The organism is Plasticicumulans acidivorans (genome assembly GCF_003182095.1).
Classification (GTDB): Bacteria; Pseudomonadota; Gammaproteobacteria; order Competibacterales; family Competibacteraceae; genus Plasticicumulans; species Plasticicumulans acidivorans.
Map to the genome: position 1 here is coordinate 55,277 of NZ_QGTJ01000012.1, position 57,069 is coordinate 112,345.

Below are 57,069 nucleotides of genomic sequence, written 5' to 3' on the forward strand. Positions count from 1 at the left end.
CCTCGACGAGCTGCCGGCCCGCGACTAATCGCGGAAGTTGGTGAACTGCAGCGGCAGTTCGATCTGTTCGTTGGCGCGCAGCAGGGCGATTGCTTCCTGCAGATCGTCGCGCTTCTTGCCGGTGACGCGCACCTGTTCGCCCTGGATCTGCGCCTGCACCTTGAGCTTCGAGTCCTTGATCAGCTTGACGAGCTTTTTCGCCAGTTCCGACTCGATGCCCTGGCGCACGGTGATTTTCTGGCTGGCCTTGAGATTGGCTACCTGGATCTCCTCGGCCTTCAGACTGCGTACGTCGATGCCACGCTTGGCGAGCTTCTGGTAGAGGATCGTGCTCATCTGGTCGATCTGGAATTCAGTCTTCGCATGCAGCGTCAGCACCCACTCGGCTCGCTCGATGCGCGCGTCGGCGCCCTTGAAATCGTAGCGGGCGTCGATGTCGCGATTGGCCTGATCGACGGCGTTGCTCAGTTCGTGTTCGTTGACTTCGGAGACGATGTCGAAAGAGGGCATCGGCTGTTCCTCGAAAATGGTCACGGCCGCGAGCGACCCGGGGCGCGGAAGGATAGCGCCCGCATCGCGACGGACCAAGCCGTCGCGCTCAACGCTCGATCGAGTAGATCAGATCGCCGCCGGTCGCGCTGCCGGTGCTGCGGGTCTCGACCGACAGGGTTTTCGTCAGTTTGTAGCGCAGCAGGAAGGTCGCCGCCGGCTCGAACAGCCCGACGCCGTAGCTGACGTAGAGATCGGGTGTCAGGTATTTGCCGAGCATCACCGAAGTGCCGGAAACCCCCTCGCCACCACTGTTTTCCAGCGACAGGCGGTCGAGGCCCAGCGCTTTGCCGATGCTGTCACCGATGCCGCTGGTTTGACCTGCGCCGAGCAGCGCCGCCGCCCGCATCAGCGCACCGGACTCCTCGGACTGCGGCGCGCGGCCGAACACCAGATACGACAGGATGCTGGCATCCGGCATCGACGGTTCCGAGAACAGCTTGAGCTGCGGCCGCTGTGCCGAGCCGCTGATGCGGGCGCCGGCGGTGACCTCGTCGATGGTGCGTGCCACGCGCAGATCGAGCACCGGGTTGTTCACCGGCCCGCCGGAGAACAGCAGGCGGCCGCGCTCGATGGTCAGGTCCTGGCCGTAGACGCGGTATTCGCCTTCTTCGACGTTGATGCTGCCGGTGGCGCGTGGTGCGAGCGGAGGCGTCTGTTCGACCAGGAGACTGCCGTCGAGGCGAGCCTTGAAGCCGGGAGTGACGACGCGGACGTCGTTGCCGAGGATCACCCGCAGGCGGGCTTCGATGGCCAGCGGCGTTGCATTCGCTTCCTCGCGCCCGCTGATGTGCACGTCGGCCGAGGCGCTGACGCCGCCGCTGCTCTTCGGCGGTGAGACCAGCGCCTGCGGTACGCGGAGTTCGCCGCCGATCTGCAATTTGCCATCGGCCAGATGTGCTTCGAGGTCCGGGCTGATGCGGGCCTGCAGCTCGTTGGAGCCGGCTGCCTGGAAGTCGTTGCCGCGCAGCGCCAGGCGCAGGCGTTGCCCAGCCGGTTGCCAGCCGCCGCTCAGGTTCAGCTGCCCGCCGCCGGAGCGCGCGCCGCCATCGAACAGCAGGCCGCCTTTACCATCACCATTGGCGCTGAAATGCAGATCCTCGATCTTCAGACCGAGCCCGGGGACTTCGACGCCGGCATTCGTGAGAGCGGCACGGCCGCGCAGCGCCGGAGCGCGAACCGCGCCACCGAGCGTCAGGTCGGCATCGACGCGGCCCTGCGGCGCCGCGATCGCCGGCACCAGGGCCGACAGGATCGACAGCTGGGTGAAGCGCGCCTGTATGCGACCGCCGAGCTGGGCTGCGGCGTCGAGCGCCGACAGTCGCAGCTGCGCATCGAGGCCATCGCCGCTGCCGAAGCCGACGTGGGCTTTGAGGTTGGCCTGCTGGCCGTCGCTGCGGGCTTCGAGACGGGCATCAAGCGGCAGCTGCACCGGAGCGGCGCTCGCCTCGTAGCGCAGACGGCCGGGAGCCAGTCGTGCATCGACGCTGCCGCCGGCAAAGTTGCCGTTGGCAGCGAGGCGGGCCTCGGCATCCAGCGACGCGACCGATTCCACCAGCAGATCGGGCGGCAGGACGGGCTTGAGGCGGGCAAGGGCGAAGTCGTTGAGTTTGAGTTTGACGGTGCCACCCGCCGCAGCACTCCACTGGCCCTCGCTGCACAGGCGTGCCGGGGCGCTGAGTAGGCACAGGCGTGCCAGTTCCGCGCTGTCGCGTCCGGCGCGCAGGGCGACGGCACTGGCCAGGCGCCAGTCGCCGAAGTCGGCGTTGTGCAATTCCAGCCGCGTGATGCGTCCGCGCCAGTCCTGCGCCTCGATGCCACCGTTCAGCGCCAGAGCCAGCGTCAGCGGCTCGCCCTGCAGCGACAGCTCGGCGCGGTGGCTGGCCGCCGTGCCCTCACCATGCAGGCCCAAGGTGCTGAAGCGTTGTCCGCTCAGTTCCAGATCGGCGCCATCGAGCGCCAGCGTCGAGCGTTCGCGGCCGGCCGCGTCGACGTCGGCGTCGATGGTTAGCCGATCGAGATGGCCGCCGTTCCAGCCGAGCTGGGTGGCGCGGGTCTTCAGCGTCAACCGGGGCGTCGCGCGCGGGCCGTCGAGGCGGCCGCCGGCCTCGACATGGCCGCGCATGCCGGGCACGGTGCCGGCGAGCTCAGGGGCTTTCAGTGACCAGCCGAGATCCCAGCGCTGCGCGAGCTTGCCACCGGCCTGCAACTGGATCTGCCCCCACTGCAGGCGCAGCTCGTCGAGGTCGAGGTTTTCACCGTCGAGCTTGACGCGGGCACCACCGTCGAGCTTCTGGCCGTTGAGGGTGCCGGCCAGGCGCTGCAGCGCGAGCGACAGCTGCGGCGTGCCATCGATGACGCGGCCCTCGGTGTCGAGTGCGAAGCCGATGCGCCCCGGCCACTCGGCGCGGAAGCGGCCGGGATCGAGGCGCTCGCCGCTGAGTTTGGCCTGCCACTGCACCTGTGGTGCCCACTGCGCGTCGGCCTGGCCGTCGATACGGCCATCGAGCAGCTCGCCGGCGAGTGTTTCCAGGTGCACGCCGCTGTCCGTACCCTGGCCGGCGAGTTGCCAGCGGCCGGCAGGAATGTCGGGGCCGCGGGCTTCGAGTTCGGCACTGAAGTGGTAATCCTGCGGCGTGCCGGTCGCCGACAGTTTGCCGCGCGGGCTTTCTATGGTCGCCGGCGCCTGCAGCGGCCAGGCGAGGTTCTGCCAGTCGCCCTGTGCCGAGAAGGCCTGCGTTGCCACCGTGAATTCGCCGGCGAGTGCCAGACGGATGCGCTCGTCGGCGGAGCGGGCGCTCAGCGAATCAAGGCGGGCGTGCTCACTGTCGCCGCTGGCGCGCAGGGCCACCTGCAGCTTGCCGGCGCTGGCTTCGAGCAGCTCGGCGTCGAGTGTGGCGTGGTAATCCTGCAGGCTGCCGCTGAGGCTGAGCCGGCCCTGCGGGCTGGCGATCAGTGGCTCGGCATTCAGTGGCCAGGCCAGCGCGCGCCAGCGGGCGGACAGCTCGGTGCTTGGTTCGGTGAAATGCACATCGCCCTGAGCATCGAGCTGCAGCGGCGTGTCGCCGCGGCGCAGCTGCAGTTGCGCGATATGCGCCTTGCCGGTATCGCCTCGGGCATCGAGCGCGATGCTGAACGGCACATCACCCAGCTCTGGCAGCAGCGTCTGCAGGGCGGCACGGCTGCTCAGCTGTGCCTGCCAGCGGGCGCTGCCGAGGACATCGTCGAGCTGTGCGCTCAATGTGCTGTCGGCTGCGCCCCGGGTGCTTGCTTCGGCCTGCAGACGATCGAGATCGCCCTTGAGCTGCACGGTGGCATCGAGTGGCGCACCAAGCGGCGTGCTGCTGAGCCGGGCCTGCAGCGTCAGGTCGAGCGGCCAGCGGCCGGCGGGCTGCACGTGGCCCTTGAGGGCGGCGGTGAGTGCGTAGTCCGGCAGGTCGACGTCCAGCGTGGCGAGCTGCAGACCGTCGGCGCCGGCATTGGCGCTGAGGCGCGCCTGCTGTACGCGGATCGGGGCGGCGGCATGCGGTGTGATGCTGATGTCGTCGAGCGCCAGCTCACCGACTTCGAGCGCCAGCGGCAGGTGGATGTCGGGCAGACCGGGCGTGCCCGGTTCGCTGGTCGCGGGTTCCGACGCGGGAGCGGAGGGCGGCAGCGCGAGCTGCAGCCCTTGCAGCGCCAGGCGGTCGACGCGCAGCAGGCCGTGCAGCAACTGCCGCGGGCTCCAGTCGAGTTCGAAGCGCGCGAGCGCGGCGTGCAGCTCGCCGTCACGATAGTCGAGCTGATGAATGCGCAGGGCGCCGAGCAGGTGGCCGGAGACTTCGCCGACCTGCAGTGTGCCCGGCGCGTAGCGCTCGCCGAGGCGCACCAGCGTGCGCACGCCGGCTTCGCTGCCGAGCAGCCAGCCGGCGGTGGCCAGCAGCAGGAGCAGCGGGACCAGCACGGCGGCGAGCGCGATCAGCAGGCGGCGCTTCACAGGTCGGGACCGAGCGTGAAGTGAATGCGGAAGGCGTCGCCCGGATCATCGAAGCCGTGGGCGAGGTCGAGGCGGATCGGGCCGATCGGCGAGGCCCAGCGCAGGCCGATACCGGCGCCGATCTTCAGGCTCATCGAGTCGTTGAAGGCGTCGCCGGCATCGACGAAGCTCGCCACGCTCCAGTCGCCGACCACGCGATGTTCGTACTCGACGCTGCCGACGACGGTGTTCTTGCCGCCGATGACGTCGCCCTTGGCGTTGCGGGGACCGATCGATTCATAGGCGTAGCCACGCACGCTGTTGTCGCCGCCGGCGTAGAAGCGGATCGAGGTCGGCAGGCGTTCGAGGTCCGAGGTCCAGGTGGTGCCGGCATCGAGGCGGACCAGCAGCCGGGCGTCATCGCCGAGCGGCTGGACACGCTTGGCGCCGGCGCTGAACTGCGCGAACGACAGATCGGAGAGCAGCGGCTCGGCAGCGCCGCGCAGCTTGAAGGTCAGGCGGTCGCCGCGTTTGACGTTGAGTTTGTCGTCGGCGTGCAGGCGCGTGAAGCTGAGCGAGGGGATCAGCAGGGCGACGGTTTCGGTATCGCCGTTGTCCTGGCGGAAGCGCTCGACCTGCTCGTCGAGCGCGACGATGCGCTGCCAGGCGCTGGTCAGCTGCACCTGCTTGCTGATGCCGATCACCGCCGTCTGCGACCACTTGGTCGAGGAGTTTTCATAGTCGGCACCGGCGCGTATGGCCACCTGTTCGGTGCGCGGGTCGTTGCCGGGAATCACATATTCGGCCGACAGGGTTGACTTGATCGTCGAGACGCGCAGATCGCTGTTGATCTTGTGGCCGAGCGAGTTGACCCAGCGGTCCTGATAGCCGATGCGCCCGCGCGGGCCGGTGTCGGTGCCGTAACCGAGGCCGAAGTCGTAGCGCTTGCGCTTGCGCGGCTCCAGGCGCACGTCGATCGGCACCACGTCGCCATCGGCGCGATCGGGGCCGGCGTCGAGTTCGACGGTACTGAAGTAGTCGGCATCGTTGAGCGCTGACTGCAGGTCGATCAGCGCCGCGGCGTCATAGGGATCGCCCGGTTTGATGCGGTTGTAGCGGCGCAGCAGTGAATCCTTGAGGAAGTCCTGGCGAAAACTCAGTTCGCCGAAACGGTAGCGGCGGCCGCTGTCGAGATGGAAATGCACGTCGGCAGCGCCGGCGTCCGGGTCGACGATGACCTCGGCGCGCTCGATGCGCGCCTCGAAGTAGCCGCGCTCGGTGGCCAGGCCCTGCAGCGCACTTTTCAGGTCTTCCCAGGCGCTGTGCTCGAATACCGCGCCGGCGTGCAGCGCCTGACGGTCGAGCAGGGCGGCAAAGGGGGCGTCCTGCGCGGCCGCGCCGCTGATGACCACGTCGAAATCACGCACCCGCACCGGCTGGCCGGCATCGATGCGGTAGACGGCGCGCCAGCCGCCGTCGTCACTGCGCTGGAGTTCGGCGTCGATCTGCGGGCTGTAGTAGCCGAACGGCTCCAGCGCGGCGTGGATCTCGGCCGTCGCCTGTGCGTGCAGCCAGTGCACGCGGGCGTCGGTCGGCAGCGGTTTGCCGACTGCTGATTCAATGTCGAGGAAGGCCTCGACGTTGTGGCGCAGGCGCTCGTCGTCGAGGCCGTCGATTTCGACGACCACGCCCGGCGCGGCCTGCGCGGCGGCGCTGAACATCAGCGCCGCCAGCAGCCAGCCGGACAGAGGCAGACGGGCGCTTGCGCCGACCCTCACTCAGCGCCCTCGATGCGGGCACGCACGGCGGCGGTCAGGGCCTCGGCACTCAGTCCGCTGCCTTCCAGCGCCTGCTCACTGGCGGCCGGTGCGACGTAGTGCGCGAGCTGCTGTTCGAGCACGGCGAGGTCGGCTTCGGCAGCATCGTGACCACTGGCGTGACGGGCGGCGACGCGTTCGCGCAGCGTCTGCGGGTCGGCCGTGCAGGCGAGCAGCACGAAAGGCACGTTGCATTCCGCTGCCAGTTCCCGAAACGGCGTGCGCTGCCAGTCCTGCGGGAAGGTCGCGTCGACCAGCACCGGGTAGCCGAGGCCGAGCAGTCGCGCGGCGAGTTCGAGCATGCGCTCGTAGGTGAGGGTGCTGGCTTCGGCGGTATAGATGCCGCCGGCCACCGCCGAGTGGCTGTCATCGAGCGGGCCGAGGCCGAACAGACGCTTGCGCACGACGTCGGAGCGCAGGCGGATCGCCGCGAAGGCTTCGAGCAGCACGCCGGTCAGCGTCGACTTGCCGGAGCCGGAGACACCGTGGGTGATCAGCAGGAAGGGCGGGCGTGGCGCGGTGAAACGCTGCGCCAGTGCCAGGTACTCGCGGGCTTCGGCGAGCAGCGCCGCGGCGGCCTGCGGCGAGTGGCCGGGTTGTGCCAGGCGGATGCCGGCGACCTTGGCGCGCACCATCGCGCGGTAGACCAGGTAGAACGGCAGCACTTCGAGCGCGTCGTAGTCGCCGCTGAACTCCAGCCAGACATTGAGCAGGCGGTGCGCGTAGGCCGGGGCGCCGCGCTGTTCGAGATCCATCAGCACGAAAGCGAGGTCGGCGGTGACGTCGATCCAGCGGAAGGCATCGTTGAACTCGATGCAGTCGAAGATCGTGACCTCGTCGCCGGCGAGGATCATGTTGCCCAGGTGCAGGTCGCCGTGGCACTCGCGGATGCGGCCCTCGGCCTTGCGCCGGCGCAAGGCCGGCTGGATGCGTTCGAGTTCGGCGCGCGTCCAGGTTTCGAGGCGGTCGAGTGCCGCCTGATCCTGCGCAGCGGGCAGCAGTTCGCGGCTGTGGCGGAAGTTTTCGAGCGCCGGGTCGGCGGCGGACTGCGGTGTACCGAAGGCGGAGTCATCACCGGCAACGGCGATGCCGGCGTGGAACTGCGCCAGCCGGCGGCCGATGGCATCGATGTGGCGCGGCTGCAGGCGACCGTCGGCGAGGACACGGTCGAGCAGATCCTCCTGGCGGAAGCGGCGCATACGCACCGCCCATTCAATGGCATCCTGTGCATCGCCGCCGATCTGCGGGTTTTCCGCACTGCCGCAGATCGGGATACAATCCAGATAAATGTCCGGCGCCAGACGGCGGTTCAGTCGCACTTCCTCCTCGCAGAAGTACCGGCGGCGGGAGAGTTCGCTGAAGTCGAGAAAGCCCAGATTCAGCGGCTTCTTGATCTTGTAAGCGTACTCACCGGCGAGGAACACGTAGGAAATATGTGTTTCCAGCCGGTCCACGGTGGTGACCTGCGGATAGAGTCCGGGTGCCATCATGGCCGCAGCCAGTGTGTCGATGGGGGAGTTCGCTTGCGTTGTCACGCCTCTTTGTCCTTGGCCGAATGCAGGCGCACAGGATAGGCCAGCAGCCGTCCCCCAACCAACCGCCGCGTCCTGCGCGGTGGCGCTCGTTTCCTCTATCAGATGGCCCGAACCCCTAAACGTCGTCCCCCCAAACGCCCCAGCTTCGTGCGCGGCATTTTTCACCTGATCGGTCTCGTCCTGCTCGGCGGCGTCGTCATCGGTGCCGTGGCGCTGTACAGCTATGCGAGCCATCTCGATGGCGTCATCCGCACGCAGTTCGAGGGCAAGCGCTGGGCGCTGCCAGCGCGCGTCTACGCCAGTCCGCTCGAAGCCTTCGCCGGCATGAATCTCAAGCCCGGCCAGTTCGCAACCGAACTCAACGCCTTGCTCTACCGGGAAACCAGCGCCGATGAAGGCCCCGGTACCGTCGTGCGCCGCGGCGACAGCTTCGAGCTGACCACCCGCGGCTTCGCCTTCTGGGATGGCACCGAGTCGCCGCGGCACCTGCGCGTGAGTTTCGACGGCAGCAAGCTGAGCAGCATCGAAGCCCTCGACGGCCAGCCGGCCCCCGGCCTGCTGCGTCTGGAGCCGATCGAGATCGCCGGTATTTATCCGGCCCATCACGAAGACCGCATCCTGGTGCGGCGCAGCGACCTGCCGCAGGGCCTGGTCGATGCGCTGACGGCGATCGAGGACCGTTCGTTCTTCGAGCATTTCGGCATCGACTTCAAGGGCGTGATCCGTGCCACGGTGGTCAACATGCGTGCCGGGCGCACCGTGCAGGGCGCGAGCACGCTGACCCAGCAGCTGGTGAAGAACTTCTTCCTCAGCAGCGAGCGCACCTTCAGCCGCAAGCTCAACGAAATGCTGATGGCGGTGCTGATCGAGTGGCATTACTCGAAAGACGAGATCCTCGAAGCCTATTCCAACGAGATCTACCTCGGTCAGGACGGTGCGCGTGCCGTGCACGGCTTCGGGCTCGCTGCGCGTTTCTACTTCGACCGCCCGCTCGGCGAGCTCGAACTGCCGCAGATGGCGCTGCTCGCCGGTCTGGTCAAGGGGCCGTCCTACTATGATCCGCGCCGGCATCCCGAGCGCGCGCTGGAGCGGCGCAATCTGGTGCTCGATGCGATGGCCGAGCAGGGCAAGCTCACGCCCGGGCAGCTGGCGGCAGCGAAAGCCGCACCGCTCGGCGTCAGCGAGCGTGGGCAGAGTGGCGGCCTGACGCGCTATCCGATCTTCATCGATCTGGTGCAGCGGCAGCTGCGCGAGAGCTATCGCGAGGAAGACCTGACCAGCGAGGGGCTGCGCATCTTCACCACGCTCGACCCGCGCGTGCAGGCCGACGCCGAAGATTCGATCGTCTCGATGCTGCCGCAGCTCGAAAAGAGCCGGCGCATGAAGGCCGATACGCTGCAGGGTGCGGCGGTGGTGGTGCGTCCGGACAACGGTGAAGTGATGGCTCTGGTCGGCGGTCGCGACGTGCGCCTGGCCGGCTTCAACCGCATTCTCGACGCCCGCCGCCCGGCCGGGTCACTGCTCAAGCCGGCGGTCTATCTGGCCGCGCTGGAAGATCCGCAGCAGTTCACGCTGGCGACCTCGATTCCCGATCAGCCGTTCACCTGGCACCTGCCGGGCGGTGGCGGCGACTGGTCGCCGCGCAATTACGAGAAGAACTTCCGCGGCCGGGTGATCCTGCGCTACGCGCTGGCGCACTCCATGAACGTGCCGACGGCCTGGATCGCCAAGCAGATCGGCATGGATAGGGTCGTCGACATCCTGCATCGGCTCGGCGCACGGCAGGACCTCAAGCCCTATCCCGCACTGGTGCTCGGGGCGGCGGACCTGTCGCCGTTCGAGATCGCGCAGATGTACCAGACGCTGGCGAGCGGCGGTTATCGCGCACCGCTGCGGGCGATTCGCGAGGTCACCGCGCAGGATGGCAAGCCGCTGACGCGCTATCCGCTGGAGATCGAGCAGGTGGTGCAGCCGGGGCCGGCCTATCTGGTGGTCAACGCCATGCAGGCGGTGGTGCGCGAAGGCACGGCCACCGCCGTCTACCGCACGCTCGACCGCAAGCTCAACCTCGCGGGCAAGACCGGTACCACCGACGACCTGCGTGATTCCTGGTTCGGTGGCTTCAGCGGCAATCTGATGACGCTGGTCTGGGTCGGCCGCGACGACAACCGGCCGACCGGGCTGACCGGCGCCAACGGCGCGCTGCGCGTCTGGATCGACATGATGAATAAATTCAATCTTGAGCCGGTGGAGATGGCGCAGCCGCAGGACGTGCAGATGGCCAGCATCGATCCCGGCAGCGGCGGGTTGGCCGATGGCAACTGCGGGCGGGCGCTGTCGCTGCCGTTCATCAGCGGCAGTGCGCCGCGGGCACTGGCCCCCTGCCACGCCGGCTATGTCCCGCCTGAAGGGTATGATGCAGCGCCGGGCGATGCGGGCGACGGTACCGAAGCACCCGCAGCGCAAGAACCCCGTTCCCGTGAAAAACCGGCGGAACCGGCACCCGCGACCGACTCCATTGGTGACTTCTTCAAGAGACTGATGCAATGACGATGCCCGCCCTGCGTCGCACGCGGCTGCTGACGCCGCTGTTCCTGCTGCTGATGGTCGGCTGCGCCGCGCCTTCGCCTTTCGGTGCGCCGGTCGAGGACCGCACCCGGGCCCCGGCGGCGCGCACGCCGGTGCGCCAGAGCGCGCCGGTGGTCGAGGTGCAGCCGCTCGAACGGCCTGAGCCGTTCGCCAACGATGGCGGCGCGCCACTCAATGCCCAGCCGCTCAACAGCCAGCCGCTGCCGGCACAGCCGGCGCCGCCACCGAGCAATCAGGCTGCGGTGAATGCGCCGAGTGATACACCCGCGGCACCCGCTCCGAGTCCGGCGCCAGCACCGGCGCCAGCGCGTCCGGCCGCTCCGCCGGCGGAGATCAGCCGGCAGGGCAACACCGCGGTCGTTGCGCTGCTCGATTCAGCGGCCGGCTATGTGCAGAGCGGTGATCTCGACAAGGCCGCGGCTTCGCTCGAACGCGCGCAGCGTATCGAGCCGCGCAATCCGTCGATCCTCTACGACCTGGCGCAGGTGCGCGCGCATCAGGGGCAGTACGCGCAGTCCGAAGCGATGGCCAGCAAGGCGATCGGCATGGCCGGCGGCGACAAGGCCCTGCAGGCGAAAGCCTGGCGGCTGATCGCCGCGGTGCGCCGTGCCGGTGGCAACGCCGCCGGTGGCGACGCCGCCGAGGCGCAGGCCGCGACGCTCGGACAGTGAGTCCAGGTCACGGCGGCGTACAGCCTGCGCCGCCGTGACCGTGCGCCTGCACGCATGGAGATTTCCGAGTTTTTTGCCAGTGATGGCCCGCTTGCCCGTCACATCCCCGGCTACGCGCCGCGCGCGCAGCAGCAGTCGATGGCTGAGGCCGTCGAGCGGGCGATTGCCGACAGCGGCACGCTGATCGTCGAGGCCGGCACCGGCACCGGCAAGACCTTCGCCTACCTGCTGCCGGCGCTGAGCTCGGGGTGCCGGGTGATCGTGTCCACCGGCACCCGCGCGCTGCAGGACCAGCTGTTCCACAAGGATCTGCCGGTGGTGCGGGCCGCGCTTGGCATCGCCGTCAAGGTCGCGCTGCTCAAAGGCCGCGCCAACTACCTGTGCCTGTGGCGCATGGCGGCGGCGGAAGCCGGCGGGCGTTTTCGTTCGCGCGAACTGGCGGCGGCGTTCGTGCGCATCCGCCAGTGGGCGGCCTTCACCCGCAGCGGCGACATCGCCGAGGTGGAGGACGTCGCCGAGGACTCGCCGCTGTGGCCGCAGGTGACCTCGACCGCCGACAACTGCCTCGGTAGCGAATGCCCGCAGTTCCAGGACTGCTTCGTCGTCCGCGCACGCCGCGAGGCGCAGGAAGCCGAGCTGCTGGTCATCAACCATCATCTGTTCTTCGCCGACATGGCGATCAAGGAAGAGGGTTTTGCCGAGCTGCTGCCGGGCGCCGACGCCGTGGTGTTCGACGAGGCCCACCAGCTGCCCGAAGTCGCCAGCACGTTTTTCGGCCTCAGCCTGTCCAGCCGCCAGCTGAGCGAGCTGGCCCGCGACACCATGGTCGAGCAGGGCCGCGATGCCCGCGATTTTCCCGATCTGGCCGAACGCGCCGCGAGCTTTGAGGAGCGCGTGGTGCGCCTGCGCCAGGCCTTCGGCGAAGAAAGCCGGCGCGCGCCGTGGCACGAGGTCGCCGAGCTGCCGGAGCTCACCGAGGCGGTGGCGGCGGTCGCCGGTGCCTTCGCCACGCTGATCGCGGCGCTGCAGGAGGCCGCTCCGCGCGGCAAGGGGCTGGAAAACTGCCATGCCCGTGCCCTCGAACTGTGCCAGCGCTTCACCCAGCTGACGCAGCCGCCCGAGGCCGACACGGTGCACTGGTTCGAAACCCATGCGCGCAGCGTCACGTTGAGCCAGACGCCGCTCGACATTGCACCGACCTTCCGCGGCCGCATGAACCTCTACCGCAGCGCCTGGATCTTCACTTCGGCGACGCTGGCGGTCGGCGAGGGCTTCGGGCATTTCTCGCAGCGCCTCGGCCTGCCGGCCGACAGTGAAAAGCTCAAGCTCGATAGCCCGTTCGACTATCGCCGTCACGCCGTGCTCTACCACCCGCCGGATCTGCCCGATCCGGCCTCGGCGGGTTACACCGCGGCGCTGGTCGAGGCGATCCTGCCGGTGCTCGATGCCTCGCGCGGCCGTGCCTTCCTGCTGTTCACCAGCTACCGCGCGCTCAACGAGGCGGCGGCGCTGCTGCGCGATCGCTGCACGCATCCGCTGCTGCTGCAGGGCTCGCTGCCGAAGGCGGCGCTGCTCGCGCGCTTCCGCCAGCTCGGCAACGCCGTGCTGCTCGGCACGTCGAGTTTCTGGGAAGGCGTCGACGTGCGCGGCGAGGCGCTGTCCTGCGTGGTCATCGACAAGCTGCCGTTTTCCAGCCCCGGCGATCCGGTGCTGTCGGCGCGTATCGAGGCGATGAAGCGTGCCGGCGGCAATCCGTTCATCGAATACCAGATTCCGCACGCGGTGATCACCCTCAAGCAGGGCGTCGGCCGGCTGATCCGCGACGTCGACGATCGCGGCGTGCTGGTGCTCGCCGATCCGCGCCTGCTGAGCAAACCCTACGGCAAGCTGTTCCTCGACAGCCTGCCGCCGATGACGCGTACCCGCCAGAGCGAGCGGGTGCGCCGTTTCTTTGCCTGGGTCGACGCCGTACCTGTGCCCCCTGCCGGCTGAGGCCGCTTTCTGGAAGTCACCGTGAATCTGCTTGCCATCGACACCGCCACCGAAGCCTGCTCGGCCGCCCTCGACTGTGACGGCCGGCTGCTCGAACGCTACGAGCTGGCCCCGCGCCAGCACACGCGGCTGATCCTGCCGATGATCGAAGCGCTGCTCGCCGAAGCCGGCCTCGGTTTCACACAGCTCGACGCCATCGCCTTCGGCCGCGGTCCGGGTGCCTTCGTCGGTCTGCGCATCGCCGCCAGCATCGCCCAGGGGCTGGCTTTCGCCGGTGATCTGCCGGTGGCGCCGGTATCGACGCTGGCCGCGCTGGCGCGGCTGGCCTGGCGCGAACGCGGCGAGTCGCGCGTGCTGGCGGCGCTCGATGCGCGCATGGGCGAAATTTATGCGGGCGCCTACTGCATCGCGGACGACGGTGCGCCCGTAAGCCTCTGTGAGGAACGCGTCCTGCCGCCGGCGGCGCTGGCGGTTGCGGGCGCCTGGTTTGGTGTCGGCAGCGGCTGGGACACCTACGCCGAATCGCTCGCGGCCACGCTGGACTGTCGCGGCTGGCTCCCTGCCGCGATGCCGCGCGCCGCTGATATCGCCGTGCTCGGCCGGCAGGCGATCCTGCGCGGCGAGGGCGTGGCGGCGGAGCTGGCACAGCCGGTGTACCTGCGCGACGAGGTCGCCAAGAAGCTCGCCGAGCAGCGCCGTGGCTGAGTGGCTGGCATCGCCGCGGCGGGGCGCGTTAGCATGGTCGGGACATAACCATCCCGGGCTCGACCCGGTAGCCAAACGCCCCCGAAGCAGGGGCGTTGCAAGAGGAGGAAAGAGCATGCTCGCTGAAGCGATTATCCCCGAAGGCGTGCACAGCAAGGCGCTGCCCGACCTGGTCACCAAGCTGTATCTGGAGCGCGGCACGCTGTTGCGACGGCTGCACGCGATCGATCTGCGGCCGCGGCCGATCGCCGAGCGTCTGCATCAGCTCGAAGAGCTGTGCCAGTCGCTTGTCGACTACTTTGCGCTCGGCCATTTCGAGGTGTTCACCGCGCTGCGCACGCATCGCCACGGCACGCGGCTGCGCCGGCTGCTGAGCGAGCTCGACGATCCGCTCGCCGATACCGCGCGCATCGCCGTGGAATTCAACGACCGTTACGGCGGCGAACGTACCCGCCGCTTCGATCAGCTGCCGCGCGACATTGAACAGTTGCGCGCGGCGCTGGTCGCACGCCTGGAACTGGAAGATCGTCTGCTCGCGACGCTCAGAGCCTGAGCCGGCGCCCGGCGGTCAAGGCCGCCGCCTGTAGCGACGACGACGCCGGACGGTGCGACCCGTCCGGCGTTCCTTTTTATTTCCTGCCCCCGTCGACTGAGGAAAACCGATGGCCCGTGTCCACCTCGATCTGCCCGAACACTTTGCCTTCCGCACCGAAATGCGCGTACGCGTCGGCGATATCAACTATGGCAAGCATCTCGGCAATGACGCCCTGCTCGGTCTGCTGCACGAGTCGCGGGTGCGCTGGCTGGCCGAGCACGGCCAGGCGGAGTTCGACTGCTTCGGCGCGGGACTGATCATGGCCGACGCGGTGATCGTCTACCGCTCCGAGGCCTTCCTCGGTGAAACCCTGATCTTCGAGCTGGCCACCGCGGACTTCAGCAAATACGGCTGCGATATCTTCTACCGCGTCAGTGAGCGCGACAGCGGCCGCGAGGTGGCGCGGGCCAAGACCGGCATCGTGTTTTTCGACTACGACGCGCGCAAGGTGCGCGGCGTGCCGGAAGACTTTCAGCGCCTGTTCTCCCTGCCGGCCTGAACATGGCGATGCGAACCCCCTTGCCGCTGCGTCAGATGCTGGCGTTCGCGCTGGCGCTCGGTCTGGCGCTGCTGCTGGTCCTGGTGCTGCACCTGACCGATCTGTCGCTGTCGGTGTGGGAGCGTTTGAGCAATGCGCCGATCGGCTTCTGGCTGGTCTACGGCTCGCTGATCGCGGTGGTGGCCGGTGGCGGTGCCTGGCTGGTGTGGCGCTTGCTGGCGCCGCGGCGTGCCGGTGCAGCGCCGGCGGTACGTGCGCCGGTGCCGCTCGCCGATGAGGCGAGCGTGCAGGCACGCGTGCAGGCGGCGCAGGCGCAGGGTATCGACACCCACGCCGTGCAGGCCGAGCTCGCCGAGCTGACGCGCCGGCGGGCCGCCGGCAGCATCGTCGTCACCTTCTTTGGCGAAGTGTCGAGCGGCAAGTCGAGCCTGATCGCGGCGCTGGCGCCGCAGGCGCAGGTCGAGATTTCGCCGGTGGCCGGCTCGACGCGCAGCGTCTCGCACCACGTCTGGACCAGCGTCGCCGGCGACCGGCTGGTGCTGGCCGACGTGCCCGGCCTCAACGAGGCCGACGGCACGCTCGATCCGCTGGCGCTGGCCGAGGCGGGCAGGGCGCATCTGGTGGTGTTCGTCTGCGCCGGTGACCTGAGTCGCGCCGAGCATGCGGCGCTCGAACGGCTGCTCGAACTGGGCAAGCCACTGCTGCTGGTGCTGAACAAGTCCGACCGCTACGGCGATGCGGATCTGGCGCTGATCGAGGCGCGGCTGCGCGAGCGCCTGGCTGGCCGCGGTGAATGCGTGGTGGTCACTGCCGGCGGTGAGGAGGAAGTGCTGTGCATCGCCGCCGACGGCAGCGAAAGCCGGCTGCTGCGGCCCCGCCCGGCGCAGGTCGGCGCCCTGGCCGCCGCCATCGAGCAGACCGTCGACGCCGATCCGGCCATGCTCGAATCCCTGCGTGACGCCGCGGTGTTCACGCTGCTCGATCATCAGCTCGACAGCGCCGTCGCCGCGCATCGCCAGGCCCGCGCCGAAGCCATCGTCCAGGGCTATGCGCGCAAGGCGGTGTTCGGCGCGCTGGCAGCGGTCGGGCCGGGCACCGACGTGCTGATCCAGGGTTATCTCGGCGTCAACATGCTGCAGGAGCTGTGCGCGGTCTACGAAGTGCCGGCCAAGGATCTCGATCTGCAGCGCTTCCTTGAGCTTGCCAGCGCCCATGTCGGTCGCAAGCTCAATCTGCTGCTGGCGCTGGCCGGCAATGTGTTCAAGGCTTTTCCCGGTGTCGGCACCGTCGTCGGCGGCGCGCTGCATGCGGTGGCCTACGGCCTGATCTTCGAAAGTCTCGGCCATGCCGCCGCCCGTTCGCTGGCCAGTCGCGGCGCGCTGGTGCCGGGCGTTGCCATCACCCTGCTTGAGGACGCCCTCGGTGAACATCTGGAAACGCGTGCGCGACGCCTTGCCGGCCTGGTGGTCGGGACGCGGCACGCCGACGACAGCCCCCGCTGAAACGCCGTCCGCACCGGCTGCGGCCGACGGTGGCGAGGCGCATCTGCGCCTGGCCCGCGAGAGCCTGCGCGAGCTGCTCGACGACACGCAGGTGCCGCCCGAGGTGCGCGCGCGCCTGGCCGAGGATTACGCCACGCTGGAGCGCATGCTCGAACGGCTGGAAGGCGGACGCCTGCACATCGCCGTGTTCGGCCGCGTCAGCGTCGGCAAATCGGCGCTGCTCAACGCCCTGCTCGGTGAGCAGCGCTTTGCCACCAGCCCGCTGCACGGTGAGACGGTGACGGCGACGGCGGCCGACTGGCAGCCCGATCCGAGCCTGCCCGGCGTGCAGCGGCTGCAGGACGGCGGCGTGTCGCTGATCGACACGCCCGGCATCGACGAGGTCGGCGGCGAAGGCCGTGAGCGTCTGGCGCGCGAGGTCGCGGCTTCCGCCGATCTGGTGCTGTTCGTCTGCGAGGGCGATCTGACCGATACCGAGCTGTCGGCACTGCGCGGGCTGGCCGACGGCACGCGGCCGATCGTGCTCGCCTTCAACAAGACCGACCGCTACACCGCGTCCGAGCGCGCGCTGCTGCTCGATGCGCTGGAGCGGCGCACCGCCGGCCTGGTGCGCCCCGAGCACATCGTGCCCTGCGCGGCGGCGCCGGCCGAGCGCACGGTGATCCGCATCGACGCCGCCGGCCGCGAGAGCGAGAGCCGCCAGCGCCCGCCGGTCGACATCGAGGATCTGCGCGAGACGCTGTGGGACATCCTCGCCAGCGAGGGCAAGACGGTGTCGGCGCTCAATGCCGGGCTGTTCGCCGGGCGTTTCTGCGAACGCCTGGCGCGTGAGGTGCTCGAACTGCGCCGCTCGCTGGCCGAGACCGTGGTGCGTCGCTACAGCCTCGGCAAGGGCATCGCCGTCGCGCTCAACCCGCTGCCGCTGGCCGATCTGGCGGCGGTGTTCGCCGATGTGGCGATGATCGTGCAGCTCGGTCGCGTCTACGGCCTGCCGGTGTCGCGCGGCGAGGCCGGCGGGCTGATGAAGACCATCGCCGCGCAGCTTGCACTGTTGCTCGGCGCCGCCTACGCAGGAGACTTGTTGAGCTCGCTGCTGAAGGGGCTGACCTTCGGCCTGTCAACGATCGTCACTGCCAGTGCCCAGGGGGCGGTGGCATGGTATGGAACCTATGTCGTCGGCCGGGCGGCGGAGCGCTACTTCGCTCAGGGCCGTTCCTGGGGCGAAGGCGGTCCGAAGCGCGTGGTGCAGGAGATCCTCGCCAGCCTCGACCGCGATTCGCTGCTCGCCGAGGCGCGGGCCGACATCATGGCGCGGCTGCGGGGGGGGACGTGAGCGTATCGACGCTGTTTGGCCTGCTCGGCGTGGCGCTGCTGGTCTGGTTCGTCCACGACGCCCTGCGCGCCCGCGAGGCGGCCATCGCGGTGGCGCGCCGCGCCTGCAGCGCGCAGGGCCTGCAACTGCTCGACGACACCGTCGAACTGCGCGAGCTGCGCCCGCAGCGGGCTCTGCGCGGCGGTCTGCACTGGCGCCGGCGTTATGCCTTCGAATTCACCCGGGGCGACGATCGGCGCATCGATGGCGTGGTCATCATGTGCGGCCACCGGGTCGAGAGCTGCGTGCTCGGCGCCCTTGAGAGCAGCCCGTCATGACGCTGCCCGCGCTGGCCGATCTGCTCGCCCTGGCGTTCTTCGCGCTGGCCTGGGCACTGTATGCGCACCATGCCGCCGGCCGTCATGGCGACCGCCCGAGCCTGCTGCATGCCACGCATCATCATCGGCGCGAGTGGATGCTGCGCATGCTCGAACGTGACAACCGCATCGTCGACTCGGCGCTGATCGGCAACCTGATGCGCAGCGTGTCGTTCTTCGCCTCGACGACGATGATCGTCATCGGCGGCGTGCTGGCGATGCTCGGTGCCACCGACCGCCTGATCGAGCTGTCGGCCGATCTGCCATTCGTCGCCCCGGCCTCACGTGAGCTATGGGAGCTGAAGGTGCTGCTGCTCGGCGCGATCTTCGTCTACGCCTTCTTCAAGTTCACCTGGTCGCTGCGCCAGTTCAACTACAGCTCGATCCTGATGGGCGCCGCGCCCGCCGCCGGCGATCTGCATGACGCAGCGCAGAAGTTTCGCTACGCCGACCGGCTGGCCCACCTCAACTCGATGGCCGGTGACCAGTTCAATCGCGGCCTGCGTGCGTATTACTTCGGCCTCGCGGTGCTGACCTGGTTCATCCACCCGTGGCTGTTCATGCTGATGACGGCGGCGACCGTGGTCGTGCTCTACCGACGCGAATTCAGTTCTTCGACGCTGCACGCGCTGGCCGTCGACGGTCACGACGAGGCCTGACCTTGAACGCGCGGGCGGAGGGGGTCTGGCGTAGTGCGGGACTCAATCTGCTGCTGGGCCTGCTGCTGTGCTTCAGCGGCTGGCTGAGTCGCCGGGTGCCGATGCCGGGTGATCTGCCGTTGCCGCTGTGGCCGCCGGCCGGCATCGCCCTCACCATGCTGTTGTGGGGCGGGCGGACGCTGCTGCCGGGGCTCGGCCTCGGCGCGCTGCTGCTGCACGTCTGGCTGTTCGGTGGCGGGCTGCTGTCGGCGCCGGCGTGGCTGGCCAGCGCCGGTCTGCTGGCGCAGGCGGCGCTGGGCGCGTGGCTGATACGCCGCTACCTGGGGTTTCCGCATGCCCTGGCCCATGCCCGCGACATCGGGCGCTTCGTGCTGCTCGGCGGCCTGCTGCCGGCGCTGGTCGGTGCCGGTGCCTACCTCGCCGCCGGCTTCGGGGCGGGCAGTGCGCGGGCGGCATTGTCGGTGCTGCTGGCGCAGGCGTTTGGCGTGGCCATCGCCACGCCGGTGCTGCTGTCGCTGCTGATGCCGCGCGAAGGCGTCTGGGAGCTGCGCGCGCGCGGTGTGGCGCTGCCGCTGGTGCTGGCCACCGGCCTGCTGGTCACGCTGCTCGATCCGCTGCTCGGACCGTGGCTGGAAAGCGCCGTGCACGTCCTCCCCGGCGGGCCGGTCGCCGAGGCCTGGTGGCTGATGGTCGCCGGCATCGCGCTGTGCGCGCTCGGCGCCGTGCTGCTGCTGCAGCTCAGCGCGCGTGCCGCCGAGGTGCGCGGCCTGGTCGCCGAGCGCACGGCGCAGCTGGAGCAGCTCAACCGCACGCTGGCGGTGGAGGTCGAGCGCCGCCGCGAGACCGAACAGCAGCTGCGCGAGGCGGTTGCCGAGGCGGCGGCGGCCAACCGGCTGAAGAGCGAGTTGCTCGGCACGATCAGTCACGAGCTGCGCACGCCGCTGAACGCCGTCATCGGCATGACCGATCTGGTGCTCGACTCGCCGCTCAACGAGGAGCAGCGCGAGTTCCTGCAGACCGCGCGTGTCGCCGCCGACCAGCTGCTGACGCTGATCGGTCGCCTGCTGGATTTTTCCGAGGCTGCCGTCGGCAGCCTGCGCGTCGAGGCGGTGGCGTTTCGCCTGCGCGAGCTGCTGGCAGCCGTCTGCGAGATGCAGCAGACGGTTGCCGCGAGCAAGGGGCTGCGCTTGAGCTGGCGCATCGCCCCGGAGCTGCCGGACAGCCTGATCGGCGATCCGCTGCGTCTGCGCCAGATCTTGCAGCAGCTGCTCGACAACGCCATCAAGTTCACGCCCGAAGGCGGCATCGACGTCTGCGCCTACGAGCGCAGCGACGCCGCCGGTGACGTCTGGCTGACCATCGACGTGCGTGACAGCGGCATCGGCATCGCCGCAGACCAGCAGCAGGCGATCTTCGATGTGCTCTATCAGGTCGAGCGCTCCAACACCCGACGCTTCGGTGGCGTCGGCATGGGGCTGCCGCTGTGCCGGCAGCTGGCGCGCCTGCTCGGCGGTGACCTGCAGGTCAGCAGCCTGCCGGACAAGGGCAGCTGCTTCACGCTGCGTCTGCCGCTGCGCGAGTACATGCCGGATCTGGCGGAGCTGGCCGGAGCGCTGCTGGTGGCCGACAGCGTGGCCGAGCGGCGGGTGCTGACCGAGGTGCTGAGCCTGCAGGGGCTCGCCGTGGTGACCGCGCGCGATGCCGCCGAGGGGCTGTCGATGGTCGAACGCGCGCGCGCCGACGGCCAGCCCTACCGGCTGCTGCTGATCGATCTGGAAGACGGCATCGAGCAGGCGTTTCGCCTGGTGCGCACGCTGCGCCAGTGGCAGGGCGAGGCGGCGCCGGCGGTGATCGTGCTGACGGCGCAGGGCATGCGCGGCGATGCAGCGCGCTGCCGCGAGCTCGGTGTCGCCGCCTACCTGACCAAGCCGGTGACCGCGGCCGAGCTGCGTGAAGCCCTGCTCGGCCTGCTGCAGGGCGCGCGTCTGGATATGCTGATCACCCGCCACAGCCTGCGCGAGCGTCACTCGGCACTGCATCTGCTGCTCGGCCTCGACGCCGGCTGCGATGCGCGCCGGCTGGTGCGGGTGCTGGAGGAGCACGGCTGCCGTACCACGGTGGTCTGTTCACCGGCGCAGCTGCGCCGGCTGTGTGCCGAGCGTGATTTCGAGGCGTTCATCATCGACTGGGATGCCACGGACCTTGCCGCGGCGGATATGGTCGAAGTCGTGCGCGCCCGCTCGGGCGGCGATGCGGTGCGCATCATCGGCGTGCGCGCGGCCGGACCGCTGGAGTTTGCCGGTGTCGACGGCTGGCTCGGATCGCTGAACGATCCGCGCGCCGTGCTCGCGGCGCTCGGCCGGCACATCGAAGCGTCCGTTGAATTCATAGATGTTCGGTCCGGGCAAGGACCGAAGCCGGAGGATCGAAACTGATGAATCGCAGCTATCCGTTGGTCGCTACCGTGCTGCTCGCCGGGCTGGTGAGCGGCTGCGTCCAACCCAACTACACCTACAGCGGCCCGTACGGCGCCGCCGCCTACGGCAGCAGCAGCTACGCAGGCTACGAGACCCGTCAGCTGCAGACCGTGCAGTACGGCGTCGTCGACACCGTGCGCCAGGTCGCCATCGGCGCGCAGAACAGCGGCGTCGGCGCGCTGACCGGCGCCGCGCTGGGCGGTGTCGCCGGCAGCGCTGTCGGTCAGGGGCGCGGCGCGGTCGCCGCCGCCATCGGTGGCGCGCTGATCGGCGGCCTGGCCGGCAACGCCATCGAAAGCAGCAGTGGCCAGCGCTACGGCCTGGAAATCACCGTACGCCTCGACAGTGGTCGTGTCGTCGCTGTGACCCAGGGCGCCGACGAGCCTTTCTACCGGGGTGATCGCGTGCGCCTGCTGACCGCGCCGGACGGTTCGGCGCGTATTTCGCACTGAGCCGGCTGCACGCCGGGGTGGCGTGAGCGGCCGCGCCCGGCGTGACGGCATCTGCACTGGCGCCGGTGCGCGGCGAAGCCAGCCGATAACGGTCCGGTGGCTTCGGCTCAGGGCCGATGGCGCGCAGCGCGGCAGACGGTTGCGAAGTGAATGTCGACGATGTCGTCGATCAGGTCGGCGTAGCCGCCGGCCATCGTCACCGCCACCGGCAGGCCGTGGCGCGCGCAGCGTGCGAACACCAGCTCATCGCGCGCGGCCAGTCCCGCCTTGCTCAGCTGCAGGCGGCCGAGGCGGTCGCCGGCATAGGGGTCGGCGCCAGCGAGGAAGATCGCCAGTTCGGCGCCGGCGCGGGTCAGCGCCGAGTCCAGTGCCGGTTCCAGGGCGGCGAGATAGTCGGCATCGCTGCAGCCGTCGGCCAGCTCGACGTCGAGATCGCTGATTTCCTTGCGAAACGGGAAGTTCTTCGCGCCGTGGATGGAGAACGTGAACACGCTCGGATCGTCGCGCAGGATCGCCGCCGTGCCGTTGCCCTGATGCACGTCGCAATCGATGACGATGACGCGGCGCACGCGGCCCTCGGCCTGCATCGCGCGGGCGGCGACGGCGCTGTCGTTGAACACGCAAAAGCCCTGTGCACCAGCCGGCATCGCATGATGGGTGCCGCCGGCGAGGTTGACGGCGACGCCGTCGGCGAGCGCGGCGCGGCAGGCCGCGATGGTCGCGCCGGCCGAGCGGCGCGAGCGCTCGATCAGCTGCGCTGACCACGGGAAGCCGAGCACACGCTGCTCGCGGGCGTCGAGTTCACCGCGGCTGACGCGGGCGACGTAGTCTGCCGCGTGCGCCCGGCCGAGTTCGTCGTCGTCGGCTGCGGCCGGTTCGTGCAGCTCGAAGCGGCCGGTGCTGTCGGCGGCCACGCGCTCGCGCAGCCGCCGGTACTTGTCCATCGGGAAACGGTGGCCGGCGGGCAGCGGCAGCACGAAATGGTCGCAGTAGAAGGCTTTCATCGGCGGGCGCGGATGGGTCAGTACGCCGTGGCCGGCGGCAGCTCGCTGTCGACGGCGGTATCCAGGCAGCGGCCGTGCGCCGAATAGATCACGCCGCCCGGATGCAGCACACGGCGCACGATGTGCGCGCTGCGTTCGGTCAGGCGGGCGGCGATGGCTTCGAGGCCGCCCGGTGTCAGCGGGTAGTGATGTTCCAGCGCGAGCAGATGATCGTCGGCGTCGAGCGCGGCGACGGTGTAGGCGAGTGTGCCGATGTCGTCGTCGAACTGGTTGGTGATCAGCAGCTTGTGCTCGGCGCTGGGGTTTTCCACGCGCACCACGGTTTCCACCAGGTAGTCGCCTTCCAGCGCGCCGGCGGCACGCAGTTCGCGCAGCGTGGTGTTGTGGCAGTCGGTGGCGCCGTCGACGATCGCCATGTGCACCGGCATGCGGTAGGCGGTGAGCGCCATCAGGTACTGGCGCTGCTGACGCAGCCAGTCGACGTAGGCGCCGACCAGCGCATCGGCAGCGGTTTCCGCGCCGGGGCCGACCTGCGCGAAGTCGTCGAAGGTCCAGAACGGCGTGTACACGGTGCCACCTTCGAGCAGGAAGCGGTTGCCGCTCGGCAGCTTGACGTCGCAGGACTCGTCGGGACGATAAAAGGCGCGTTCGAGCAGCGTCCACAGGCCGTCGAAACCGGCGCCTTCGAGCTGCACCTTGAGCAGCGCGCAGAGGTCGGCGACGGTGGCGTAGGAAGCATTCAGCGCGCGGATGCCGAAGGCTTCTTCCAGCGCGCTGCGCGTCGTTGCCGACACGCCGCCCTGCTGCAGCAGGCTGTTTTCGAGCTGCGTGGAGAGTTCGGCGATCGGCTGCGGATGGCCGACGAACAGCAGCGGCAGCATCAGCAGCGGCCCGGCGCCGGCACCGCGCTCCGGGTTGAGCGCGGCGATGGTGAAGGCGCGGCCGTCATCGCTGCCGAGCGCGATCAGCTGCGGCTGGTAGTCGGCGTCGCGCAGGGTGCCGCGAAAGACATCCTCCAGGGCGCCGAGCAGCGGAAAGCCAGGGCGCAGCAGCTCGGTCTGGTCATACAGTGCGCCGGGCAGCACCACGCCGAACTGCTTGAGCTGCGGTATCAGTCGCAGCAGGTCGTCGACGATGAGCTCGGCAATGCGTGCCGCGCTGGTGCGGTCGAGTACGCCCGGCACGCGCACGTCGGCGGCCTCCTGCACATTGAGCTCGATGGTCAGCACCGCGGAGCAGCTGGCAAGTTGCGATACGGTGCGGCGGATTTCGTCGTCCACAGGAGGCCTCGTCAATGCAAACGTTCACCAAAAGGGGCGCTACTATAACGGAAGCCGCTGTGGGCATTTCCCTAGTCTCAGCACGGACTTGCCAACTCAGCCGCGTCCGTCGCAGGAACAGGATGTTGTTATGAACCCGGATTCCGCAGCCCCACCGATTTTCCAGTTTCACAACTACTTCGATGTGCTGCTGGCCGATCCGGCCGACGTGAGCGCGCCGGAGCGGGTTGCCGAGCGCATCGACCAGTGTCGGCACCTGCGTTACATGGTCTATTGCCGCGAGTTCGGCTTCGAGCGCGAGGAGGATTGCCCCGGGCAGCGCGAGCGCGACGCCTATGACAACCGCTCGCTGCACTGCCTGATGGTCCACCGGGCCAGCGGCATACCCGCCGGCACCGTGCGGCTGGTGATCGGCGACGAGCCCGAGTTCAGAATGCCGTTCTGGGCACATTGCGGTGACAGCCTGTTCGATTCGCACCCGAATCACCCGCGTCACCATCAGCCGGTGCGCAGCGCGGAGATTTCCCGCCTGGCCGTGGCCGCCGACTTCCGCCGGCGTGCCGGCGAGCACGCGACCCCCCTCGGCCAGATCGAGCAGGATTTCGCGCAGATCGAACAGCGCACCTATCCGCTGATCTCGCTGGCGTTGTTTCTCGCGGCCAGCAGTCTGACGGTGATGATCGGCCGCTGGGATGCCTACGCGATCATGGAACCGCGGCTGGCGCGCCGGCTCAGCCTCGCCGGGCTGCTGTTCGAGCGTGTCGGCAGCGACATCGACTACCACGGCATGCGCGCCTCCTTCTACACCAACCCGGAAATGGCGCTGAGCGCACTCGACCGCATCCCGGGGATGCGGCCGATGTACGACCTGGTCTACCAGCGGCTGCGCGAGCAGATGCTGCCCGAGCGTCTGCAGGAGCCGAACGCCGTGCCCTGGGCTAGCCCGGCTGTCCGTCGCGTCGAGGTCTGAGGTAAACCGGCAGGTAGCGCAGCACCCAGGCGCCGGCCGCCGTCAGCGCCAGCGCTGCGGCCAGGGGATTGAACGCGGCCATGCCCGGCCAGTCGGCGAGGATGCGGATCAGCGTCGCGGCGTTGAGGGCGAGGAAGCACCACCAGGTGTAGCGGTCGGCCTGCAGCGGCGAGCCGGAATGGCCGAGCGTGACCCGGGTCGCCATCGCCACCAGCAGGCCGCTCATGAAGCCCAGTGCCAGCGCATGCAGCGGCGCGCGGCCGAGTCCGCCGCCACCGGCCAGCAGGCTGAGCGAATGCAGCGCATACAGCGCCATGCCGATGCCGAACCAGGCGAACGCGATGTGCAGCACCGCCAGCAGGCGGATCGGCAGCGCCCGACGCGGTTGCCACAGCGCGCTGTGCCACAGCGCGCTCGCCGCCAGCGGCGCATCGACGAGCCAGGTCCAGGCGTCGCGGTGGTCGAGTTCGAGCACGCCGTGGATGACGGCACAGCCCACCCACAGCAGCAGATGGCGCGCCGGGCGCAGCATCGGATAGCCCGGCAGGGCGCAGGCGCCGAAGAACGGGATCATGCGGTGGGCAACGGTGAAGAACACCGGCAGCAGGAAGAACCACAGCCCGCCGCGCACGGCAAACCACAGATAGGCCGGATCGCCCGACAACAGCCATAGCAGGTAGCCGGCCAGGCCGCAGGCGCCGGCGATCAGGGCGGCGTTGAGCACGGTCTCGTGCTGTTTGTTGCCGGGGCGGGTGGTGAAGTAGACGCTGAACAGCACGGCGATGCCGCGCGCCCAGCCGGCGAGCATGACGACGATGCCGAGCTCCAGCAGCGTGCGGCTGGCGAACAGGCCGAGCCACACCAGGGCCTGGCCGGCGGCCAGCCAGCCGAACACTGGCAGATAGCGCTCGCGCGTGATCTCACCGGCGTTCATCCAGCGCGGATAGACGGTCAGCAGGAAGCCGAAGATGAAAAACGGGAACAGCCCGTAGAGCATCAGCAGCGCGTGCATCCAGGTCGTCGGCACCGTGGTCGGCAGGCTGTGGCCGGCCTGGCGCAGCAGCAGCTCGCAGAGCCAGAACAGCAGCGTGGCGACGAACTGCACGGCGCCGGCGAGGAACAGCACGCGGTGCGGGGTGGCGGTGAAAACGGCCCAGCGCGAGGCGGGCGGTGAGGTGGCGGGCATGGGCGGCGCTCCGGCGGCAGCGATGACGGAGCGCTATGGAAGCCTGCGGCGGCAGGGACGGTCCTTGATGAGAATCAAGTGCGCCTGGTCACCGGCTGCTGTTGGCACCGGCTCGTGCTACAGCCGTTCGGCCCTGAAGGCGTAGGGCTGCGGATCGAGAATCGGCTCGCGGCCGAGCAGCAGATCGGCCAGCAGCCGCGCGCTGGCCGGGCCGATGGTCAGGCCGTTGCGGTAATGGCCGGCGTTGATGAACAGGCCGCCGATCGCCGGGTGCTCGCCGATGTAGGGGATGCCGGACGGCGCGCCCGGGCGCAGCCCCGCCCAGTGAGCTTCGAGCGGACATTCCGCGAGCTGCGGCATCAGTTCGAGGGCGGCGGCGTACAGTTCGTCGCGCGCGGCGGCGGTCGTCGATTTGTCGAAGCCGGTGAATTCCAGCGTCGAGCCGCAGACGATGCGGCCGTCGCGGCGCGGGATCAGGTAATGCGGGCCGCGCATGACCACGCACGGCAGCCGTCCCGGCTCGCTGCGGAACAGGATCATCTGCCCGCGCACCGGCGCGATCGCCGGCGCCCAGGGCAGGCCGCGCAGCAGCTCGCCGCTCCAGGCGCCACCGGCGATGATCACCCGCGGCGCCTCGAAGCGGCCCTGTGCCGTGCGCACGCCGCCGGCGCGGCCTTCGCGCACGATCAGACCGTGCACCTCGCAGTGCTCGTGCAGCTCGACGCCGAGATGTTCGGCCGAGGCGCGCAGGGCGCGGGCCAGACGCGGGTTGCGCACCTGATGCACGTAGGGCAGCCACAGCGCCGCGGTCGCGGGCGGCGCCAGGCACGGCGCGATCTCGTGGGCCTGCGCCGGCGCCAGCGCGGCGACTTTGCGCTGCCAGTGCTCGCCCCAGGCCAGCGCGGTCGCGGTCTCGTCGCTGTCGAGGTAGAGCATGCCGCCCGGTGTGTATTCCGGGTCGACGCCGGTGCTCGTGATCAGCTCATCGGCGAGGGCGTCGTAGTGCTCCTGGCTCCACAGCGCCAGCCGCGTCACGGCGGTCTCGGCGCGCCAGGGGTACAGCGGCGAGACGATGCCGCCGCCGGCCCAGGAGGCCTCCCGCCCGGTTTCGCCACGCTCCAGCAGGGTCACTTTGAGTCCGGCGAGGGCCAGTTCACGGGCGGCGAGCAGACCGCTGGCGCCGCCACCGACGATGATGCAATCCGCGTGATGGGTTTCCGTGTTGCAGCTCACCGGAGCGCCTCCCGGGTGGTGAAAGGGGCGCAAAGGATGCGCTGCGCCGCGCGCGCTTGCCAAGCTGCCGGGTACGCGCGGGTTTGCGCCGCCGGCCGCTCGTGCTTTAATCGCCAGCGGATCGAAGCGGGGGTGCTCCGGAACGCTGGAGCTGAGAAATACCCTTGGAACCTGAACCGGTTAGCACCGGCGGAGGGAAGCTTCGGACGCCTGCCGCGCCGCGTCCCCGTTTGGTCCTTGTCGCAGAGCATCTGCCGCCCCGAGGACGAAGAACGATGAGCGCCATCCCGAAAGACTTCCTGCGCGCGACCGCCGAGCTCAATGCCGCCGTCACGCAGCCCTTCCCGAGTTCCAGCAAGATCTTCGTCACCGGCTCGCGCCCGGATCTGCGCGTGCCGATGCGCGAGATCACGCAGCAGCCGACCGCCGCCGGCTTCGGCAACGAGCAGAATCCGCCGGTCACCGTCTACGACTGCTCCGGCCCGTACACCGACCCGGCCATGCACATCGACCTGCTGCAGGGCCTGGCCGGCGTGCGCAGCGCCTGGATTGAGGCGCGCGGCGACAGCGAGCCGCTCGCCGGGCCGAGCTCCGACTACGGCCGCGCCCGCGCCGCCGATCCGGCGCTGGCCAGCCTGCGCTTCGAGCACATCCGCGCGCCGCGTCGCGCCCGGGCCGGTGCCAACGTCACGCAGATGCACTATGCCCGCCGCGGCATCGTCACGCCGGAGATGGAATTCGTCGCCATCCGCGAGAGCCTGCGCCTGCAGCAGCTGCGCGAGGATCCGCGCTACCGCAAGCTGCTGCGCCAGCATCCGGGGCAGAGCTTCGGCGCGGCGATCCCGAACGAGATCACGCCGGAGTTCGTGCGCGCCGAGGTCGCCCGCGGCCGCGCCATCATCCCCGCCAACATCAATCACCCGGAGCTGGAGCCGATGATCATCGGCCGCAACTTCCTGGTGAAGATCAACGGCAACCTCGGCAATTCGGCGGTGACTTCGAGCATCGCCGAGGAAGTCGAGAAGATGGTCTGGGGCATCCGCTGGGGGGCCGACACGATCATGGATCTGTCGACCGGCAAGAACATCCACGAGACCCGCGAGTGGATCATCCGCAACGCGCCGGTGCCGATCGGCACGGTGCCGATCTACCAGGCGCTGGAGAAGGTCGACGGCAAGGCCGAGGCGCTGAACTGGGAGATCTTCCGCGACACGCTGATCGAGCAGGCCGAGCAGGGCGTCGATTACTTCACGATCCACGCCGGCGTGCTGCTGCGCTACGTGCCGCTGACCGCCGATCGCGTCACCGGCATCGTCTCGCGCGGCGGCTCGATCATGGCCAAGTGGTGCCTGGCGCATCACCAGGAGAACTTCCTGTACACGCATTTCGACGAGATCTGCGAAATCATGAAGGCCTACGACGTCAGCTTCTCGCTCGGCGACGGCCTGCGTCCCGGCTCGCTCGCCGATGCCAACGACGCCGCGCAGTTCGGCGAACTGGAGACCCTCGGTGAGCTGACGCAGAAGGCCTGGGCGCATGACGTGCAGGTGATGATCGAAGGCCCCGGCCACGTGCCGATGCAGATGATCAAGGAAAACATGGACAAGGAGCTGGTCGACTGCTTCGAGGCGCCGTTCTACACCCTCGGCCCGCTGACCACCGACATCGCGCCCGGCTACGACCACATCACCAGCGGCATCGGCGCCGCGCAGATCGGCTGGTACGGCTGCGCGATGCTCTGCTACGTCACGCCCAAGGAGCACCTCGGCCTGCCCAACAAGCAGGACGTGCGCGAAGGCATCATCACCTACAAGATCGCCGCTCACGCCGCCGACCTGGCCAAGGGCCATCCCGGCGCGCAGCTGCGTGACAACGCCCTGTCGAAGGCGCGCTTCGAGTTCCGCTGGGAAGACCAGTTCAACCTCGGCCTCGATCCCGAGCGCGCCCGCGAGTACCACGATGCCACGCTGCCGAAGGAATCGGCCAAGGTCGCGCATTTCTGCTCGATGTGCGGCCCGCACTTCTGCTCGATGAAGATCACCCAGGACGTGCGCGACTACGCCGCATCTCAGGGCCTCAAGGCGGAAGACGCTTTGACCAGGGGCATGGAGACCAAGGCGGAGGAGTTCGTCAACACCGGCGCCGAGATCTACCACAAGGTGTGAGCCGGCCGGTGCCGGGCCGCCGCCGTGGCCCGGCGGTCGCGGTCAGCGGCCGATGATGCCGGCCAGCGGCGAGCTGGGGCTCGCCGCGTAGCGCTGCTTCGGCATGCGCCCGGCGAGAAACGCCTCGCGGCCGGCGTGCACCGCGGCGGCCATCGCCGCGGCCATGCGCAGCGGGTCGCCGGCGGCGGCGATGGCGGTGTTCATCAGCACGCCGTCGCAGCCCAGCTCCATCGCGATTGCTGCATCCGAGGCGGTGCCGACGCCGGCATCGACGATCACCGGCACCCGGCTGCGCTCGACGATGATCTCCAGATTCCAGGGATTGAGGATGCCCATGCCCGAGCCGATCAGGCTGGCCAGCGGCATGATCGCCACGCAGCCGAGGTCTTCGAGCATGCGGGCCTGCACCGGATCGTCGGAGCAGTAGACCATCACCTCGAAGCCCTCGCGCACCAGCTGCCCGGCGGCCTTGAGGGTGTCCGGCATGTTCGGGAACAGGGTGTCGGCATCACCGAGCACTTCGAGCTTGACCAGCGCATGGCCATCGAGCAGCTCGCGCGCCAGGCGCAGCGTGCGCAGTGCCTCGTCGGCGCTGTAGCAGCCGGCGCTGTTCGGCAGCAGCGTGAAGCGCTCTAGCGGCAGCACGTCGAGCAGGCTCGGCGCCGCCGGGTTCTGGCCGATGTTGGTGCGGCGGATCGCCACGGTGACCAGTTCGGCGCCGCTGGCATCGAGGGCGGCGCGGGTCTGTTCGAAGTCGCGGTACTTGCCGGTGCCGACCAGCAGCCGCGAGCGAAACCGGTGGTGGCCGAGTTCGAGCACGTCGGTGTCGGCCTGCTGCGTAGTGTCCATGGGTTTCTCCGCGGAGCCGGCACGACGCTGCACGGCAGCGGCGCACGCTCCGCCATTCAGGTGGGGTGAGGCGGCGTGGGCTTTCAGCCGCCGCCGACAGCGATGACGATCTCGATGCGGTCGCCGGCGGCGAGGCGGGTGGTTTCATAGGCGCGGCGGGCGACGATGACGCCGTTGCATTCCACCGCCACGCGCCGGCTCCGGTAACCGAGGTCGAGGAGCAGGTCGGCGATGCGCCAGCCGGCCGGCAGTTCGGTGCGCGTGCCGTTGAGCAGGATGGCGTTCATCGCCCGAGCCCGGCGGCCGCGGCGACCTGATCGGCGCGGTACGAGGAACGCACCAGCGGACCGGCCGCCACCTCGGCGAAGCCGAGTGCCAGCGCCTGCGTGCGCAGTGCCTCGAAGGCCGGCGGGCTGACGTAGCGCGCCACCGGCAGATGCTCGGCCGAGGGGCGCAGGTACTGGCCGAGGGTGAGGATGTCGCAGCCGTGGGCGCGCAGATCGCGCATCACCTCGACGACGTCCTCGTCACGCTCGCCGAGCCCGAGCATCAGCCCGGACTTGGTCGGCACGCCCGGCAGCCGTTCACGGGCCCGGGCGAGCAGCGTCAGCGAGCCGCGGTAGTCACCGCCGGGGCGCACCGCGCGATACAGCCGCGGCACGGTTTCGATGTTGTGGTTGAAGACGTCGGGCGGCTGCGCGGCCAGCGCCGCCAGCGCCTGCGTCTCGCGGCCGCGGAAATCCGGTGTCAGCACCTCGACCCTGAGGCCGGGGCTGGCCTCGCGGGCGGCGGCGATGCAGGCGGCGAAATGGCCGGCGCCGCCGTCGCGCAGGTCGTCGCGATCGACCGAAGTGATGACCACGTAACGCAGGCCCATGGCGCGGATCGCCACGCCGAGGTGCGCCGGCTCCGCGGCATCCGGTGGCGCCGGCCGCCCGTGCGCCACGTCGCAGTAGGGGCAGCGGCGGGTGCAGATACCGCCGAGGATCATGAAGGTGGCGGTGCCGCGACTGAAGCACTCGCCGATGTTGGGGCAGGCGGCTTCCTCGCAGACGCTGACCAGTCCCTGCGCGCGCAGCAGGGCCTGCAGCCGGCGTACCGCTGGCAGGCCCGGATCGCGGGCGCGCAGCCAGGCGGGCTTCGGCGGCGAGGCGCGGGTGCGATCCACCTTGACCGGGATGCGCGCGAGTTTGTCGCCGCCGCGCAGGGCGACGGGTTCGGACGGATTCGTCATCGGCTCTCTCCGCAGGCCGGGTGCGGCCGCCGCGGGCGGGCGGCCGCACCGGCGCATCAGGACAGGAAGTGTTCGAGCAGGCGGTTGACCTCGTGCGCCGCCTCCATCTGCACCATGTGCCCCTGCGCGGCCAGCCGCTCGACGCGCACCTGGCCGCCGGCTGCCGGCGCGTGCGCCACCGGGATGATGCGGTCGTCCTCGCCCCACACCACCAGCACCGGCTTGCCGAGCTGCGCCGGCACCTCGGCGAACACCGCCTGCTGGCGGCCGCCGGCGAACAGCGCGGCGGCGAGACGCGCCAGTGCGGTGTCGACGCCTTCGAGCCGCTTGTACTTGAGCATGTCGTCGACCAGCTGGCGGGTGACCAGGCCGGCGTCGGCGAACAGCTGCGTCAGCAGCGGCTTGAGCGCACGCCGATCGTTGGCGGCGACGAAGCCGTCGATGTAGTCGCCGTTGATCTCCGCACCGAGTCCGGCGCTGCAGATCAGGCTCAGCGATCGCACGCGCTCGGGCGCCTGCGCGGCGATTGCCAGCGCCACCGCGCCGCCCATCGAGTGGCCGACCAGATGCGCGGCGCTCAGGCCCTGGCTGTCCATGAAGCCGAGCACCGCGGCGACCAGCGTGGCGAGGCTGCCGTCGCCGACGTCCTTGGCCGATTCGCCGTGGCCGGGCAGGTCGATGGCGTACACCGCGCGCGTGCCGGCCAGCGCCTCGTGGTTGAACAGCCAGTTGTTGAGATCGCCGCCGAAACCGTGGATGAGGATCACCGGCTCGCCGCCCTCGCCGCGCAGGAGAAAGCGCATGCGCCGGCCGTTGATCTCGACCTGCTGCGGACTCGGGCCGCCGGCATCGTCGTCGGTGCTCGCCGGCACGAAGCTGGCGTTGAAGGCGGCGACGGCGGCGTCGATGTCGGCATCGGCGACCTCGGCATCGGCGACGATGCCGAGCAGGCCGCCGACCGGCAGCACATCGTCCTCGCCGGCCAGCTGGCGGCGCAGCACGCCGGCGACGCTGGCCTCGACGGCGCCGGCGATCTTCTCGCTCTCGACCTCGACCAGTTCATCGCCGATGGCGACGGCGTCACCCGGCCGCTTCAGCCAGCCGTTGACTTTGCCCTCCTGCATCGACAGGCCCCATTTCGGCATCGTGAGGGTGTGGATGGCGGACATCAGCGGTACTCCCGGACTTTCATGATCGCGGCTTCGATGCGGGCGGCGCCGGGCACGTAGAGGTCTTCCAGCGCATCACTGAAGGGCACCGGCACATGCGGCGCGGTGACCTGTTCGATCGGCGCCTTCAGCGCCCCGAAGGCTTTCTGCGCGACCAGGCCGGCGATGTCGCTGGCCATGCTGCAGCGCGGGTGGGACTCGTCGACCACCACCAGGCGGCCGGTTTTTTCCACGCTCTCCAGCAGGGTGTCCTCGTCGAGCGGCGAGGTGGTGCGCGGGTCGATGACTTCGCAGTGCACGCCTTTCTTCTGCGCGGCGGCGGCGGCTTCGCTGGCGAAATTCACCATGCGGCCGATGGCGACGACGGTGACGTCATGCCCCTCGCGCAGCACGTTGGCCTCGCCGAAGGGGATCGCGTAGCTCTCCTCGGGAACCTCGCCCTGCATGGTGTAGAGCACCTTGTGCTCCATGAAGATCACCGGGTCGTTATCGCGGATCGACTGGATCAGCAGGCCCTTGGCGTCGTAGGGGTTGGACGGCACCACCACCTTCAGGCCGGGGATGTGGGTGAAAATGTTGTACAGGCACTGCGAGTGCTGTGCCGCGGCGCGAAAGCCGGCGCCGTACATGGTGCGGATGACCACCGGCGTCTTCGCCTTGCCGCCGAACATGTAACGGAACTTGGCCGCCTGGTTGAAAATCTGGTCTAGGCAGACGCCGAGGAAGTCCACGAACATCAGCTCGGCCACCGGGCGCAGGCCGTTGCAGGCGGCGCCGACGGCGGCGCCGATGAAGCCCGATTCGGAGATCGGCGTATCCAGCACCCGCCCCGGATGCTTGTGGTAAAGCCCCTTGGTCACGCCGAGCACGCCGCCCCAGGCGTCGTCCTCGCCCGGCGCGCCGGCGCCGCCGGCGTTGTCCTCGCCCATCACGATCACCGTCGGATCGCGGCTCATCTCCTGGTCCAGCGCCTCGTTGATGGCCTGCTGGTAGGTGATCTTTCTTGCCATGGTCGTCTCCTCGATCTGCTCAGTAGCTCACGTACACATCGGTCATCAGGTCGGCGGCGGCGGGCTTGGGGTCGGCCTTGGCCCTGACGACGGAGTCATCGATCAGCGCCTTGATGTCGGCGTCGATGGCATCGAGCTGGTCGTGGGTGAGATCGCCACTGGCGGTGACGCGGCGGCGGAACTGCAGCAGGCAGTCCCTGGTTTCGCGCAGTTTCTGCACCTCGCCGGGGGCGCGGTAGGTCTGCTGGTCGCCCTCGAAGTGACCGAAGTAGCGCGACAGCTTGACCTCCAGCAGGGTCGGGCCGCCGCCGTTGCGGGCGCGCTCGATGGCTTCACCGGCGGCCTCGTGGACGGCGAAGAAGTCGAAGCCGTCGACGATCACGCCGGGCATGCCGAAGGCCGAGGCGCGGTCGGCGATGTTGTCGCAGGCCACCGAGAAGTTCGACGCGGTGGCCTCGGCGTAGCCGTTGTTCTCGGCGACGAAGATCGCCGGCAGGTTCCACACCGTGGCCAGGTTCATCGCCTCGAAGATCGTGCCCTGGTTGGAAGCGCCGTCGCCGAAGAAGCACACGCCGACGGACTGGTCGGCCTTGAGCTTGCCGGCCAGCGCCGTGCCGCAGATCAGCGGGCCGCCGCCGCCGACGATGCCGTTGGCGCCGAGCATGCCGACGCTGAGATCGGCGATGTGCATCGAGCCGCCCTTGCCCTTGCAGGTACCGGTGGCCTTGCCCCAGATCTCCGCCATCATGCCGACCGGGTCGACGCCCTTGGCGATGCAGTGGCCGTGGCCGCGGTGGGTGCTGGCGATGTAGTCCTTGCGTTCGAGGTGCATGCATACCCCGGTGGCGGAGGCTTCCTCACCGGCATAGAGGTGGACGAAGCCGGGGATCTCGCCGCTGGCGAAGTCGGTGTGCACCCGTTCCTCGAACTCGCGGATGGTGCGCATCGTCCGATAGGCCCTGAGCAGGTCCTCACGATTGAGCGTGGTGGTCACGTGGGTCTCCTTCTTCTTTGGTGGTGGTCGAATCGACCGGATGCGGCCATCCGCGGGCGGATGGCTCGGCAAAGGGAATGGCGGGGCCGCCCGGGCCGCGTGCGGCGGCGGCGAGGGTGGCCGGCACGTCGAGGGTCAGCGGACCGTCGAGTTCGAGGCGCACCAGCGCCTGTTCGCCGGCGTCGACTTCGATTTCGCGCTCGCCGTCGAGGGCGATGCTGCCGCGCAGCGGCGCGACCGGATAATCGACGCCCGGCTGCATCACGGCGGCCTGCCTGACCGGCACCGTGGCGAGCACGCCCGGCGCGATCGGTGCCAGCAGCGGCCGGCCACCGCTGCCGCACTGCAGGCGCAGACCCTGCGCGGCGCTGCGGGTCACCGGTGCCACCGCCGCGGCGATCGCCGACAGGCCGATGGCGTCGGGCTCGGCGAAGCTCACGTAGAGCTCGGCGATGCTCGCCGGCTCCCACACCGCGCGCGCGCCGAGGTGGTCGAGGCGGGTGACGCAGACATCGACCAGCGCGATGTCACTGCGCCTGCCGACGCTGATCCGCAGGCGCTTGTTGCGCTGCAAAGCGACCTGCGCCGGCACCCGGCCGGTGGCGTAGAGCGCGGCGGCGAGGCCGGTGACGGTGGCTTCGCGCAGGTCGGGGAAGACGTTGTTGGTGCCGCTGGACAGTGTTGCCATCGGCAGTTCGGGGCAGGCGGCGGCGACTACGCGGTGAGTGCCGTCGCCACCCAGCACCACCACCAGCGCGGCACCGGCCTGCTCGATCAGCCGGGCAGCCCGGGCACTGTCGGAAGCGTCTTCTTCGAGCTGCATGTCGAGGAACTCGACCCGCGGCCACGGCGGCAGGCGGGAGGCATGGTGGCTCTGCAGCGCCCGCAGCACGCCGGCGGCGATGCCGGTCATGTCGGGCATCATCAGCACCCGGTCGACGCCGAGCTGGCCCAGCGGCCCGAGCAGGCGCTGGATCATGTTGGCCTTCTCCGCGGTGGGGAAAACCGAGGCCTTGGCGGTCAGGCGACGGATGTCACGCCCGGAGGCCGGGTTGGCGATGATGCCGACGCTGATGTCGCGCTGGACGGGCTTGGCCACGATGGCTCCTTGGCTGGCGGTTCCAGTCCCCCAGCGCAGAACTCGTGCCGATTCGCTTCGCGGTCCGCGGAAAAACCCGGTCGAATCCGAATAATCAGATTAAAATCAAATTGTTGATGCTGTTTGTGACGGCGCGTGCAGCGGTTTGCCACGGGCTCCGACGGCCTGTGCACGGCAGACAGATGCCTCAGCCGACGGCGGCTGATTCACACCTGTCTCAAGCCGATGAGACACCTGTCCGCATTGTTTTGGCTGGCGCCCGTACATAGGCTTGAGAGCGGGTGCAGAACGCTGCGGTCGGTGGCAAATGGCTGCGCCCCCAAAGAAATCCGGCAAGCCAGAGACCGGAACGGAGGAGATCGATGCAATCGACCCAGATCGTCACGCGGCATGCCGACCGCGTGATCGAGGTCGTCGAGCGCCGCACGCAGCTCGGCCCCGACGCCAATGCACAACGGCTGCTGCGTTCCTGGCAGCGTTCGCTCAACACCCACCAGGTCGATCCGGCGCGCGTCAACAGCCCGCGTGTCGTCGGTTACCCGGCGCTGCGCGAGCATCGGGAGCGGCTGGAGGCTTTCATGCGCATTTCGCGCGAAGGCATCGACCGCCTGCAGGCGCAGATCGTGCCGGCCAACTACTGCGTGCTGCTCACCGACGCCGACGGCATCACCATCGATTACCGCACGGTGCCCGCACTGGAGCGCGAATTCCGGGAGCAGGGTTTTCGCCCCGGCACCTGCTGGTCGGAAGAATGGGAGGGGACCTGCGGTGTCGGTACCAGCCTGATCGACGGTCAGCCGACGCTGGTGCATCGCGACGAGCATTTCCGCACCCACAACATCGCTTTCACCTGCAGCTCGGCGCCGATTTTCGGCCCGGACGACCAGCCGGTGGCGGTGCTCGACGCCTCGGCACTGCATGCGCCGATGCAGCGCGAGAGTCAGCTGCTGGTGTTCCGCATGGTGATCGAGCGTGCCCAGCAGATCGAGAACGCCTTTGCCTACTACAACCTGCGCCCCTACTGGGTGCTGCAGTGCGGACGGCTGGCGGAATTCCTCAGCGTGCAGACCGACTACCTGATCGGCTTCGATGAAAGCGGCCGCATCACCGGCGGCAACCGCCGCGCCAAGCTTGAACTGTTCAGCCGCGACGGCCGGCCGCCGCTGTTCGTCCACGATCTGTTCGAATGCACGGCACACGACATCCTCGCCACCGCACACGGCCGTCCGGGGCAGGCGTTTCCGCTGCGCCTGCTGGGCTCGGGCGAGCGCCTGTTCGCCAACCTGCATGCACCGGCGCTGCGCCGCCACACCTGGCTGCGCCCGCAGGCCGAGCCGGTGCCGGCAGCGCACGACGGTCGCCCGGCCGCGCCGCTGCGCGGCTTCGGCCACCTGGCGATCGAGGACGTGCGTCTGCGCGACAACGTCGAGCGCGCGCTCAAGGTCGCCAATCGCAACATTCCGGTGATGCTGCTCGGTGAGACCGGCACCGGCAAAGAGGCTTTCGCGCGTGCGATCCATGATTTTTCCGAGCGCCGCGACAAGCCTTTCGTCGCGCTCAACTGCGCGGCGATTCCGGAAAGCCTGATCGAGAGCGAGCTGTTCGGTTACCGCGACGGCGCCTTCACTGGCGCCCGCAGCAAGGGCGCGCGCGGCAAGATCCAGCAGGCCGATGGCGGCACGCTGTTCCTCGACGAGATCGGCGACATGCCGCTGCAGCTGCAGTGCCGCTTGCTGCGCGTGCTCGCCGAGGGTGAGGTGCTGCCGCTGGGGGCCGAGACGCCGATCCCGGTGCAGCTGCACATCGTCTGCGCCACCCACCAGAATCTGCAGGAGCGGGTGCGCGAGGGGCGCTTTCGCGAAGACCTCTACTATCGCCTCAACGCCGCCGTGTTCATGCTGCCGCCGCTGCGCGAGCGCACCGATATCGGCCAGGTCATCGACCGCGTGCTGGGCGAGGAATCCGCGGCGATGGGGCGGCAGGGGCAGGCGCTCGACAGCGCCGTGCGGTGCGCGCTGGAGCACTACGCCTGGCCGGGCAACATCCGCCAGCTGCGCCACGCCATGCGCTACGCCTGCGCGATCGCCGATGGCAGCGCGCTGCGCGCCGAGCATTTCCCACCGGAGATTTTCGCTGAGACCGCGCCGGGGCACGAGCCTCAGGCTGTTGAGGTGTACCCGGCAGTGCCTGTTGCGCCAGTGTCGGCGGTGCCACCGATCGCGCTGTCGGATGCCGAAGCCATCCTGCGCGCGCAGATGATCGCGACGCTGCGGCGCAACCAGTGGCAGGTGAAACGCTCCGCCCAGGAGCTCGGCATGTCGCGCGCAACGTTCTATCGCAAGCTCGACAAGCTGCAGATCGTGCCGCCGAACCGGCGCGATGGCTGAGTACGGCGCCATCGCCGGTTTTTCCGGCACAGCGCGCTATCGTACGCTGCGCCGCGGGAGCGGCCGCCGGTTCTGGTGATGCCGGCACGCGATCCGTGTGCCAGTACAGGCTTCTAATGCATTGGTAGCCGCGGCGAGTGGTGGGCCAGCAGGCGGGCCTGCTCGCGTTTGCCGCAGCGTTTGCAGACGGCGGTGCAGCTGCCGTCCGCATGCAGGTCCACGAAATGCCAGCAGTGGGCCATGATCAAGCAGCTGATACGCTTCATCAAGATAATCAGCCACTTGCGAGTGTTGGCCATGATTTTGTTCTCGCTTCGTGAGAAAATATTAACTTCATGTTAGGAAGTGTAATGCGAGATCGGCTGCATGCCAGTGATGAGCTTCACCGCCAGCGGCGTGTGCAGCCGGCGGTCAGCCCTGAGAGGCTGAGGCGATGAGTAGGCAGGGAGACGATATGGATCGATCGAATGTCGGTGCCGCCCTCGGCGCGCTGGCGCTGACGGCGCTGTCCACGGCAGCGATCGTCTGGCTGATCAACAGTGGCTGGAGCCGGCTGCCGCCGTGGCTGGCGATCATTGCGTTCATTCTGCTGGCGGTATTCGTCATCGGTTCGCCGATCTACGCGCTGGCGCGCTGGGCCGAGCGGCGGCTGGCGCAGCAGCAGGCGCCGCGGCGCTGATGGGCTGGTGGCGTGACTGGCGCCGGCGGCGACGGCTCGCCAGGCTGTCCTGCCCGCCGGCTGAATGGGCGGCAGCGCTGGCCGGGCAGCCGGTATTGGCGGGGCTGAGCGCGGCGCAGAATGCCCGCCTGCGCGATCTGGCGCTGCTGTTCCTGCACGAAAAAGCGATCGAGCCGGTCGGCGGGCTGCAGCTCGATGCGCCGGCGCGGCTGCGGCTGGCGGCGGTGGCCTGCCTGCCGATCCTCGAACTCGGTCTCGACTGGTACGACGGCTGGTCGGCGGTGGTGGTCTACCCGGGCAGCTTCATGGCGCAGCAGGAATTCACCGACGAGGCCGGCGTCGTGCACCACGTGCGCCGGCCGCTGGCCGGCGAAGCCTGGGAGCGCGGGCCGCTGATCCTGTCCTGGGACGATGTGCTCGACAGCGACGCGCTCGACGGCTTCCACGTCGTGCTGCACGAGTTCGCGCACAAGCTCGATATGCTCAACGGCGAAGCCAACGGCCTGCCGCCGCTGCATCGCGGCATGAGCGTGCGCGCCTGGGCACAGGCGTTCGGCGCCGCCTACGAGGACCTGTGTGATCGCGTCGATGCGGGCGAGGACACGCCGCTCGACCCCTATGCCAGTGACAGCCCTGAGGAGTTCTTCGCGGTCGCCAGCGAGGCCTTTTTCGAGCTGCCGGCGATGCTCGTCGCCGAGTATCCGCAGGTCTACGCCCAGCTCGCGCAGTTCTACCGCCAGGAGCCGCGGCGCCGGCTCGGCGGGCTTTAGCCGGCGCGCGATACCGTCGTGGCCTGCGGGCGCGCCGGGGTGCGGTTCAGCCAGCGTTCGCGCAGGCGCCAGCCGAACAGGACGGCGAGGATCAGCGCATACAGCAGCGGCTCGCGCACATCGGCCTTGACCAGCCAGAGAAAGTGCAGCACCGCGAGGATGCTGATCGCATAGATGGCGCGGTGCAGCGCCGCCCAGCGCCGGCCGAGGCGTTTCATCATCGCCTGTGTCGAGGTCACCGCCAGCGGGATCAGCAGCAGGTAGGCGATGAAGCCGACGCAGATCCACGGCCGCTTGATGACTTCGGCGCCGAGTTGCGCGAAGTCGAATTCCAGATCGAGCGCGAAGTAGGTCAGCACATGCAGGCTGGCGTAGAAAAAGGCGTAGAGGCCGAGCATGCGCCGCAGCCGCAGCGGCCAGGACTGCCCACTCAGCCGCCGCAGCGGCGTGCAGCACAGCGTCAGGCACAGGAAGCGCAGGGCCCAGTCGCCGGTCGCGTGGCTGATGGTCTCCACCGGATTGGCACCGAGCGTACCGTCGAAGCCGCGCCAGAGCAGGGTGAGGAAGGGCAGCAGGGCGGCGAGGAACAGCGGCGGTTTGTACCAGGCACGGGCGCGGGCGGTCTTGGACATGGGGGTCACCGTCAGTCGGGAATATCGCTGCCTACGGCGCCGGCGGCGTTTTCGATGCGCCGGTCGTCTGTCGCTGATGCGAACGGATCGCGCGGCCGGGCGCGGTGCTATCTTATCGCGCCCCCATCCCGCACCTGTTCATGGGTGAAATCCGAATGCCTCGCCTGTTGTCGCGCCTGCTGGCGCTGTTCGTCGTTTGCGTATTCCTGAGCGCCCCTCTGCAGGCCCAGACCGATGCCCCGGCCGCTCCGGCCAAGCCCTTGAGCGATCTGCTCAATGACTGGAAGGGCACGCTCGATGCCGCCAGCAAGCAGTTGGCCAGCGGCAAGCTTGAAGACGAGGCCGATTTCGAGCGTGTGCGCGCCGATGCCGATCGCGTGCGCAGCGGCACGCAGGCGGCGCGCGCCGACGCGCAGGCCAAGGTCGCTGCCGCGCAGCAGCTGGTCGATGCACTCGGTGCGCCGCCGGCCGACGGTTCGGCAGAGTCCAAGGACGTGGCGCGCCAGCGTCAGCAGCTGGCCACCGATCTGGCGGCGGCCGACGGCCGGCTCAAGCAGCTCGACGTGATCGACGCGCGCGCCCAGGCACTGACCGCCGACATCGCCCGCGCGCTGCGTGAAAAGCTTGCCTCGAACCTGCTGGCGCGCGGGCCGAGCCTGCTGTCGGCCGATGTCTGGACGCTCGGCGCCGGCGAGCTGCTCAGCGGTTTTCGCACGCTCAGCGGTTCGACGCTCGATCAGTGGCGCGCGCCGGATTACTTCAGCCGCGTCACCGCGGTCTCCGGCAAGCTGCTGCTGGTGCTGCTGGCGCTGTGCAGCGGCTTTTTCCTGCGCCGCTGGCTGCTCGCGCACTTCGGCCGCGATGCCAGCGGCGAGCTGACGCAGGCGCCGGAATACAGCCGGCGGGTCGGCGCGGCGCTGGTCGAAGCGCTGTGCCGCGCGCTGCTGCCGAGTCTGGCGGCCGGTGCCATCGCGCTGATCGGCCGCTTCGATGGTCTGGTCGATCCGCACAGCCTGCCGCTGCTCGACGGCTTCACCATCGGCCTGGTGTTCTACGTCACGCTGATCGGCCTCGACCGCGCCGCGCTGGCACCGGAGCAGCCGGCCTGGCGGGTGGCGATGCTCGCCGATGACGTTGCCCGCCGCCTGTCCTGGCGCTTTCATCTGATCGCCGCGGTGTTCGCGCCGCTGCTGGCGGTGACCATCGCCGCGCCGGCGATGGACCTCGGTGAGGAGGGGCGGGCGCTGTGGATCTTCGTCGGCAGCCTGGCGCTCGGCAGTGCGCTGCTGACCGTCAGCAGCCGCCGTGCCTGGCGCTCGGAGCAGACGGTCGAGGCGGACGCCGGCGATACCGTGGCGCCGGTCGCCGCCGAGCGCAACCGGCGGCCGCTGCTGGCGCCGCTGTGGGCACTGCTGCGCATCGCCGTCGCCCTGATCGCCATCGCCGGTCCGCTGCTGGCGTTGTACGGCTACTCCAATTTGGCCGCCTATCTGCAGATCAACCTGCTGTGGACCGGCCTCGGGCTGGGGGCGGTGCTGGTGCTGCGCCGGCTGCTCGCCGAGCTGATCGACCGTCTGCTGATCATCGGCAACCGCCGCGGACCGCTGGCACGGGTGTTCGCGCTCGATGAGTCCAGCGCGCAGCGCCTGGATTTCTGGCTGTCGCTGCTGTTCGACTGCGCGCTGTTCAGTGGCACGCTGGTGCTGCTGCTGCTGCGCTGGGGCGTGCGCTGGCCGGAGCTGGCCAGCCTGCTCGATCAGCTGCTGTTCGGCTTCAAGGTCGGCGGCATGACGCTGTCGCTGCTCGATCTGCTGACGGCGGTGGCGCTGTTCAGCGGCATCCTCGCCGCCAGCCGCATGACCCAGCGCGTGCTCGAAGAACGGGTGCTGCCGCATACGCGCATGGACGCCGGCCTGCGCAATTCGATCAAGAGCGCGGTCAGCTACGTCGGTCTGGTGATCGGTCTGGTGGTGGCGGTGTCGACGCTCGGCATCGACCTGTCGAAGATCGCGCTGCTCGCCGGCGCGCTCTCGGTCGGTATCGGTTTCGGTCTGCAGAACATCGTCAGCAACTTCGTCTCCGGCCTGATCCTGCTCGCCGAACGGCCGATCAAGGTCGGTGACTGGGTCGTGGTCGGCGCCAGCGAGGGCATCGTCAAACGCATCAACGTACGGGCGACCGAGATCGAAACCGCGCAGCGTGCCTCGGTGATCATCCCCAACTCGACGCTGCTGTCGCAGTCGGTGCAGAACTGGACGCACAAGAACACCTTCGGCCGCGTCGAGATCGCCGTCGGTGTGGCCTATGAGTCCGATCCCGAGCAGGTGCGCAGCATCCTGCTCGAATGCGCGAAGGCCCATGCCGCGGTCAGCCGCTGGCCGGCGCCGATGGTGGTGTTCAAGGACTTCGGCCCGAGCTCGCTCGACTTCGAGCTGCGCGTGTACCTCGACAACGTCGAGCTCAAGGGTGTGGTGGCCTCCGATCTGCGCTTTGCGATCTTCCGCGCCTTCAGCGAGCAGGGCGTCGAGATTCCGTTCGGCCAGTCCGAAGTGCGCCTGCGCGACATCGAGCGGCTGGAGACGCTGGTTGAACGCCTGCTGGAAAACGGCGCTGCCCGGCATGCGCCGGCGGGCGTCAATCCCCTGGCCGAGCGCACACTGACCCCGGCGGCGCCCAGACATTCGGGGGCGGTATCCGATGGCTCGGGGACGGAGGTGGTCGCATGAAGCTGTTCGAACGAGGCAAGCCCTGGATTCTGCAGGGCATGCCGGGCGAGACAGTGTCGATCTGCCAGTGCGGGGAAAGCGCCGATCCGCCGCGCTGCGATGGTTCGCAGCCACGCTGCCGGCAGGGCGGTGCGCTGGAGCAGGTGTTTGCCGCCGATGGCCAGCTGTGGCTCTGTGGCTGCGGCCACAGCGCCCGCTTACCGCTGTGTGATGGCAGCCATAAAGCGTTTCGCAATACATGACCAAGCCGGCAATGTAGGCTTTGGTCTTGTGGTATGACCAATGCTTGCGGGGCAAAAAAAGACCGGGATTTGTGATCCCGGTCGAAAAAAACTACAACCACCAAAGGAGGATAGAGAAAACATCCGACAGATGTTGGACGCAAGTCTAAGAATCCACCGGTGCAGCGTCAATCTGTGACGGACTGATGAATTTTCCAGTTCGGGATATTTTTTCTAACTGCTGTCTCGCGCAGCAGCAAAAAAAATGGCCGGGTACCTGAAGGGACCCGGCCAAATAACCACCGAAGGAGGATTGAAGAGGAGAAACACATCGCAAAGATGTTGCGATGCAATATAGGAGTTCATGCTGCAGTGCGTCAAGCGTTCCCGCTACCCGCTCTGTTGCAAATTGTGTCCATCGCCCGCCACGGGCTGCGGCTCATTCCGCACGTGGTCGCCAGGCGTGGAAAGAACCGAGCAGGCGGACCGCCGGTTCGCCGCCGCTGAGGATTTCCGCCTGCAGCTTCCAGTGGCTCTTGCCGCGCTCGCGGTAGCCGGCAAGGAACGCCGCGACGGCCTCCGGCGCCGGTCGCGGACAGCGTGCCAGCAGGCGCTCACGCACCGGCCGGCGGTAGTCGAGTTCGGCGCGGCCGACGGCGACCTGGGCATCGGTTTCGCCGGCTTCGTGCAGGATCAGCGTGGTCAGCGCCCAGCCCGACAGCGTGATGATCGATGACAGCGAACCGGCGAATGCCGTGCCCTTGTCATTGACGTTCGGCGCCAGCGGTGCGCTGAGCAGCAGGCCGTCGTCATCCCAGCGTTCGAGGCGCAGCTGCATGGCGCGGGTCAGGGGAATGTGTTCGGCAAAGAAGGCATCGAGGTCGAGTGAGGGCATCGTCGTGGCCTGCTGACTGGGGCGGGGGACGGCGGTCATGGTTTCATGCCAAAGTGAGCCTTGCACACCCGCGCCTTGCCGCGGCTGCGCGGCGCCCGCCGCTTCCCCCCCGACCAGCCGATCGCCACAGGAGATCCCGATGAGCGAAAAACCCGCCCCGACCACCGTGCCGCTTGCCGAACTGCTCGCCCGCCGCTGGAGCGCGCGGGCCATCGACGCGGCACAGCCGGTCAGCCGTGCCGACTGCATGGCGCTGCTCGAGGCGGCGCGCTGGGCGCCGTCGTGCTTCGGCGACCAGCCCTGGCGTTTCGTCGTCTGGGATCGTTTTCGCGATCAGGAAAGCTGGGCGCAGGCCAGCATTGCGCTGGCCGAGGGCAACCGCGTCTGGGCCAATGCCGCGCCGGTGCTGATCCTGGTGGCGGCGGCCGGGACCTTCCGCCAGAACGGTCGTGACAACCGCTGGGCGCAGTACGACAGCGGCGCCGCAGCGGAGAATTTGTGCCTGCAGGCGACGGAGCTGGGTCTGGTCGTGCACCAGATGGGCGGCTTCGACGTCGAGATCATTGCGCAGGTGGCTGGCCTGCCGGCCGAAGTGCGGCCGATGGCGATGATCGCGGTCGGCCATCCGGCGCCGGTCGAGGTGCTGCCGGAGGCGCTGCGCGAGCGTGAACTGGCGCCGCGCACGCGCTTGCCGCTGGCGGAGCTGTTCTTCGACGGGCGCTACGGCCTTGGCTTTGCCGCTGACTGACCGCCGTCGATGAAGGTCCGTGCGCACGCCAATGGCGTCGATCGTTTCATCGTTCGCGCCATCGTCTTTCTGGTCCTGCTCGCCGCGCTCGCGGTGCTGCTGCGTGAGCCGCTGCTGCGCGCGTTCCACGCCAGCCCCTACCTCAACGGCTTGATCGCGGTGCTGTTCGCCTTCGGGGCGGCGTTCGCGCTGCGCTGCCTGTACCGGCTGCGCGGCGAATGGCGCAGCGGGCGGCGGGCGATGCAGTTCGCCGCCGAGGCGCGCAGCGGCCGGCTGTCGGTGCACGACGCCGGCGAGCTGCTGACCGCGCCGAGCTTCGGCGAACTCGGCAGCTTCTTTGCGCGGGTGCAGCGCGTGGTGCGCCACGGCGATGCGGCGAACACGCTGCCGGTGCTGCTCGATTCGCTGGCCGCACGCGGTGAAGATGCCCGTGCGCTGGTGCGCTTTATTGCCGCGGCGCTGGTGCTGACCGGCCTGATCGGCACCTTCTACGGCCTGTTGCTGACCACCGAGGGCGTGCGCACGGTGCTGACCGGACTCGGTGCCATCGACAACGTCGACTGGCTGGCAGCGCTGCGCGAGCGCCTGACATTGCCGATGGCCGGCATGGGCACCGGCTTTGCCACCTCGCTGTTCGGCCTGGTCACCTCGGTGTCGCTCGGCTTCATCGAGCTGCAGCTGTTCCATGCGCAGAACGCGGTCAACGCGCGCATCGAAGCGCTGGTGGTCGCCGACCTGGTGCCGCTGTGGCAGACGCCCGAGGTGGCGCGCAAGGTCGATACCGAGGTCTCACCGCGCTACCTGCTCGCCGTCGCTGAGGCCATCGTCGAACGCCTCGACCGTGTCGCGGCGCTGCTCGAAGCCGAAGCCCAGCGCGACCTTGGCGGCCAGCTGCTGCGCCAGTCCGGCGCGCTGGAGCAGCGGGTGGCCGCGCAGGAGGATGGCGAGCGCGAACGCAGCAACGAGCTGCTGCACCAGCTGCGCGTCATCAGCCAGTTCCTGGCGAGGTCCGGGCGCGATGCGCCGGCGCCTTGACCGTCCCGGCAGTTTCAACGTCTGGCCGGTGTTCACCGACGCGCTGTCCGGTCTGGTGATGGTGCTGGTGTTCCTGCTGACGATCTTCGTCATCGGAGAAACCTGGCTGGCGCACGAAGTCAGCGGCCGTGACAGTGCGATCGGCCGCCTCGACGCCACCATCGCCCAGCTGCGCCAGCTGGCCTTCGGCGCCGAGCGGCGCGCCGACAGCTCGGCGGCACGCGTGCGCGAGCTCGAAGAAACCGTCGCCGGCCGCGACCTCGACCTGGCCGATCTGCGCGCCGCACTGGCGCAGGCCGAGGCCGGGCGGACGCAGCTCGATGCCGAACTGGCGCACACGCGGCAGGCCGCCGCCGCGCAGCAGGCAAGCCTGAGCGCCGCCCGCGATCAGGCGCAGACGCAGGCCGCCGCCGCCGGCACACGCGTCGCCAGCCTCGAACAGCGCGTCGGCGAACTGCTCGCCGAGCTGCAGCGGCTCAACGCCGCACTCGGTGCGCGGGATGCCGAGAGCAGCCAGTTGCGCGAGCAGCAGCAGGCGGCTGCGCTGCAGGCACAGCAGCTCGCCGACGAACTCGGTCGGCAGCAGGCGGCGGCGCAGGATGCGCAGACGCAGGCTGCCGCGCAGCTCGGCGAGCTGGAAACCGCGCTGACGGCGCAAAGCAGCGAACTGGCGGCGCGGCAGACGCGAATCGGCGAGCAGGAGGCACACATCGCCGAGCTCGACCGCCAGATCAGGGCGCGTCTGGTCGAGCGCGTCGAGCAGCTGCAGCGCTACGCCTCGGAATTCTTCGGCCGGCTGCGCCAGGTGTTCGAGAACAACCCGGACATCAAGGTCGTCGGCGATCGTTTCGTGTTCCAGTCCGAGGTGCTGTTCGACACCGGCCAGGCGCGGCTCAACGAGGCGGCGAAGCCCGATCTCGACAAGTTCGTCAACGTTTACCGCCAGCTCGCCGGGCAGCTGCCGGATGATCTGCCGGTGGTGATCCAGGTCATCGGCCACACCGACCATGTGCCGGTCGGCGGCGGGCGCTTTCGCTCGAACTGGGAACTGTCCTCGGCGCGCGCGCAGGCCGTCGTCGATTACCTGATTACGCAGGGCATTCCGCCGCAGCGTCTGGCTGCGGTCGGCATGGGCGAGTTCCATCCGCTCGATACCGACGACGACGCCGAGGCGCTGCGTCGCAACCGCCGCATCGAGCTGAAGATCACCAGCCTGTGAGCACTCAGGCGCCCGCGTCGAAATACCACTTGCTGTGCCGGTGCACCTCGGCGCTGGCGAGCAGCTCGTCGACGCTGAACCAGCGGTAGCGGGCGTGCTGCTCGGTCGGCAGCGTGCCGAGGCGGGCGCCGAGACTCAGTTCGTGGCCGAGCACCACGTAATGCGTGCTGAAATCGCTACCGGTGAAGTTGTCGGCGTAGAAATGTTCGTAGACGCCGAGAAACCGCGCCTCGCGGCGTTCGCATTCGACGCCGAGTTCGCCGAGCGTCAGCCGGCGGAAGGCGGCGTCGAGTGTTTCGTCCTTGCACACGCGGCCGCCGGGCACGAACCAGCAGCCCTGCGCCGGGCGGTTGTTGCGCCAGCCGAGCAGCACGCGCTGATCGGCATCGCGCACGATCAGGTCGATCGACAGCAGCGGCGACAGCCGCACGACGGTGGCGAAATCCTCGCGTTCCAGCAGCATCGATGGTCTTCCTTCGCGTTGGCGCAGCCCGGATGCCGCGCTGCCGCATGCTACACTCGCGGCCCTTCCCGACCCTCTGCCGAAGGAGACGCGACGATGGGTTTCAAGACCTGCGATCTGTGTGACGAGCACGCCGACAAGCTGCAGATCGCCGAGCCGGTGTTTGGTGATTACGGTGGTGATATCAGCTTCTTCGGCCCGATCAGCACGCTCAAGGCGTTCGAAGACAACTCCCTGGTGCGCAAGGCGCTCGACGAGAAAGGCGAGGGGCGCGTACTGGTGATCGACGGTGGCGCTTCGATGCGCTGCGCGATGCTCGGCGATCAGCTCGCGGCGCTGGCCGAGAAGAACGGCTGGGCCGGTGTCATCGTCAACGGCTGTATCCGTGACTCGGCGGCGATCGCCGAGACCGGCATCGGCGTCAAGGCGCTCGGCGTGCACCCGCTGAAGACCGTCAAGCGCAACGAGGGCCAGCGCGACATCGTCGTGCGCTTCGCTGGCGTCAGCTTCGTGCCGGGCCAGATCGTCTACTGCGACGAGGACGGCCTGATCATCAGCGAGCAGCCGCTGTTCTGAGGGTTGCCGTCGTGCCCGGCGGCACCCATCCGCAGGTGCCGCCGTCCGTTTTCCGCCTCCAGCCCCGAAGCCCATTGTCTCGATGAACATCCCGCAGACCATCGCTACCGAACTGGGCGTGCGCCCGGCCCAGGTCGACGCCGCCGTCCGTCTGCTCGATGAAGGTGCCACCGTGCCCTTCGTCGCGCGCTACCGCAAAGAAGTCACCGGCGGACTCGACGATACGCAGTTGCGTCATCTCGAAGAGCGGCTCGGTTATCTGCGCGAACTGGAAGAACGGCGCAGCACGGTGCTCGACAGCATCCGCGAGCAGGGCAAGCTCAGCGCGCAGCTCGAAGCCGACATCCTCGCCGCCGATACCAAGACGCGGTTGGAGGATCTCTACCTGCCGTACCGGCAGAAGCGTCGCACCAAGGCGCAGATCGCCCGCGAAGCCGGCCTGGCGCCGCTTGCCGAAACGCTGCTGGCCGAGCCGCAGCACGATCCGCTGGTGCTCGCCGAACGCTACCTCGCGGCGGACAAGGGCGTGGCCGACGTCAAGGCCGCGCTCGACGGCGCGCGCCAGATCCTGATGGAGCGCTTCGCCGAGGACGCCGAGCTGCTCGGTCGCCTGCGCGCGTTTCTCTGGGAGCAGGGGCGGCTGAAATCGAGCGTCGTCGACGACAAGAAGGACGAAGGCGCGAAGTTCGCCGACTACTTCGACTTCAGCGAAGCGCTGGCGAAGATTCCCTCGCACCGCGCGCTGGCGCTGCTGCGCGGGCGCAACGAGGGCGTGCTGCAGCTGGCGATCGAGGCCGGTGACGGCTGCGCGCCGCATCCCTGCGAGGCGATGATCGCGGCGCGCTTCGGCGTGCGCGACCAGGGCCGGGCGGCCGATGCCTGGCTGCAGGAAACCGTGCGCTGGGCCTGGAAGGTCAAGCTTGCCACGCACCTCGACCTCGAACTCAAGGGGCGGCTGCGCGAGGCCGCCGAGGAAGAGGCGATCCAGGTGTTTGCGCGCAACCTCAAGGATCTGCTGCTGGCGGCGCCGGCCGGCCCGCGGGCCACGCTCGGCCTCGATCCGGGGCTGCGCACCGGCGTCAAGGTCGCCGTCGTCGACACCACCGGCAAGCTGGTCGCCACCGACACCATTTATCCGCACGTCCCGCACAAGCGCTGGGACGAGGCGCTGGCGACGCTGGCCCGACTGTGCCGCGAGCACCGCGTCGAGCTGATGGCGATCGGCAACGGCACCGCCTCGCGCGAGACCGACAAGCTCGCCGCCGAGCTGATCCTGCGCCAGCCGGAGCTGCGGCTGGCGAAGATCGTCGTTTCCGAGGCCGGTGCCTCGGTGTATTCGGCCTCGGAGCTGGCGGCGCAGGAGTTCCCCGAGCTCGACGTCAGCCTGCGCGGCGCGGTGTCGATCGCCCGTCGCCTGCAGGACCCGCTGGCCGAGCTGGTGAAGATCGATCCGAAGGCGATCGGCGTCGGCCAGTATCAGCACGACGTCAACCAGAGCGCCCTGGCGCGCACGCTGGATGCGGTGGTCGAGGACTGCGTCAACGCCGTCGGCGTCGACGTCAACACCGCCTCGGTGCCGCTGCTGACCCGCGTCTCCGGGCTCAACGGCACGCTGGCGCGCAACATCGTCGCCTACCGCGACGCCAACGGCGCGTTCCGCGACCGCACGCAACTGCTGAAGGTCTCGCGGCTCGGCGACAAGACCTTCGAGCAGGCGGCGGGCTTTCTGCGCATCAACGGCGGCAGCAATCCGCTCGACCGTTCGGCGGTGCACCCCGAGGCCTACCCGGTGGTCGAGCGCATCCTGCGCATCAGCGGCCGCCGTCTGGAGCAGCTGCTCGGCGATGCCGGTTTCCTGCGCGGCCTGCGTCCGGAGCATTTCATCGACGGCCGCTTCGGTGTGCCGACGGTGCGTGACATCCTCGGCGAGCTGGAAAAACCCGGCCGCGATCCGCGCCCGGAATTTCGCACCGCGACCTTCCGCGAGGGCGTCGAGGATCTCAAGGACCTGCAGCCGGAGATGGTGCTGGAAGGCGTGGTCACCAACGTCACCAACTTCGGCGCCTTCGTCGACGTCGGCGTGCATCAGGACGGGCTGGTGCACATCTCCTGCCTGTCGGAGAAGTTCGTCCGCGATCCGCATGCGGTGGTCAAGGCCGGCGACGTGGTCAAGGTCAAGGTGCTGGAGGTCGATCTCAAGCGCCGGCGCATCGCGCTGACCATGCGCCTCAACGACGACAGCCGCGAGCATGTCGCGCCGGCGGCGCGGCCGGCACCGAGCGGCAGCCGCGCCAAACCCGCCGCCAAAGCGGAGCCGGCGAAGCCGAACGGCGCCTTCGCCGCGGCGTTCGAACGCGCCCGCCGCCGCTGAGGTTGTCGGCACGCGACATCGTCGGCGCCGGGGAGCAGGGCCTATGCTAGAGGGCCGCGGTGGCCAGCCGGCCGCCGCCCGCTCAGCACGGGAGTCAAGATGTCGATGCAATGGAGCCGTCTGCTGACCCGCCGCCGCCTCGGCGTACCGACCGAACCCGGTGCCGATGAGCCGCAGCGCTCGGATTTCCAGCGTGACTTCGATCGCATCATCTTCGCCTCGTCGTTCCGCCGCATGCAGGACAAGACGCAGGTGTTTCCGCTGTCGTCGAACGACTACGTGCGCACGCGGCTGACGCATTCGCTGGAGGTTTCCAGCGTCGCCCGCAGCCTCGGCAACCAGGTCGGCGAGGTGCTGATCGCCCGCCACGGCCTGCGCAACATGCTGTCCTCGGATTTCGGCGCGATCGTCGCCGCCGCGGCGCTGGCGCACGATCTCGGCAATCCGCCGTTCGGCCACGCCGGCGAGGACAGCATCCGCCACTGGTTCGCCGCCTCGGCGCTCGGCCAGCGCCTGTGTGCGCAGATGCAGCCGGCGCAGCGCGACGATCTGCTGCGCTTCGAGGGCAACGCCCAGGGCTTTCGTCTGGTCGCCCGTCTGCAGAGCCCGGACAACCCCGGTGGCATGCAGCTGACGCTGGCGACGCTCGGCAGCTTCAGCAAGTACCCGCGCGGATCACAGCCGCCGCAGGCGAACGGCGGCATCGCCTTCAAAAAGCACGGCTACGACCAGGCCGATGCCGCGCTGTTCGCCGAGATGGCCGATGGCGTCGGCCTGATCGAGCTGGCGCCGGGGGCTTGGTGTCGGCATCCACTGGCGTTTCTGCTCGAAGCCGCCGATGACATCTGCTATCGCATCGTCGACCTCGAAGACGCCGTGCGCCTCGGCCAGCTCGAACACCGCGCGGCGCTGGAGCTGCTGCTGCCGGTCACCGGGCTGAGCGCCGATGCGCCGCGGCTGCGCCAGCTGACGCGGCCAAAGGAGCGCATCGAATACCTGCGCGCCAAGGCGATCGGGCGGATCATCGCCGAGGTGGTGACACTGTTCCTCGATCAGGAGCCGGCGATGCTCACCGGGCGTTATGCGCGCGAGCTGCTCGACGAAGTGCCGAGCCGCTGGCTGATGCAGGAGATGAAAAAGCTCGCCGCCCGCGAGGTTTACGTCGCCACGCCGGTGGTCGAGGTGCAGGTGGCCGGTTTCGAGGTGCTCGGCGGGCTGCTCGAAGCCTTCGTCGGTGCCGTCACCGAGGTTGCCGAGCGCGGTGCCGCCGCCAGCCCGCGCCATCACATGCTGATGCGTTTGATCCCCGAGCAGTTCGTCGGCCCCGAGCACCGCCCGGCGGCGGACCCCTACCAGCGTTCGCTGAAGATCACCGACTTCGTCTCCGGCATGACCGATTCCTACGCCGTCAACCTGTTCAAGCGCATCACCGGCATGTCGCTGCCGACCTTCTGAGGCCGATTTCAGAACGACGGCGGCGTGCAGGCGCTGACGACTTCGACGGTCTCGCTGCCGAGCGCGCGGAAGCGGTGCGGGTGGCGCGAGTCGAAGTAATAGGCATCGCCCGGACCGAGCTCCCAGACCTGTTCACCGACGGTGAGTTCGAGGTGGCCGCGCAGCACGATGCCGCCTTCTTCGGAGTCATGGCGCAGCATGTCGTCACCGGAGTCGGCGCCCGGTTCGAGGCGCTCGTGCATCAGCTGGATCGCACGCGACTGCAGATTGCGCCCGACCTGACGGTAGGACAGGCCGGGGCGGCCGATCTCGGTCAGCTCGTGGGCACGGTAGACCACCGGCTCCTGCACCGGCAGGTCCGCACCGAAAAAGGCACCCAGCGACAGCGGAATGCCGTCGAGGATCTTCTTCAGCGTTGCCACCGACGGGCTGCTGCGGTTTTGTTCGATCATCGAGATGATGCCGTTGGCCACTCCGGCGCGCGTCGCCAGTGCACGCTGCGACAGGCCGTGCGCTTCGCGCAGCTGGCGCAGGCGCTCGCCGAGATTGAACTCCGCGAGGGAAGGGGCGGTCGCTTGGAGACTCGTCATTATCTGCTCTCTGCTCAATATAGCGATGCATCAGGCTTGGCTGATTAGTGCTGAACAGCGTACCGGAGCGGCTTGCTGATGCCTGCCATCAATGCTTATCGACGCCATGATAGCGCCACTTTAAGCGATGAGACGAGCACTTGTGTCGAGCGCTCGTGCTGTCGGGTGCGCTGGTGGAATAAATTTTTCGCACCCCGAGCTTGTTTAGTTTATTGAGCGTGGTAGTGTCGACAGCCTGTTCTGGACCCCGCCGGAGAGATCGCCCGATGACCGCTGTACCCACCCCCGATATGAATGCCCTGTGGATGCCGTTTACCGCCAATCGCCAGTTCAAGGCCGATCCGCGCCTGCTGGTGGCGGCCGAAGGCATGTACTACACCAGCCACGACGGCCGTCAGGTGCTCGACGGCTGCGCCGGCCTGTGGTGCGTCAACGCCGGCCACGGCCGGCGCCCGATCGTCGAGGCGGTGCAGCGCCAGGTCGCCGAGCTCGACTACGCGCCGGGCTTCCAGATGGGCCATCCGGCGGCGTTCACGCTGGCCGAGCGCCTGGTCGGGCTGACCGAGGGCAAGATGGGGCAGGTGTTCTTCACCAACTCCGGCTCGGAGTCGGTCGACACCGCGCTGAAGATCGCGCTGGCCTATCACCGCGTGCGCGGCGAAGGCAGCCGGACCCGCCTGATCGGCCGTGAGCGCGGCTATCACGGCGTCGGTTTCGGCGGCCTGTCGGTGGGCGGCATCGGCCCGAACCGCAAGCTGTTCGGCCCGCTGCTGCCCGGCGTCGATCACCTGCCGCACACCCACAACCTCGAACACAACGCCTTCAGCAAAGGCCAGCCGGCCTGGGGTGCGCATCTGGCCGATGAGCTGGAGCGCATCGTCGCGCTGCACGACGCCTCGACCATCGCCGCGGTCATCGTCGAGCCGATGGCCGGTTCGACCGGCGTGCTGATGCCGCCGCAGGGCTATCTGCAGCGCCTGCGCGAGATCTGCGACAAGTACGGCATCCTGCTGATTTTCGACGAGGTCATCACCGGCTTCGGGCGTCTCGGCGCGCCGTTCGCGTTCCAGCGCCTCGGCGTCGTCCCCGACCTGATGACCACCGCCAAGGGCATCACCAACGGTACGGTGCCGATGGGCGCGGTGTTCTGCCGTCCGGGCATTTACGAGGCCTTCATGAGCGGCCCGGAGAGCGCCATCGAACTGATGCACGGCTACACCTATTCCGGTCATCCGCTGGCCTGCGCCGCCGGCCTCGCCACGCTCGACATCTACGCCGAAGAAAAACTGCTGACGCGGGCGCTGGAGCTCGAAGGCTATTTCGGCGAGTCGCTGCACAGCCTGCGCGGCCAGCCCAACGTCATCGACATCCGCAACCTCGGGCTGGTCGGCGCCGTCGAGCTCAGCTCGCGCGACGGCAAGCCGGGCGCACGCGCCTACGACGTGTTCCTTGAGTGCTACCGCCGCGGCGTGATGGTGCGCTACACCGGCGAGACCATCGCTGTCAGCCCGCCGCTGATCGTCGAGCGCCAGCACATCGACCAGCTGGTCGGCACGCTCGGCGAAGTGCTGCGCAGCGTCGCCTGACACGCCTGACGGTGTGCTCTGCGGCGTTCGCGTGCGCTCGGGCAGCGGCGCGGGCGCCGAGGTTTTTGCCCGAGGTATTGCGATGATTCAGGACATTCCCCATTACATCGCCGGCCAGCGCGTGGCCGGCCGCAGCGGCCGCAGCAGTGCGGTGTTCAACCCGGCGCTGGGCGAGCAGAGCGGCCGCGTGCCGCTCGCCGATGTCGCCGAAGTCGATGCTGCCGTGGCGGCCGCGCAGGCGGCGTTTCCGGCCTGGGCGGCGGTGACGCCGCTCAACCGCGCCCGAGTGATGTTCCGCTTCCGTCAGCTGCTCGAAGCCAAAGCCGGCGAGCTGGCAGCGATCATCAGTGCCGAGCATGGCAAGGTGCTCGACGACGCCCGCGGCGAGATCACCCGCGGGCTGGAGGTGGTGGAATTCGCCACCGGCATTCCGCAGCTGCTCAAGGGCGAATTCACCGAGAACGTCGGCACCAATGTCGATTCGACCGGTCTGCGCCAGCCGCTCGGCGTGGTCGCCGGCATCACGCCGTTCAACTTCCCGGCGATGGTGCCGATGTGGATGTTCCCGGTGGCGATCGCCTGCGGCAACACCTTCGTGCTCAAGCCTTCCGAGCGCGATCCGGGTGCGGCGCTGTTCCTCGCCGATCTGCTTGCCGAGGCCGGGCTGCCGGCCGGCGTGTTCAACGTCGTGCACGGCGACAAGGTCGCCGTCGATGCGCTGCTCGATCACCCGCAGGTGCAGGCCGTGAGCTTCGTCGGCTCGACGCCGATCGCCAGATACCTCTACGGCCGCGGCTGCAACAACGGCAAGCGCGTGCAGGCGCTCGGCGGCGCCAAGAACCACATGCTGGTGATGCCCGACGCCGATCTCGATCAGGCGGTCGATGCGCTGATGGGCGCGGCCTACGGCTCGGCCGGCGAGCGCTGCATGGCGATCTCGGTCGCCGTCGCCGTCGGCGATGCCACCGCCGATGCGCTGGTGGCGAAGCTCAAGCCGCGGGTCGAGGCGCTGCGCGTCGGTGCGGGCGATGCCGCCGGCGTCGAGATGGGGCCGCTGGTCAGCGCGGCGCATCGCGACAAGGTGCTCGGCTACATCGAGCAGGGCATCGCGGCCGGCGCCGAGCTGGTGGTCGACGGCCGCGGCCTGCGCGTCGCCGGCTGCGAGGGCGGCTACTTCGTCGGTGGCACGCTGTTCGACCACGTCACGCCGCAGATGTCGATCTATCGCGAGGAGATCTTCGGCCCGGTGCTCGCCGTGGTGCGGGTGGCGGACTACGCGACGGCGCTGGCGCTGGTCAACGAACACGAGTTCGGCAACGGCACGGCGATCTTCACCCGTGATGGCGACACCGCGCGGCATTTCGCCGCCCATGTGCAGGTTGGCATGGTCGGCGTCAACGTGCCGATCCCGGTGCCGATGGCCTTCCACAGTTTCGGCGGCTGGAAGGCGAGCCTGTTCGGCGATCACCACATGCACGGCCCTGAAGGCGTGCGTTTCTATACGCGACTGAAGACGGTCACGTCGCGCTGGCCGACCGGCATTCGTGCCGGCGCTGATTTCGTCATGCCGACGATGAAGTGACGGTTTCGAATCAGGACTGGCGGTTCGGGCATGCACTGATGTGGATCAAGGTTGTCTGAAACACCTTGCCGCATGCTGCAAAGTGTGTGTGGATAGTGTGATGCCGCGCACTTTTTTACTGGACCCGCCTGGATATCCGGCGGGTGGCCAGTGAGTCTGAGTCCATGTCGCTGACTTCGAGATTTTCCCTGGACACGCAACTTTTCGCGTCCTTGCGCTTCGATCGTGCCCGCGTCGTCGACCTGCTGGTCGGTTGGTGGCACAGCGCTCAGGTGCGGCGCCAGCGCCGCGCCCTGCTGGTGTCACGCGTACAGCTGATGGCCGTGGTGTTCGCCGTGCTGGTGCCGTTGTGGATCGTGCCGGACGTCATCGCCTTTCCGGCGGCGCAATGGCTGCCGCTGGCCGGCATGCGGCTGGCCAGCAGTGTGGTGTTCCTGCTGCTCGCCTACAGCCATGCCCGGGTGCACTCCGGCTGGGAGGTGTCCCTGCGGCTCGGGGTGCTGCTGACGGTGCCGACGGTGTTTCACGTCCTCGCCTGCAGTGTGCTGCTCGATGTGCCGCGCAGCGGCTTTGCCGGTGTGCTGCTGCAGATCTACGCCCTGCTGCCCTTTGTCGTCGTGGCCGGTCTTGCCGTGTTTCCACTGACCGGGCTGGAGACGCTGCTTTATGCGCTGCCGATTTTCGCGGCGTTCCGCCAGGCGGCGCTGATCACCGGCGAATTCAGCCTGCCGGCGAACATCGGCACGCTCTGGCTGCTGCTGCTGGTCACCGGCGTGGCCATGGTTTCCGGCATGAGCCAGCTGCAGTACATGATCGCGCTGGTGCGCCAGGCCAGCGCCGACGCGCTGACCGGGGCGCTGAACCGCCACGCCGGTGTCGAGACGCTTGAACTGCTGTTCCGGGTATCGGCCTCGCACAACACGCCGCTGGCGCTGATGTTCGTCGATCTCGACCACTTCAAGCAGATCAACGACGGCTGGGGGCATGAGGCCGGTGATGCCGTGCTGCGCGGCATGGCGGCGGCGCTGCGTGGCAGTCTGCGGCGCGGTGACGTGCTGGTGCGCTGGGGCGGCGAGGAATTCCTCGTCATCCTCAATCACACCGATGTCAGCGGCGCCCGTCTGGTGGTCAACCGTCTGCGCCATGCCGGCCTCGGCCAGCGGCCGGACGGCAGCGCGCTGACGGCGAGCATCGGCGTCGCCGAGCGCCTCGCCGACAGCGCTCAGGACTGGCCCGAGCTGGTCGATCTCGCCGA

49 protein-coding genes and 1 riboswitch (2 of these 50 only partly in view) are annotated in these 57,069 nt (G+C 69.0%); of the genes, 29 read left to right on the forward strand and 20 right to left on the reverse strand.

The window, feature by feature from the left end; genetic code table 11:
- A protein-coding gene (locus tag C7443_RS17080; RefSeq protein WP_110019870.1) for an HprK-related kinase A crosses the window boundary here: on the forward strand, positions 1-28 show its 3' end. It extends 881 nt beyond the left edge of the window; only the last 28 of its 909 coding nucleotides appear in the window; its start codon lies off the left edge, out of view; the stop codon is at positions 26-28.
- On the opposite strand, the gene C7443_RS17085 is transcribed toward C7443_RS17080, so the two are convergent.
- The 4 genes from C7443_RS17085 to C7443_RS17100 form a co-directional block, all read right to left on the reverse strand.
- Entirely contained in the window at positions 25-510 is a 486-nt protein-coding gene (locus C7443_RS17085; RefSeq protein WP_110019872.1) for a YajQ family cyclic di-GMP-binding protein, read from the reverse strand. The two genes, C7443_RS17080 and C7443_RS17085, sit on opposite strands and share 4 nt — an antisense overlap.
- 88 nt (positions 511-598) lie before the next feature.
- Positions 599-4,525, reverse strand: coding sequence for a translocation/assembly module TamB domain-containing protein (locus tag C7443_RS17090; RefSeq protein WP_110019874.1), 3,927 nt, complete (start codon positions 4,523-4,525; stop codon positions 599-601).
- Entirely contained in the window at positions 4,522-6,282 is a 1,761-nt protein-coding gene (locus tag C7443_RS17095; protein WP_110019875.1) for an autotransporter assembly complex protein TamA, read from the reverse strand. The genes C7443_RS17090 and C7443_RS17095 overlap by 4 nt, the downstream gene beginning before the upstream one ends.
- Positions 6,279-7,856, reverse strand: a complete 1,578-nt coding sequence (locus C7443_RS17100) for a bifunctional aminoglycoside phosphotransferase/ATP-binding protein (RefSeq protein ID WP_146213334.1) — start codon at positions 7,854-7,856, stop codon at positions 6,279-6,281. Before C7443_RS17100 ends, C7443_RS17095 begins: the two co-directional genes overlap by 4 nt.
- A gap of 147 nt (positions 7,857-8,003) precedes the next feature.
- Between C7443_RS17100 and mrcB the strand changes: the two genes are divergently transcribed.
- The 12 genes from mrcB (at position 8,004) to C7443_RS17160 (ending at position 21,686) form a co-directional block, all read left to right on the forward strand.
- Positions 8,004-10,406, forward strand: coding sequence for a penicillin-binding protein 1B (gene mrcB / locus C7443_RS17105; protein ID WP_246004697.1), 2,403 nt, complete (start codon positions 8,004-8,006; stop codon positions 10,404-10,406).
- On the forward strand, positions 10,403-11,116 hold the full coding sequence (locus C7443_RS17110; protein ID WP_110019881.1) for a tetratricopeptide repeat protein: 714 nt from the start codon (positions 10,403-10,405) through the stop codon (positions 11,114-11,116). The genes mrcB and C7443_RS17110 overlap by 4 nt, the downstream gene beginning before the upstream one ends.
- 54 nt (positions 11,117-11,170) lie before the next feature.
- Positions 11,171-13,108: a DNA repair helicase YoaA gene (gene yoaA / locus C7443_RS17115; protein ID WP_110019882.1), complete on the forward strand. Its 1,938-nt coding sequence runs from the start codon at positions 11,171-11,173 to the stop codon at positions 13,106-13,108.
- 21 nt (positions 13,109-13,129) lie between these two features.
- Complete coding sequence (gene tsaB, locus C7443_RS17120; protein WP_110019884.1) at positions 13,130-13,813, forward strand: tRNA (adenosine(37)-N6)-threonylcarbamoyltransferase complex dimerization subunit type 1 TsaB; 684 nt, start codon at positions 13,130-13,132, stop codon at positions 13,811-13,813.
- 115 nt (positions 13,814-13,928) lie between these two features.
- Positions 13,929-14,366 (forward strand): Rsd/AlgQ family anti-sigma factor, encoded by a 438-nt coding sequence (locus tag C7443_RS17125; protein ID WP_110019886.1) that lies wholly within the window; start codon positions 13,929-13,931, stop codon positions 14,364-14,366.
- A gap of 109 nt (positions 14,367-14,475) precedes the next feature.
- On the forward strand, positions 14,476-14,907 hold the full coding sequence (locus tag C7443_RS17130; protein ID WP_110019887.1) for an acyl-CoA thioesterase: 432 nt from the start codon (positions 14,476-14,478) through the stop codon (positions 14,905-14,907).
- Positions 14,908-14,915: 8 nt separating this feature from the next.
- Positions 14,916-16,409: a GTPase gene (locus C7443_RS20470; RefSeq protein ID WP_246004698.1), complete on the forward strand. Its 1,494-nt coding sequence runs from the start codon at positions 14,916-14,918 to the stop codon at positions 16,407-16,409.
- Entirely contained in the window at positions 16,330-17,742 is a 1,413-nt protein-coding gene (locus C7443_RS17140) for a GTP-binding protein (protein WP_246004699.1), read from the forward strand. Before C7443_RS20470 ends, C7443_RS17140 begins: the two co-directional genes overlap by 80 nt.
- Positions 17,739-18,059, forward strand: coding sequence for a DUF3301 domain-containing protein (locus tag C7443_RS20190; protein WP_170123666.1), 321 nt, complete (start codon positions 17,739-17,741; stop codon positions 18,057-18,059). Before C7443_RS17140 ends, C7443_RS20190 begins: the two co-directional genes overlap by 4 nt.
- Positions 18,056-18,757: a DUF599 domain-containing protein gene (locus tag C7443_RS17150; RefSeq protein WP_110019895.1), complete on the forward strand. Its 702-nt coding sequence runs from the start codon at positions 18,056-18,058 to the stop codon at positions 18,755-18,757. The genes C7443_RS20190 and C7443_RS17150 overlap by 4 nt, the downstream gene beginning before the upstream one ends.
- 2 nt (positions 18,758-18,759) lie before the next feature.
- A complete protein-coding gene (locus C7443_RS17155) occupies positions 18,760-21,192 on the forward strand; it encodes a hybrid sensor histidine kinase/response regulator (protein WP_110019897.1) in 2,433 nt (810 codons plus the stop codon).
- Positions 21,192-21,686, forward strand: coding sequence for an outer membrane lipoprotein (locus tag C7443_RS17160; protein WP_110019898.1), 495 nt, complete (start codon positions 21,192-21,194; stop codon positions 21,684-21,686). The genes C7443_RS17155 and C7443_RS17160 overlap by 1 nt, the downstream gene beginning before the upstream one ends.
- A 107-nt stretch (positions 21,687-21,793) precedes the next feature.
- Here C7443_RS17160 and C7443_RS17165 read toward each other — a convergent pair whose 3' ends face one another.
- Both C7443_RS17165 and C7443_RS17170 read right to left on the reverse strand, forming a co-directional pair.
- Entirely contained in the window at positions 21,794-22,690 is an 897-nt protein-coding gene (locus tag C7443_RS17165) for a histone deacetylase family protein (RefSeq protein ID WP_110019900.1), read from the reverse strand.
- A gap of 17 nt (positions 22,691-22,707) precedes the next feature.
- Positions 22,708-23,970: a hypothetical protein gene (locus C7443_RS17170; protein WP_170123667.1), complete on the reverse strand. Its 1,263-nt coding sequence runs from the start codon at positions 23,968-23,970 to the stop codon at positions 22,708-22,710.
- Positions 23,971-24,100: 130 nt separating this feature from the next.
- Here C7443_RS17170 and C7443_RS17175 point away from each other — a divergent pair, with 130 nt between their 5' ends.
- Positions 24,101-24,940: a PEP-CTERM/exosortase system-associated acyltransferase gene (locus tag C7443_RS17175; protein ID WP_170123668.1), complete on the forward strand. Its 840-nt coding sequence runs from the start codon at positions 24,101-24,103 to the stop codon at positions 24,938-24,940.
- Here C7443_RS17175 and C7443_RS17180 read toward each other — a convergent pair.
- Both C7443_RS17180 and thiO read right to left on the reverse strand, forming a co-directional pair.
- Entirely contained in the window at positions 24,909-26,126 is a 1,218-nt protein-coding gene (locus C7443_RS17180; RefSeq protein WP_110019905.1) for an NnrS family protein, read from the reverse strand. The genes C7443_RS17175 and C7443_RS17180 overlap by 32 nt on opposite strands.
- A gap of 117 nt (positions 26,127-26,243) precedes the next feature.
- A complete protein-coding gene (gene thiO / locus C7443_RS17185) occupies positions 26,244-27,359 on the reverse strand; it encodes a glycine oxidase ThiO (RefSeq protein ID WP_110019907.1) in 1,116 nt (371 codons plus the stop codon).
- Positions 27,360-27,477: 118 nt separating this feature from the next.
- Positions 27,478-27,575, forward strand: a riboswitch (TPP riboswitch).
- 59 nt (positions 27,576-27,634) lie between these two features.
- Between thiO and thiC the strand changes: the two genes are divergently transcribed.
- Positions 27,635-29,524 carry a phosphomethylpyrimidine synthase ThiC gene (gene thiC, locus C7443_RS17190; RefSeq protein ID WP_110019909.1) on the forward strand — a complete coding sequence of 630 codons (1,890 nt, stop codon included), beginning with the start codon at positions 27,635-27,637 and terminating at the stop codon, positions 29,522-29,524.
- Positions 29,525-29,566: 42 nt separating this feature from the next.
- Here thiC and C7443_RS17195 read toward each other — a convergent pair whose 3' ends face one another.
- The 7 genes from C7443_RS17195 to C7443_RS17225 form a co-directional block, all read right to left on the reverse strand.
- Positions 29,567-30,373 carry a thiazole synthase gene (locus C7443_RS17195; RefSeq protein ID WP_110019910.1) on the reverse strand — a complete coding sequence of 269 codons (807 nt, stop codon included), beginning with the start codon at positions 30,371-30,373 and terminating at the stop codon, positions 29,567-29,569.
- An 83-nt stretch (positions 30,374-30,456) separates the two neighbouring features.
- A complete protein-coding gene (thiS, locus tag C7443_RS17200; protein ID WP_110019912.1) occupies positions 30,457-30,660 on the reverse strand; it encodes a sulfur carrier protein ThiS in 204 nt (67 codons plus the stop codon).
- Positions 30,657-31,607 carry a lipoyl synthase gene (gene lipA, locus C7443_RS17205; protein WP_110019914.1) on the reverse strand — a complete coding sequence of 317 codons (951 nt, stop codon included), beginning with the start codon at positions 31,605-31,607 and terminating at the stop codon, positions 30,657-30,659. The genes thiS and lipA overlap by 4 nt, the downstream gene beginning before the upstream one ends.
- A 56-nt stretch (positions 31,608-31,663) precedes the next feature.
- A complete protein-coding gene (locus C7443_RS17210; RefSeq protein WP_110019916.1) occupies positions 31,664-32,776 on the reverse strand; it encodes an acetoin dehydrogenase dihydrolipoyllysine-residue acetyltransferase subunit in 1,113 nt (370 codons plus the stop codon).
- Complete coding sequence (locus C7443_RS17215) at positions 32,776-33,786, reverse strand: alpha-ketoacid dehydrogenase subunit beta (protein WP_110019918.1); 1,011 nt, start codon at positions 33,784-33,786, stop codon at positions 32,776-32,778. The genes C7443_RS17210 and C7443_RS17215 overlap by 1 nt, the downstream gene beginning before the upstream one ends.
- A gap of 19 nt (positions 33,787-33,805) precedes the next feature.
- A complete protein-coding gene (locus C7443_RS17220; protein ID WP_110020011.1) occupies positions 33,806-34,732 on the reverse strand; it encodes a thiamine pyrophosphate-dependent dehydrogenase E1 component subunit alpha in 927 nt (308 codons plus the stop codon).
- Between the two features lie 25 nt (positions 34,733-34,757).
- Entirely contained in the window at positions 34,758-35,879 is a 1,122-nt protein-coding gene (locus C7443_RS17225; protein WP_110019920.1) for an ATP-NAD kinase family protein, read from the reverse strand.
- A 362-nt stretch (positions 35,880-36,241) separates the two neighbouring features.
- Here C7443_RS17225 and C7443_RS17230 point away from each other — a divergent pair, with 362 nt between their 5' ends.
- The gene (locus tag C7443_RS17230) at positions 36,242-38,266 is read left to right on the forward strand and encodes a sigma-54-dependent Fis family transcriptional regulator (RefSeq protein ID WP_110019922.1); all 2,025 of its coding nucleotides are present in this window, start codon (positions 36,242-36,244) and stop codon (positions 38,264-38,266) included.
- 113 nt (positions 38,267-38,379) lie between these two features.
- Here C7443_RS17230 and C7443_RS17235 read toward each other — a convergent pair whose 3' ends face one another.
- Positions 38,380-38,565, reverse strand: coding sequence for a hypothetical protein (locus tag C7443_RS17235; RefSeq protein ID WP_110019923.1), 186 nt, complete (start codon positions 38,563-38,565; stop codon positions 38,380-38,382).
- Between the two features lie 155 nt (positions 38,566-38,720).
- Here C7443_RS17235 and C7443_RS17240 point away from each other — a divergent pair, with 155 nt between their 5' ends.
- Entirely contained in the window at positions 38,721-38,945 is a 225-nt protein-coding gene (locus C7443_RS17240) for a hypothetical protein (RefSeq protein ID WP_110019925.1), read from the forward strand.
- Entirely contained in the window at positions 38,945-39,715 is a 771-nt protein-coding gene (locus tag C7443_RS17245; RefSeq protein ID WP_110019927.1) for a M90 family metallopeptidase, read from the forward strand. Before C7443_RS17240 ends, C7443_RS17245 begins: the two co-directional genes overlap by 1 nt.
- Here the strand turns inward: C7443_RS17245 and C7443_RS17250 are convergent.
- On the reverse strand, positions 39,712-40,347 hold the full coding sequence (locus C7443_RS17250; RefSeq protein ID WP_110019929.1) for a protein-methionine-sulfoxide reductase heme-binding subunit MsrQ: 636 nt from the start codon (positions 40,345-40,347) through the stop codon (positions 39,712-39,714). The genes C7443_RS17245 and C7443_RS17250 overlap by 4 nt on opposite strands.
- Positions 40,348-40,502: 155 nt before the next feature.
- Here C7443_RS17250 and C7443_RS17255 point away from each other — a divergent pair, with 155 nt between their 5' ends.
- On the forward strand, positions 40,503-43,073 hold the full coding sequence (locus tag C7443_RS17255) for a DUF3772 domain-containing protein (RefSeq protein WP_170123669.1): 2,571 nt from the start codon (positions 40,503-40,505) through the stop codon (positions 43,071-43,073).
- A complete protein-coding gene (locus C7443_RS17260) occupies positions 43,070-43,315 on the forward strand; it encodes a CDGSH iron-sulfur domain-containing protein (RefSeq protein WP_110019932.1) in 246 nt (81 codons plus the stop codon). The genes C7443_RS17255 and C7443_RS17260 overlap by 4 nt, the downstream gene beginning before the upstream one ends.
- Positions 43,316-43,733: 418 nt before the next feature.
- Here C7443_RS17260 and C7443_RS20195 read toward each other — a convergent pair whose 3' ends face one another.
- Positions 43,734-44,189, reverse strand: coding sequence for a YiiD C-terminal domain-containing protein (locus C7443_RS20195; protein WP_170123670.1), 456 nt, complete (start codon positions 44,187-44,189; stop codon positions 43,734-43,736).
- A 139-nt stretch (positions 44,190-44,328) separates the two neighbouring features.
- Here C7443_RS20195 and C7443_RS17270 point away from each other — a divergent pair, with 139 nt between their 5' ends.
- Genes C7443_RS17270 through C7443_RS17280 form a run of 3 tightly spaced genes read left to right on the forward strand, consistent with a single transcriptional unit; the run spans position 44,329 to position 47,191 of the window.
- Positions 44,329-44,937, forward strand: coding sequence for a nitroreductase family protein (locus tag C7443_RS17270; protein WP_110019934.1), 609 nt, complete (start codon positions 44,329-44,331; stop codon positions 44,935-44,937).
- A 9-nt stretch (positions 44,938-44,946) separates the two neighbouring features.
- Positions 44,947-45,972: a hypothetical protein gene (locus tag C7443_RS17275; RefSeq protein WP_110019935.1), complete on the forward strand. Its 1,026-nt coding sequence runs from the start codon at positions 44,947-44,949 to the stop codon at positions 45,970-45,972.
- On the forward strand, positions 45,956-47,191 hold the full coding sequence (locus C7443_RS17280) for an OmpA family protein (protein ID WP_110019937.1): 1,236 nt from the start codon (positions 45,956-45,958) through the stop codon (positions 47,189-47,191). Before C7443_RS17275 ends, C7443_RS17280 begins: the two co-directional genes overlap by 17 nt.
- Before the next feature lie 4 nt (positions 47,192-47,195).
- Here the strand turns inward: C7443_RS17280 and C7443_RS17285 are convergent, their stop codons facing one another.
- The gene (locus C7443_RS17285) at positions 47,196-47,654 is read right to left on the reverse strand and encodes a GDP-mannose mannosyl hydrolase (RefSeq protein ID WP_110019939.1); all 459 of its coding nucleotides are present in this window, start codon (positions 47,652-47,654) and stop codon (positions 47,196-47,198) included.
- 96 nt (positions 47,655-47,750) lie between these two features.
- Between C7443_RS17285 and rraA the strand changes: the two genes are divergently transcribed.
- The 3 genes from rraA (at position 47,751) to C7443_RS17300 (ending at position 52,056) form a co-directional block, all read left to right on the forward strand.
- The gene (gene rraA / locus C7443_RS17290) at positions 47,751-48,230 is read left to right on the forward strand and encodes a ribonuclease E activity regulator RraA (protein WP_110019941.1); all 480 of its coding nucleotides are present in this window, start codon (positions 47,751-47,753) and stop codon (positions 48,228-48,230) included.
- 82 nt (positions 48,231-48,312) lie between these two features.
- Entirely contained in the window at positions 48,313-50,601 is a 2,289-nt protein-coding gene (locus tag C7443_RS17295; protein ID WP_110019943.1) for a Tex family protein, read from the forward strand.
- A gap of 99 nt (positions 50,602-50,700) precedes the next feature.
- Positions 50,701-52,056, forward strand: coding sequence for a deoxyguanosinetriphosphate triphosphohydrolase (locus C7443_RS17300; RefSeq protein ID WP_110019945.1), 1,356 nt, complete (start codon positions 50,701-50,703; stop codon positions 52,054-52,056).
- Positions 52,057-52,064: 8 nt separating this feature from the next.
- On the opposite strand, the gene C7443_RS17305 is transcribed toward C7443_RS17300, so the two are convergent.
- The gene (locus C7443_RS17305) at positions 52,065-52,646 is read right to left on the reverse strand and encodes a cupin domain-containing protein (protein ID WP_110019946.1); all 582 of its coding nucleotides are present in this window, start codon (positions 52,644-52,646) and stop codon (positions 52,065-52,067) included.
- Between the two features lie 266 nt (positions 52,647-52,912).
- On the opposite strand from C7443_RS17305, the gene aptA reads away from it, so the two are divergent.
- From aptA to C7443_RS17320, 3 genes are all read left to right on the forward strand, one after another.
- Entirely contained in the window at positions 52,913-54,232 is a 1,320-nt protein-coding gene (aptA, locus tag C7443_RS17310) for an omega-aminotransferase AptA (RefSeq protein WP_110019948.1), read from the forward strand.
- Positions 54,233-54,314: 82 nt separating this feature from the next.
- The gene (locus tag C7443_RS17315; RefSeq protein ID WP_110019950.1) at positions 54,315-55,814 is read left to right on the forward strand and encodes a CoA-acylating methylmalonate-semialdehyde dehydrogenase; all 1,500 of its coding nucleotides are present in this window, start codon (positions 54,315-54,317) and stop codon (positions 55,812-55,814) included.
- A 212-nt stretch (positions 55,815-56,026) separates the two neighbouring features.
- A protein-coding gene (locus C7443_RS17320; protein ID WP_211346202.1) for a GGDEF domain-containing protein crosses the window boundary here: on the forward strand, positions 56,027-57,069 show its 5' portion. It continues 76 nt past the right edge of the window; 1,043 of the gene's 1,119 nt are visible here — the first part of the coding sequence; the start codon lies at positions 56,027-56,029; its stop codon lies off the right edge, out of view.

Coding starts and splice junctions, on each gene's coding strand:
- C7443_RS17085 (WP_110019872.1), bottom strand. CDS start 510: ATGCCCTCTTTCGACATCGTCTCCGAAGTCAACGAACACGAACTGAGC.
- C7443_RS17110 (WP_110019881.1), top strand. CDS start 10,403: ATGACGATGCCCGCCCTGCGTCGCACGCGGCTGCTGACGCCGCTGTTC.
- yoaA (WP_110019882.1), top strand. CDS start 11,171: ATGGAGATTTCCGAGTTTTTTGCCAGTGATGGCCCGCTTGCCCGTCAC.
- C7443_RS17125 (WP_110019886.1), top strand. CDS start 13,929: ATGCTCGCTGAAGCGATTATCCCCGAAGGCGTGCACAGCAAGGCGCTG.
- C7443_RS17130 (WP_110019887.1), top strand. CDS start 14,476: ATGGCCCGTGTCCACCTCGATCTGCCCGAACACTTTGCCTTCCGCACC.
- C7443_RS20470 (WP_246004698.1), top strand. CDS start 14,916: ATGCGAACCCCCTTGCCGCTGCGTCAGATGCTGGCGTTCGCGCTGGCG.
- C7443_RS17150 (WP_110019895.1), top strand. CDS start 18,056: ATGACGCTGCCCGCGCTGGCCGATCTGCTCGCCCTGGCGTTCTTCGCG.
- C7443_RS17160 (WP_110019898.1), top strand. CDS start 21,192: ATGAATCGCAGCTATCCGTTGGTCGCTACCGTGCTGCTCGCCGGGCTG.
- C7443_RS17165 (WP_110019900.1), bottom strand. CDS start 22,690: ATGAAAGCCTTCTACTGCGACCATTTCGTGCTGCCGCTGCCCGCCGGC.
- C7443_RS17175 (WP_170123668.1), top strand. CDS start 24,101: ATGAACCCGGATTCCGCAGCCCCACCGATTTTCCAGTTTCACAACTAC.
- C7443_RS17180 (WP_110019905.1), bottom strand. CDS start 26,126: ATGCCCGCCACCTCACCGCCCGCCTCGCGCTGGGCCGTTTTCACCGCC.
- thiC (WP_110019909.1), top strand. CDS start 27,635: ATGAGCGCCATCCCGAAAGACTTCCTGCGCGCGACCGCCGAGCTCAAT.
- C7443_RS17195 (WP_110019910.1), bottom strand. CDS start 30,373: ATGGACACTACGCAGCAGGCCGACACCGACGTGCTCGAACTCGGCCAC.
- thiS (WP_110019912.1), bottom strand. CDS start 30,660: ATGAACGCCATCCTGCTCAACGGCACGCGCACCGAACTGCCGGCCGGC.
- lipA (WP_110019914.1), bottom strand. CDS start 31,607: ATGACGAATCCGTCCGAACCCGTCGCCCTGCGCGGCGGCGACAAACTC.
- C7443_RS17210 (WP_110019916.1), bottom strand. CDS start 32,776: ATGTCCGCCATCCACACCCTCACGATGCCGAAATGGGGCCTGTCGATG.
- C7443_RS17215 (WP_110019918.1), bottom strand. CDS start 33,786: ATGGCAAGAAAGATCACCTACCAGCAGGCCATCAACGAGGCGCTGGAC.
- C7443_RS17220 (WP_110020011.1), bottom strand. CDS start 34,732: ATGCGCACCATCCGCGAGTTCGAGGAACGGGTGCACACCGACTTCGCC.
- C7443_RS17230 (WP_110019922.1), top strand. CDS start 36,242: ATGCAATCGACCCAGATCGTCACGCGGCATGCCGACCGCGTGATCGAG.
- C7443_RS17235 (WP_110019923.1), bottom strand. CDS start 38,565: ATGGCCAACACTCGCAAGTGGCTGATTATCTTGATGAAGCGTATCAGC.
- C7443_RS17240 (WP_110019925.1), top strand. CDS start 38,721: ATGGATCGATCGAATGTCGGTGCCGCCCTCGGCGCGCTGGCGCTGACG.
- C7443_RS17245 (WP_110019927.1), top strand. CDS start 38,945: ATGGGCTGGTGGCGTGACTGGCGCCGGCGGCGACGGCTCGCCAGGCTG.
- C7443_RS17250 (WP_110019929.1), bottom strand. CDS start 40,347: ATGTCCAAGACCGCCCGCGCCCGTGCCTGGTACAAACCGCCGCTGTTC.
- C7443_RS17255 (WP_170123669.1), top strand. CDS start 40,503: ATGCCTCGCCTGTTGTCGCGCCTGCTGGCGCTGTTCGTCGTTTGCGTA.
- C7443_RS17260 (WP_110019932.1), top strand. CDS start 43,070: ATGAAGCTGTTCGAACGAGGCAAGCCCTGGATTCTGCAGGGCATGCCG.
- C7443_RS20195 (WP_170123670.1), bottom strand. CDS start 44,189: ATGCCCTCACTCGACCTCGATGCCTTCTTTGCCGAACACATTCCCCTG.
- C7443_RS17270 (WP_110019934.1), top strand. CDS start 44,329: ATGAGCGAAAAACCCGCCCCGACCACCGTGCCGCTTGCCGAACTGCTC.
- C7443_RS17275 (WP_110019935.1), top strand. CDS start 44,947: ATGAAGGTCCGTGCGCACGCCAATGGCGTCGATCGTTTCATCGTTCGC.
- C7443_RS17280 (WP_110019937.1), top strand. CDS start 45,956: ATGCGCCGGCGCCTTGACCGTCCCGGCAGTTTCAACGTCTGGCCGGTG.
- C7443_RS17285 (WP_110019939.1), bottom strand. CDS start 47,654: ATGCTGCTGGAACGCGAGGATTTCGCCACCGTCGTGCGGCTGTCGCCG.
- rraA (WP_110019941.1), top strand. CDS start 47,751: ATGGGTTTCAAGACCTGCGATCTGTGTGACGAGCACGCCGACAAGCTG.
- C7443_RS17295 (WP_110019943.1), top strand. CDS start 48,313: ATGAACATCCCGCAGACCATCGCTACCGAACTGGGCGTGCGCCCGGCC.
- C7443_RS17300 (WP_110019945.1), top strand. CDS start 50,701: ATGTCGATGCAATGGAGCCGTCTGCTGACCCGCCGCCGCCTCGGCGTA.
- C7443_RS17305 (WP_110019946.1), bottom strand. CDS start 52,646: ATGACGAGTCTCCAAGCGACCGCCCCTTCCCTCGCGGAGTTCAATCTC.
- aptA (WP_110019948.1), top strand. CDS start 52,913: ATGACCGCTGTACCCACCCCCGATATGAATGCCCTGTGGATGCCGTTT.
- C7443_RS17315 (WP_110019950.1), top strand. CDS start 54,315: ATGATTCAGGACATTCCCCATTACATCGCCGGCCAGCGCGTGGCCGGC.